The following is a 40,792-nucleotide window of genomic DNA, read 5'->3' as shown; positions in this document are numbered from 1 at the left end:
GAGGGCCTGTGCCCGGCACGCCGAGAGCACGCACCTGACGCCGCAGGGCCCGCCCTCCGGGCGGACGACGGGAATTTGACGACAGGACCTAGGCCCGCGCCAAGCCCCCACCGTCCGACAGCCGGACGACGGGGATGGGGGCGGGGGGATGAGGGGCGAAGCCCCCACCCCAGGGGTGCGGGGAACTGCGCGACCAGCCCCCGCCGGTCCGCAGCCGAACGACGGCCCCGCTTGAGGCTCCCACCGGCCGGCAGCCGTACGACTGCCGGCCGGTGGGGGGTCTCAGACGCCGGACGTGCTGGCGGTGCCCGCCCCGTCCGCGGCACCCGCCGGAGCCGGAACCACCGCGGCAGCGGCCCCGTCGTCATCCGTGTTGATCTTCTCGATGATCGCGTCCCGCTCCGGCGTGTCCTCGGGCTTCAGGAAGCCGATGAGGATGTACAGGACGAGGGAGATGACCATCGGGACGGAGACCTGGTACTCCAGCTTCACATCGGTGCGCTGGGAGAAGTCCAGGTTGTAGTTGACGAAGAAGAACGCGAGCAGACCACAGGCCCAACTGATGAGCGCCGCCGTCGGGCCGGACTTACGGAACGGTCGCAGCAGGCCCAGGATGAACGGGATCGCGATCGGCCCCATGAGCCCGGCCACCCACTTGATGACGACCGTGATGATGTCCTTGAACGTGGGGGAGTTGACCTGCGTCGCCACCGCCATCGAGAACCCGAGGAAGGCGACGGTCGTGATCCGCCCCGCGATGAGCCCGGTCCGGGTGTCCCAGGCACGCGCGGCCTTGGAGAGCACCGGGGCCACGTCCCGGGTGAAGACCGCGGCGATCGCGTTCGCGTCCGACGAGCACATGGCCATCGTGTGCGAGAAGAAGCCGACCACGACCAGGCCCAGCAACCCGTGGGGGAGGAGCTGCTCGGTCATCAGACCGTACGCGTCCGAGCCGTCGGGCTTCTTCGCCGTGACGAGGAGCGGCGACAGCCACATCGGGATGAAAAGGATCACCGGCCACACGAACCAGAGCGCGGCGGACAGGAAGGCCGACTTCGTGGCCTGCTTGGCGCTGCCCGTCGCCATGTAGCGCTGGGCCTGGTTCCACATCCCGCCGTTGTACTCGAACAGCTTGATGAACAGGTACGCGATGAAGAACACGGTGAGGTACGGGCCCGCGAATCCGTTCGCGTGACCGTGCAGCTTCGGCGAGTCGAGAGCCTTGGACAGGCCGCCCTGGTCGGAGATCTTGTTCAGCACGATGATCAGCATCGAGAGCCCCGCCAGCAGCTGGATCACGAACTGACCCAGTTCCGTCAGCGCGTCCGCCCACAGACCGCCGATCGTGCAGTACACGGCCGTGATGCCACCGGTGATGAGAATGCCCTGGGTGAGCGTGACCCCGGTGAAGACGCTCAGCAGGGTCGCGATCGCCGCCCACTTCGCACCGACGTCCACGATCTTCAGCAGGATGCCCGACCAGGCGAGCGCCTGCTGCGTCGGCACGTTGTAGCGGTCCTTGAGGTATTCGAGCGGTGAGGCCACGTGCAGCCGGGAGCGCAGCCGGTTGAGCCGGGGCGCGAACAGCTTCGCGCCGAGCAGCACGCCGATGGCGATGGGCAGCGCCCAGGTGACGTACGAGGTGATGCCGTACGTGTACGCGATACCGGCGTACCCGGTGAACATCACCGCGCTGTAGCCCGACATGTGGTGCGAGATGCCGGACAGCCACCAGGGCATCTTGCCGCCCGCGGTGAAGAAGTCGCTGACGTCGTCCACACGCTTGTGGGACCAGACACCGATCGCGGTCATGACGCCGAAGTACGCGACCAGGACGGCCCAGTCGAAGCCGTTCATGTGCCCCCTCCAGGGGTCCGCCTTGTGAACCTGCAGATACCGGACGGCACTTCGCCAGTACGCACACAGACGGCGCCCCCGTGCGGGAGCGGGGACTTTGGGGATTGAACCGCCGTTCGGAGGGGGCGGTCAAGACCTTTCCAGGTCACAGATATGAACGCAGATCAGAAAGCAGAACGATTTTGCCTCCACTTTACCTGTACGGCTGTTGTCGTGTCCGTGACGTGGACCACACCATGAGCGGGCACTTCGTCAGACCGTGCAGGGTTCACACCGAGAAGTCGACAGGCGTTCGGGATGCGGGTCCCGCACGGCTGGGAGAGGACGGCCGACTGGAATCCGCCATCGGTTCCGCTAGCGCATGAGTTCGCCGGCGTTCACGAGCAGCGACTGTCCCGTGATCGCCCGTGCCCGGTCGGACGCCAGGAACACCGCGGCGTCCGCCACATCCCCGTCCGTGGCCAGCTCGGGCAGCGCCATCCGCTCGGTGAGCCGCTTCAGGACGTCCGCCTCCGGCACGCCCTCGGTGTGTGCCGTGAACTGGACGTACGCCTCGACGGGCGGCCCCCACATCCACCCCGGCAGCACGGTGTTCACGCGGACGCGATGGGGGCCCAGCTCCCTCGCCAGCGAGTACATCGCGCTCGTCAGCGCGCCCTTGGACGCCGCGTACGCCGCCTGCCGCACCTGGCTCGGCGCGGCCACCGACGACTGCGTCCCGATGATGACGACCGAGCCGCCGCACACCTTCAGCGCGGGCAGACAGGCCCGGGTCATCCGCAGGGTGCCCAGCAGATTCACGTCGATGACCGACTGCCAGGTGGCGAAATCCGCATCCTCCAGGCCGCCGAAGTAGCTGTCCCAGGCCGCCACGTGCACCACCGCGTCGATCCGCCCGAACCGCTCCGTCGCGAGCTCCGCGAGCGCCTCGCACTGCTTCTCGTCCGTGATGTCCGTGGCCCGGTACGCCGTGTGCGCGCCGTCCGGGTCGAGCTCGGCCGCGGACGAGGCGAGATTGGTCTCCGTGCGCGCCCCCAGTACCGCGTTGCCCCCGTCCCGTACGACGGCCGCCGCGACCTGATGGCCGAGCCCGGCGCCGACCCCCGAGACGACGACCGTCTTCCCCGCAAGCAGTGACATCCGAGGCCTCCCCTTCTTTGTGGCTCGGTTCGCCCTGACGTGGCTCTGGCGCATTGTCTGACGGAGCGTCAGAGTATGGGCGTCCGGCGGAGGAAGGAAGAGCGAGGAAGGGGATCGTCATGTCGGAGGAGACCCGTAGCGAGGTGTACGCGGAACTGGCCGCCCTCGGCCCGTACGGCGTCCACCCGGGCCACGCCCTGATCACCATGGTCGAGCCGCATCCGGGCCACGAGTACGCGTACAACCGCTGGTACGAGGACGACCACTACTACGCCGGCGCGATGGCCATGCCCTGGATGTACGCGGGTCGCCGCTGGGTCGCCACCCGCGATCTCCAACTCCTGCGGTACCCCGAGAAGTCGGCGGTCGCCCAGCCGGTCACCGCCGGCTGCTACCTCTCGACGTACTGGGTCACCGAGGGCCGCTACGACGACCACATGAGGTGGACCGTCGGCATCAACAAACGGCTGAATCGCGACGGCCGTGTGTACCAGGACCGGACACATGTCTTCACGGCCTTCCAGGACCACGAGGCCACGGTGTACCGCGACGGCGCGGCCGGCCCCCGCGACTTCCACGCCCTGGACCACCCCTACGCGGGCCTCGTCCTCCAGGTCGTCGACGCCGACTCCGCCGACCGGCGCGCGGAACTGCTGGAGTGGCTGCGCGCCCGTCACCTCCCCCGGCGCCTGGCGGGCTCCCCGGCCGCGATGGTGACCCTCTTCCGCCCCACCCCACTCCCCGGCGACCGTATGACGTACGTGAAGCAGGTCGAGGGTGTCGACACCCGGCTGACCCTCCTGTGGTTCCTGGAGACGGACCCGAGGGAGTGCTGGGAGGACCACTTCGGCGGACTGGAGGAGGCGGTCGCGGAAGGGGGGTTGGGGAAGGTGGAGCTGGTGGCCCCGTTCATTCCGACGGTGCCGGGGACGGACAGGTACGTGGATCGCCTGAGGTGAACGGGGGCGCCCCGGAGGCGAACCGAGCCCAAAAAGGGGGTTAGCCCCCTCGGCCAGGACGGCGGGCCAGTCGAGAGGGCTAATTCGGTGGTGCGTATGCGGTTGGTCGGTGCAGTTGTGGTGGTGGGTGCAGATGTCGACGCATCAGGCGAGGTCGAAAGCCCCCCGGCTGACCTCGGCCACGAAGGCGTTCCACGAGTCCGCGGGGAACGCCAGCGTGGGGCCCGCGGGCACCTTGGAGTCCCGTACGGCCATCGCCGCGAGAACCGGGGACTTGACCTCGACACATGCGCCGTTGCCGGTGGAGTAGGAGGACTTGGTCCACGTGTCCGTGGCGCCTTGCTGGATTGCCATGTTCGCTCCGGATAGCCAGTTGTTGAGAGTTGCTGTCACCGCACTGCGGGTTCGCTACGGAACTCGCAGTGCGGTTCGCGCCAACGTTGTTGCTCGATGGCGTGATCGACGCTACTCGCCAACATCGGCGGGCGAAGTGACCGTTCACTCGTCCGGGTGGCATATTCCAGTGGAGTCTTCCGTCCTGGCATGGTGAGGGTGTAGTGTCCGGCACTTTCCCGCCGGGGCCCGTTCTCAGGGGTGCGCGTCAGCGCGCGTACTCCTTGGCGATGTCCGCGATGAACTGCCGTGACTGCTCCACGTTCAGGGCCTGCGCCCGCAGATGCTCGTACATCACGCTGTATTTCTGGACGTCGTTCGCCTTCTCCAGATACAGGTCGCTGGTGACGCCCTCGATGTAGACCACGCTGGAGTCGGCCGCGTCGGGGAACTCCAGGATCGCGTACTGCCCGTTGAGTCCCGGGTGAGCGCCCATGTCGAAGGGGATCACCTGCACGGTGACGTGCGGGAACTGGGACTGTTCGACGAGGTGTTCCAGCTGGTCGCGCATGAGGGAGCGGTTGCCGACGACGCGACGCAGGGCGGCCTCGTCGAGAACGGTCCACAGTCGGAGCGGGTTCTCCGGGGCGGAGATACGTTCCTGTCGACGCAGGCGCACCTGGACGCGCTTGTCGATGTCACCGGAAGCGGTCTCGGGCAGCGCGCCCGCGATCAGTGCCTCGGCGTACGGCCGGGTCTGGAGGAGACCGGGCACGACCTGGGGATCGTAGACGCGAAGTGACGCGGCGTCGGTTTCCAGCCCGATGTAGACGCTGTACGGGATGTCGCCGAAGGAGTGCCACCAGCCCTGCTGGCGTGAATCCTTGGCCATCTGCATCAGGGAGTCGACGATCCGGTGGTCCTCGACCTCGTAGACCCCGCACAGATCGCGGACGTCACGCTGGCTGATACTGCGCCGTCCGTTCTCCAGGCGGCTGATCTTCGACTGCGAGACCAGCAGACGCTCGGCGACCTCTTCGGCCGTCATGCCCTTGAGCTCGCGGAGCCGGCGCAGCTCCTGGCCCAGCCGGCGCCGCCGGACGGTGGGATTGACACTTGACGCCACGGGACGTGCACCTCCGGCTGCGGGCCTCTACTTTGCGTATCTGCTGTTGAGCAGACTGCCACCAAGGTGCGTTCTACCGCTGGAAAACACCGGATATGCGCTGGGTACACGCCCGTTCGGGGATCTGGCGTACATATCGCGCAGATCGCGTACGCGTACGTCGCCTTCACTCGTACCGCCCGCATATGCGCGACGCCCGCGAAATGCGGCCGCGCGGGGCGGTGGAGCCGTGTCGTCGTCCGGACGTACGGCCCCACCGTCCCGCGCGAGCCAGCGGCTCCCGAACCGGGTCTTGGGGACTGCGGTGCGGCGCTGGGGTCGTGCCGGCGGTGCGTGGCGGTGCTCTTTGTGGTGCGTGGCGGTGCTGTTGTGCGTAGTGGTGCGTGCGGTGCCTGGTGGCGCCGTGGGACTGCGGCTCAGTGGACCACGGCGCGCGCCATGGAACCGTGGCGCGGTTGCATCGGAACGCCGTGGGCGGGTTCCGGTGCGGACCTGACTCCGGCGGTGGCCGGGCGGCCTGCCGGTGCCGGGTTGCGGCGTGGCTGTGCACCCACTCCGTTCTGAACGTCCATGACCGCGTGGGCCACGAGGCCGCCCATGGGGTCATGCCTGATCAGGTCCCGTAGCCGGGAGCGGGACGAGCGTCCCTCGTTGCCCGGATACAGGTGCTTGCCGAGACCGACCGCATGGGCCAGCGCGGCGAGCGCCGCGGTCCGCGGGTCCGGCGGTACGCCGGTGCGGATCGCGCTGTCCAGCCGGGACTTGATCTCCCGGCTGATCTCCGTGTCCGTCGCTTGGTAGCGAGTCGTCGGAAGCACCCCGCACATCTGGCCGGCCACGGCATGGACCATGCCGCACCTCTCCAGATGCGAGAGGTAGGTCTGGCGCAGCCCCAGTCGGGGTCCGCCAATCCAGTTGACCGCGCGTACGGGTGCTCCGCGTCGGCGAAGCAGTTCCAACGCACAGTCCAGTGTTGGATCTCCAGTCGGCCGTGGCTGCACCACGGCGATACGATCCCCGTCTGGGGCTATCCGTCCGGCCAGCGCCAGCTCTACTAGCTGTGCTCCGGCCAGACCGAGGTCGAGCGACTGCGGCTGTGCGGTGGTACCCGTGGTCGGGTCCAACGCCAGCAGCAGAAGCTCTTCCGGAAGAGTTCTGCGGCTCCTGCCCATCCATGCCTCCCCGCGTGGATGAATGACAGGGTGACCCCTCTCACAATGGTCTGTCGAGAGTGCCTGACCGGTTCGTGATGGAACCAGCAGGTATGTCGTTCTCGTCTACCGCAGGGGTTAAGCCCGCACACAGGACACTGGTACATGGTTCGGACAGCGATGTCCGGGCGGCGGGTCAAGGGTTCACGGTTCGTTGGGCGCCCGGTGGGTGGCGCACGGAGGAGGCATCGGTGGCGGGCGAGTCCCCCGACAGGTCGAAGCAGCACGAGTCGTCGGCTTCGTCGGCAGAAGCGACGCCGGGGACCCCGGCCGCGGTTCCGGGCCCGAGCCGGGCCGCCGCGGCGGCGGCGTCGGCCGATCCCCGTCTGGCGGTGGCTCGTGAACGGGCCGCCACGGTACGGGTGGATCAGGCGACGGCGGTGTTCTCGACGCGGGCGTTGGCGGAAGGTTCCGCCGGGTCCGGGGGGAAGGGCCCCGTGGAGGACGCGCGACTTCGCGAGGCCGTGGCCGCCTGGGTCGCAGGGGCGGACGAGGGGGCCCCTGAGGGGGAGTCAGAGGTTCCGGAAGCCTCCACGGGCCCGGAGGACTCAGACAAGGCCTCCAAGGCCTCCAAGGGCGCGGAGAAGGCCGTTGCGGCGGCGGAGGGGGACGGCGCCGGGGCCGAGGCCGAGGCGGAGGCCGAGGTCGAGGCGGAGGCCGAGGTCGAGGTCGAGGTCGAGACCGAGGTTGAGGCTGGGGCTGGGGCTGAGGGCGAGGCTGACGGGGAGTCGGCTTCGGGGTCCTACGCCAGTGCCGACATCGATGCCGACGCTGATGCCGACTCCGACTCCGACTCCGGCTCCGACTCCGGCTCTGACGCGGACTCTGACGCCAAGTCCGAGGTCGAGGCCGATGCCGAAGCCGATGCCGAAGCCGATGCCGATGCCGAAGCCGAAGCCGAGGCCGAAGCCGAGGGCACGGCGGCGGATGACGCCGACGCCGACGCCGAACCGAAGACGGACGCGAAGTCCACGTCGGACGCCGAGTCCGAGACGGACGCCGAGTCCGAGACGGAGTCCGAGTCCGAGCCCGAGGACTCGAAGCCGGAGGCGCAGGACTCTCCGGAGGACGCGTCCGAGACGTCTGAGACCTCGAAGAAGACCTCCGAGACCTCCGAGACCTCCGAGACCTCCGAGACCTCCGAAGGTCCCGAAGATTCCGCGACCCCCGAGGCCCCCTCGGACGTCGAGGGCTCCAAGGACACGCCGTCCGCGGACGATTCGACGTCCGCCGACGACTCGTCGTCCGCGAAGGACGCCCCGGACACAGACGACGCGCCCGAGCCCCCCGTCGACCAGCCCACCGCCATCTTCAAGGCGCCGAAGCGCCCGGCGGTGGACCAGCCCACCACCATGCTCAAGCTGGGTGGCGTCAAGTCGGCCACCGACAAGCCCGCGGACGAGTCGAAGGCGGACCGGCCCAAGGCGGACCGGCCCAAGGCGGACCAGCCCAAGGCGGACCGGCCGAAGCCCGAGACCCCGTCCGAGCGCACCAGCAAATTCGTGGCCCTCAAGCCCCTCGACGAACCCGTGTCGAGGGTGAAGCCGAAGACCACCGCGACCCCGTCCGTTCCCTCCGCCTCCTCCTCGCCGACCAGGGTGGCCCCCGCCGACGCCACTGCCGCCCTCCCGCAGGTCGGCCCCGAGCGCACCACACAGCAACCGCTGCCGCCGAAGCCGCCGCTGGACCTGCTGGCCGAGCTGACGAACACGCCGCCGCCCCCGCAGACCCCCGTGCGGACGCTCGCGCGCCGGGTGAAGATCTGGACGCCGCTGGTCCTGCTGCTCGCGGTCGTCTTTGCGGTCGCACAGTCGCTCCGGCCGGTGCCGACGCCCACGCTGGACCTCACCGCCGAATCCAGCTACACCTTCGGCGGCGGCGGCGCCTCCATCCCGTGGCCGTCCTCCGGTCAGGGCGCGCTCGACGTCCAGGGCATCGGTTCGTTCGGCACGTCCGGCGAGCAGAAGGCGGCGCCCATCGCGAGCGTCGCCAAGGTGATGACGGCGTACCTGATCCTGCGCGACCACCCGATCAAGTCCGGCGACGGCGCGAAGATCAAGGTGGACCAGAAGGCCGAGGACCAGTCGGACGCCGGCGACGAGTCGACCGTCAACGTGCACGCGGGCGACACCATCACGCAGAAGGAGGCCCTGGAGGGCGTCCTGATCGCCTCGGCGAACAACGTGGCCCGGCTGCTGGCCCGCTGGGACGCCGGTTCCGAGACGGCCTTCGTCGCCAAGATGAACGCCGCCGCCAAGGAACTCGGGATGACGAACACGACGTACACCGACCCGTCCGGCCTGACGAAGACGACCGTGAGCACGGCCGCGGACCAGGTGAAGCTGGCCAAGGCCGCGATGAAGGACGCTTCCTTCCGCGAGGTCGCCCGGATGATGGAGTACACCGACTACAAGGGCACCAGGCACAGCAACTGGAACCACCTCGTCGGCTCCAACAACGTCATCGGTATCAAGACGGGCACCACCACCGCGGCCGGCGGCAACCTCGTCTTCGCGGCGACCAGGGAGATCGACGGCGAGGTGCGGACCATCGTCGGAGCGGTGATCAGCCAGGGCCCGGGCGGCAACGACAACACCATCCTCGGCGGGGCCCTGGCCGCGGGCGACAAGCTGATCCGCGCCGCGCAGGCCTCGCTGAAGTCCGCGACGATCCTGAAGAAGGGCGATGTCGTCGGTTACGTCGACGACGGGCTCGGTGGCCGTACGCCGGTCGTGATCACCAAGGACGTCACGGCGGTCGGCTGGGCGGGGCTCAAGGTCAAGCTGTCCTTCGTCTCCTCGGAGCTGCCGCACTCCGCGAAGGCCGGCACCAAGGTGGGCTCGCTCACCGTGGGCGACGGCGGCAGCAGCAGCGCCGTGCAGGTTCCCGTCGAGCTCCAGAAGGACCTCGCCGAGCCGGGCTTCGGCGCCAAGCTGACCCGCGTGAGCTGAGCGGCCGTACACAGCGAGCCCGAGCGGACGTACGCAGGAGGGTACGGGCGTACGGGTAGGGGTACGGGCGTACGAGTGGGGCGCGCTTCCGGCAGGGGGCGTATCCCCCGTACGCCGGAAGCGCCCCGAACGCCATGTGAACGCGCCGTGAGCCCGCCGTGAGCGCGGCACGAACGCACCGCACCCCGTCGGGGGCGCCCCACCCGGGAGCTCCCCGGCGGGGTGCGTGCTAGCGTCGCGAGATCGGGGCAGGTCGCGGGCCGCGGGTCCCGGGCCGAGCACGAGAAAACGGGACACGGGAGCCTTGCAGTGGCGACAGCGGAGCCGACACACGCCGACGACGCCGATCCTGGCCCTGGCCCTGGCCCTGGACCAGGTCCTGAACCGGATCGCGGACCGGGCTCGCGAATACGGCTGCCCGCACACGCCACCGGCGACCCCGCTGACGACAGTCTCACGGACGACGAGCCGCGGGAGCCCGTGACGCCGGAGTCCCCGAGGCGGGAGTCCCTGACGCGGGAGTCCGCGGTCCAGGGGCGGCGTACCCGCCTCAAGGCCTTCGTCCTGCGTCACCCCGTCGCCTTCGTCACCGTCGTGGCCGGCCTCCTGCACGTCGTCTGGTTCTTCACCTTCGCGAACAGTGGCGGAGACCTCGCGGCGCAGGACGCGTGGGCGGAGTTCGTCGGACGGCACCCGGACTCGGCGTACAACCTCGCCTGGTACGGCGGTATGCACCCGGTGTCGTACAGCGTGGTGTCGCCGTATCTGATGTCGGTCCTCGGCGTCCGTACGACGATGATGATCGCCGGGACGATCTCGGCGGGCCTGCTGACGATGATCCTCATCCGCAGCCGCGCGATACGGCAGCCGCTGGCGCCGGCCTTCGCGGGTGTCTTCGCGCTCATCTGCAACGCGATATCGGGGCGGGTGACGTACGGCCTCGGCATGGTCTTCGGGCTCGCCGCGGCCGCCGTGGTCTTCTGCTGGCCGCACCGCTGGCGCTACAAGCGCTGGGCGAAGGCCCTGTGCGCGGCGCCGCTCGCCGCGCTGGCGACCGCCGCGTCGCCGGTGGCCGGACTGTTCGTGGGCCTGGTCGCGGCGGCCCTCTTCCTCCAGAAGCGCCGCCCCGGCGCGTACGCGCTCGGCATCGCGCCGACCGTCGTCGTCGCGCTCTCGGCCTGGCTGTTCCCCTTCTCCGGCACCCAGCCGATGTCCTTCGGCTCGGCCTCGCTGCCGCTGATCTCCGCCGGGCTGGTCTTCGCGCTCGTTCCCAAGGAGTGGAAGACGGTACGGATCACGGCGGCGGTGTACGGCCTCGCCGTGCTCCTCGTGTGGCTGATCAGCTCGCAGATCGGCTCGAACATCACCCGCCTGGCGATGCTGCTCGAGGGCGTCGTGCTGCTCGCCGCGCTCCCCTTCACCGTGCCGAAGTCACGCAAGTGGTACGTCACCGTTCTCGCCTTCGCCGGATTCGTCGGGTGGATCGGCTTCAAGTCGGTCGACGACATCATCCATACGACACCGGCGGCGTCCTGGGCCCGCGAGCTCGCTCCGCTGGTGAACCAGCTCCAGGTGGTCGGTGCCGAGAAGGGCCGCGTCGAGGTGGTCCCCGCCCGTTCCCACCGCGAGGCGTCCGCGCTCGCGCCGTACGTGAACCTCGCCCGCGGCTGGAACCGCCAGGCCGACATGGAGCGCAACCCGCTCTTCTACGACGACACCCTCAACTCCGCGAACTACCACGAATGGCTTCAGCGCTGGGCCGTCCACTACGTGGTGCTGCCCAAGGGCGAACCGGACGGGGACGGCGGCGAACGCGAGCGGCAGCTGGTCCAGCGCGGCATGCCCTACCTCCGCCAGATCTGGGGCGACGCGAACTGGCAGCTCTTCTCGGTCACGGACCCCATGCCGCTGGCCGATCCGCCGGCCGTCGTCGACCGGGCGGAGCAGGGCGAGCTGACCATCGAGGTGAAGAAGGCGGGCCGCGTTCTCATTCGCATTCCGTACTCCCCGTGGCTCGGGCTCGTCGACGCCAAGGGCAAGAGCGTGAAGCCGCCGCAGGAGACGCAGAAGTCCAAGCACCGTGCGGAGGGCAAGCCGAAGACGTACGACAACCTCAACGGCTGCCTCATGGAAACCCCGGAGAACGCTTCCGGCGACAAGTGGACGGAGCTCCTGGCCCCCGCCCCCGGCACCTACCGCCTGGCGGCCCCGTACCAACTCCCCCGGGGAACGCCGTGCCCCGAGGAACTGCGCTGACCCGCCCCGCGGCTACCTTCCGCGTGGAGTGCTTCGGCCGCGGGCCGGTGGGGGCTGGTCGCGCGGTTCCCCGCGCCCCTAAGAGCTTTCAGCCCGTCCGGCGTTCGAGGACGAGGCCGTTCAGGCCGATCGGGGGTCTGGGGGGCGGAGCCCCCGAGTGGGGATGATGTGGGTCCCCCTGCTCGAGCGAAGCCGAGAGCTTGGGGGAGGGTAGGGGCGGCGGGGGCCAGACCCCCCGGTGCCCGCCCCGTCCGCGGCTCACTTCACCGGAAACGCCACGTCACACACCGCGTCCTCCGGCCCTGCCGCATCCCAGTCCGCGAAGTACACCTCCCGGCAGGGACCGTCGTACGACAGCCCCCGCTCCCCGATCCACGCCTCGACCGCCTCGAACGCGGCGATGATCTGCGGATGAGCCACCTGCGCCTTGGTGATCCGCGCGTACGCGAGCCGCCGCGCCGGCTCCACCCGCACCCCGATCCCCGACGCCCGCCCCCGCTTCTCGGCCCACGCCCGCGCAGCCTCCTCGTCGGCGACCGGCACGCACGACTCGGCGGGCCCGTCACTCTCCATGCTGACCTCGGCGTAATAGACGACGAAGGGCGAGCCGGTCGTCCCGCCGCACTCCCGCGCCCCGTCCTCCAGTCGCCCCAGCGAGGCCGGAATCCAGACCGGCAGCTCATCCGCCAGCGTGTGCCGCTTCTCCGTCAGCACCACCCGCTCCGGCACATCCACCGTCTCGACCACGAACTTCCCGTACATGTCGGTACTCCTCCCTGACAGCCGTCCACGGAGGTACTCGGCGAGCGTCCGCTGCGAAGCGAACCGGGCCTCGGCATCCGCCCAGTACGTGGCGAGGAGCACCGCGCCCTGCGCCGCCCCGACCTCCACCACCTCGGCGATCCGCGCGAGCGGCATGTCGAGCTGCCGCAGCAGCGCGACCAGGCGGGCCCGCTCGACCTGGTCGGCGCGGTAGTAGCGGTATCCGCTGACCTCGTCGACGTGGGCCGGAGCGAGCAGTCCGAGCCGGTCGTACAGCCGAAGCGCCTTCGGCGAGAGCCGCGCGCGGGCGGCGAACGCGCCGATCGTGAGCAGTTCCTGTTGCACGAGCCCATCCTCCGTCACCGGGAGCCTTCGGCCCGGTGACAAAGGACGCTGCTCCCTGCCCCAGGGGCAAGGTCAACCAACGGCTCTCAAGAGCGGACCCCGGAGTTACGCGAGCGCCTTCTCCACCGCCGCCACGACCTCCGCCGACTCCGGCTCGGTCTGCGGCGAGAACCGCGCCACGACGTCTCCACCCGGCCCGATCAGGAACTTCTCGAAGTTCCAGCGGATGTCACCGCTGTGGCCCTCGCCGTCGGCGGTGTCCACAAGACGCTGGTACAGCTCGTGCCGCGCGTCCCCGTTGACGTCGACCTTCTCCGTCATCGGGAAGGTGACGCCGTAGGTCGCGGAGCAGAACTCGGCGATCTCCTCGGAGGTGCCGGGCTCCTGCCCCATGAACTGGTTGCAGGGCACACCGAGCACGGTGAAGCCCTGCCCCGCGTACTGCTCGTGCAGCCGCTCCAGCCCCGCGTACTGCGGGGTCAGCCCGCACTTGGAGGCCACGTTCACGACGAGGACGGTCTTGCCGCGGTACTGCCCGAGGTCCGCGGAGCCGCCCTGGAGGGAATCGATCTGGACGTCGAGCACGGAACTGCTTGAACTGTCAGTAGTCATAAACGGATGCTAACTCCGCTTGATGTCGCCCCGGCCGCCGCCCGTCGTCCGCCCCGCATCCGCCCGTCGTCCGCCCCGCATCCGCTCATCGTCCGCCCGCCGGGTCCCCGTCCGCCCGGCCGGGTCCCCGTCCGCTCGGTAAGGTCGCGAACGTGACCACAGCGAACACGATCAAGGGCATCTACGAGGTACTCGACGACCGCTTCGTCACCGGCCGCTGCACGAACGGCGACGGCAGGCTGGAGCTCCTCCACGACGGCTCCCGCTGGGCCGAGGGCCCGCTGTACGTGCCCGCCTGGCGCCAGCTGATCTGGAGCGACATCCCCAACGACCGCATCCTGCGCTGGGACGAGCCCACCGGCACGGTCGGCGTCCTGCGCACCCCCGCGGGCAACAGCAACGGCAACACCCTGGACCGCGAGGGCCGCCTGATCAGCTGCGAGCAGGGCAACCGCCGGGTGACCCGGACGGAGCACGACGGATCGGTCACGGTCCTCGCCGACCGTTACGACGGCAAGCGGCTCAACAGCCCGAACGACGCGGTCGTACGGTCGGACGGTTCGGTCTGGTTCTCCGACCCGGACTTCGGGATCCTGAGCGACTACGAGGGCCACCGGGCCGAGTCGGAGATCGGCGCGTGCCACGTCTACCGCCTGGACCCGGGGACCGGCGAGGTACGGCTCGCCGCGGACGGCTTCGACGGGCCGAACGGCGTCGTCTTCTCGCCCGACGAACGGCAGCTGTACGTCTCCGACTCCCGCGCCGCCCGCATCCGTGTCTTCGACGTCCGCGACGACGGCGAACTCACGGACGGGAGAACGTTCGCGGAAGCAAAGAACGGTGTCCACTTCGACAACATCCGCTTCGACGACGAGGGCAGGCTGTGGGCGGCCGCCCTGGACGACGGGGTGCACTGCTACGACCCCGACGGCACCCTCATCGGCCGGCTCCTGGTCCCCGAGAGGGTCTCCAACATCACCTTCGGCGGCCCCAAGAACAACCGTCTCTTCATCACGGCGTCCACGTCCTTGTACTCGCTGACGATGTCGGTGACCGGCGCCCCCCGCATCCAGCGGCACCGGTAGATCGGCACACCGCCGCCCCGCGGCACCCGCTCCTTGCGTCCTCCACCCGTCCTACTCCCGCTGGGCCTTCACGAGTACCTCCCCGGCGGGCGTACGGGAGTACAGCACCGACCGCCCGGCCCGCCCCCTGCGCACCAGCCGGGCGTCCAGCAGCACCTTCAGATGGCGTCCGACCGAGCCGAGACCCTGCCCGGTCAGGGCCACCAACTGCGTCGTGCTCATGGGGGAGTCGAGGAGGACGAGGACCCCGGCGCGGGCGGGTCCGAGCAGCGCGCCCAGACTCTCCGGCACGGCCTCGGGACCGGTGTCGGCGAGAACGCCCGAGCAGGGGTAGACGACGGCGTACCGGTCCGGCTCCTCCCATGACACCCAGCCGTGCCGCTGCGGTGTGATCGGTACGAACACCAGCTCGGCGCCGGAGATCTCGCGAGGCGGGTACTCGTGGAGATTGACCTGCAGCCGGTTGTCGCCGAGCCAGCGCGTACCCGGCCGCAGCGCGTCGAGGGCCGCAGCCCAGCCGCCCTGGCTCAACTGCGCGGTCCGGGCGACGACATCGGCCTCCAGCACGCGCCGCCGCCGGTCCCAGTAGGGGCGTACGGCCTCGGTCCAGACGTGGGTGAGCAGGTCCGCGGCGCGCTCCGGGAGGTCGTCGCGGTGCAGAGCGGCGGGCAGTGGTCCGGCAAGGGAGACGCCGAGATGGGCCCGGGCGTCCGCGGCCGACGCCTCCCGCACCCGGGCGACCTCCTCCTCGAAGTCGGTCTCGCCGCGCGGCGTCGGCGTCAGGAAGTCGGCGATCCAGTCCCGCCCGAGCCCGGACCGCATGAGCAGCGCGGTGACGGGGTCACCGGCCAGCCGCCTCTTGTACGCGGGCAGATGGGCGTCGAGCCAGGCCCGCTCCCCAGGGTGCGCGGCCGTCCGCGCGTGCAGCAGCTTGACGGCGGCGAAGGTCTCGGCGAGCGGGGAGAGCACGAAGCGGGTGCGGGCGAGAGTGTCGGCGTTGATCTGCCACCAGCCCATCCGCACCTCCCGCCGCTTCCCTGTCGCGGTCCATTGCCCCGTGTGGTTTCGCTTCTCCGCGAAACAATAACGACCACGCCGGGCGCCGCCCGAGACTCCGCGCATGCGCAGCTACTCCGACCTCTTCCGCACCCGGGAGTTCACCCCTCTCTTCCTGTCCTCCGCGCTCAACTCGGCGGCCTCGACGATCGGCGGCCTGGCCGTCGGGACACTGGTGTACAAGGCGACGGACTCGCCGCTGCTGTCGGCGGTGAGCATGTTCGGGCCGCAGCTCGCCCAGGTGGCCGGCGCGACCACCCTGCTGTCGGCGGCGGACCGGCTGGCGCCGCGCGCCACGATGACGGCCATCGCCCTGTCCTTCGCCGTCGGTACGGCGGTGATGGCGACGCCGGGACTCCCGGTCCGGGGGTTGTTCCTCCTGATCTTCGTCCTGGGTCTGGTCTCGTCCCTCGGCGGAGGCGTCCGCTGGGGTCTGCTGAACGAGATCCTTCCCAAGGACGGCTATCTGCTGGGCCGTTCGGTCTTCAACATGGTCAACGGCCTCACACAGATCACGGGTTACGCGACGGGCGGCGTCCTGGTGGCGGTGCTCTCGCCGAGGATCACTCTGGCGAGCGCGGCGGCCCTGTATCTCGCGGCGGCGCTGGTCACCCGCCTCGGCTTGACCCGGCGGGCGCCGAGGGCCACCGGCCGCCCCTCGATCGCGCGGACCTGGCGCACCAACGCGCTGCTGTGGTCCTCGCCCCCGCGCCGGACGACGTATCTGCTCCTGTGGATCCCGAACGGTCTGATCGTCGGCTGCGAGTCCCTGTACGTGTCGTACGCCCCGGACCGGGCGGGTCTGCTCTTCGCCTTCGCGGCGTTCGGCATGTTCGTCGGCGATGTGACGACGGGCCGGTTCATCCCGCCCGCGGTCCGCGGCCGCCTGGGCATTCCGTTCCTGCTGCTCCTGGCGACGCCGTATCTGCCGTTCGCGCTGGGGCCGGGGGTGGCGGTGGCGGCGGGCGCGGCCGCCCTCGCCTCGGTCGGCTTCGGGGCGAGTCTGATCCAGCAGGAACGCCTGATGGCCCTGACCCCGGACGAGCTGAGCGGGCACGCCCTGGGACTGCACTCCTCGGGCATGCTCACGATGCAGGGGGTGAGCGCGGCACTGGCGGGAACGGTCGCCCAACTCACCTCGCCCGGAACGGCGATGACGGTGATGGCGATCGCATCGGTCGCGGCGACACTGCTGATTTCGGGCCTCCGCCAACGCCCGGAAGTATCCACACCACAACAGAAGCAACCAGAAGTGAACTCCCTCTGAACCCCCAAAGGTTGTGCTACGGCAGTCACAACTCCCCCTCGGAGGAAGTCGTCGAACGGGATGACCACACGCGCACAGACATACACACAGACTTACGCGCGGACCTCATCGGCCCCCAGGGCCCCGTTGGGCCCATCGGGCCCCGTGGAGGAGAACCGATCATGTTCAGTCGCCGCATCACCGCTCTGCCGAGGGCGCTGGCGCTCGCCACCGCCGCCGTGGCCGTAACCGTCGCCGCCCCCGCGGCACACGCCGCCCCCGCGGCACACGCCGCGCCCGCCAAGAGCGCGACCGCGGTCGTCGTCGGCCAGAAGCTGTACTACACGGCGGCCGCCGGCCAGACGAACCATCTGTCCATCTCCTGGGCGCTCGGCGCGACCGACCCGGATTCCCAGCTGAGCGACTTCATCTACACCTTCGACGACACCGTCAAGATCTCCCTGGGCGCGGGCTGCGTCCGCCCGGCCGGCGCCGACGACACCAAGGCCGTCTGCACGGTCGCGGAGCCCAACTTCGAGGCGTCCGACCTCGACTCCCTGATCGTCGACCTCGGAGACGGCAACGACACCGCGACGACCGGCAACACAAGCGGCGGGTACACGAGGATCTACGGCGGGCCGGGCGACGACACCCTGACCGGCCACGGCGTCGACGTCCTCTACGGCCAGGGCGGCAACGACCGTCTCTCCGGCGGCGGCGGGGTCTACGACGAGGGCGCGAACGGCGGCGCGGGCAACGACATCCTCGTCAACTGCAGCGCCGAGTGTCATGGCGGCGCGGGCAACGACAGCCTGTCGGGTACGAGCGGCGACAACTCCCTGTTCGGCGACGACGGCAACGACAAGCTGTACGGCAACGCGGGCCGCGACCTCCTCCAGGGCGGCCGCGGCAACGACACCCTGTACGGCGGCGCGGGCGACGACAAGCTGTACGGCAACAGCGGCGACGACGTCCTGCACGGAGGCGCCGGCAAGGACTTCCTGTCCGGCGGTCCCGGCCGCAACAAGACGTACCAGAACTGACCCGTTCGCGGGGTGGTCGGGCGGACGTGAGGAACGCCGGCCCGACAGGCTCTCGGTCTCTCCCGGGCCGGGAGCCGGATCGTCCCCCTGAGGTCAGGCCTTGCCCGTCCCGGACCCCTCGACGGCGCGCAGGGCCTCGATGACGCTGACCACATGGGCGCGGGCGGCCGCCTCGGCGCGCTGCGGATCACGCGCGGCGATGGCCTCGACGAGGGCGAGGTGCTCGCCCAGGGAGACCTGGGGGCGCCCGGACTGCAGGGCCAGCCGGAACTGGTGGCGGACGATCTGCGCGTTCAGGCGGGTGAGGAGTTCGGCGGCGGTGTCCTGGCCGGAGATGTCCCTGACGAAGTCGTGCAGCTGGCGGTTGAGGTCGGAGTACTTCAGGGGTTCGGCGGCCTGGACGGCGGCGCGCAACTGCTCGCCGAGCGCGAGGAGTTGCGCGCTCTGCGCATCGGTGACCCGTTCGGCGGCCTTGGCCGCGCACAGCCCTTCGAGCACCATGCGGCACTCGTAGATCTCCACCGCCTCGCTCACGGACACGGTACGGACCCGGGCACCGCGGTTGCGGATCCGCTCCACAAGACCGTCGGCGGCGAGATCGACCAGCGCGGCCCGCACACTGGCCCGCGTGACATCGAACTGCTCGGCCAACTCGGCCTCGACCAGGCGCTGTCCTGGCACCATGTCACCGGCGAGGATGGCCCTGCGCAGCGCGACGAGGGCCTGCTCCTTGGCCGCGGCGCCGCTGCCTTTGGCACTGCCGGTAGCTGGGGACACGTACGTACTCCTTCGGTCTCGAAACTCCTGGAGCGCCTCGGGCTTCCTTGAGCTCTCCGCTCTCCTTGGAGATGGTTACCGACCGTAGGATGGGTACACAAAATCGTCAACAATCTGGCCCCGACCGTTGGGATCCGGGCCCGGTGGCTGCCGGCATTCTGGGGGTGTGGTCGTGGAGCGGATGCGGATCCGCCGGGGAGGGGAGCGTGCCATGGGCGGGGCGGAACGGGATCGGCTCGGTTCGGGGCCGATGGACCCCGAGCAGATGATCGCGGAGGCGCGGAAGGCGTTCTTCGTGATGTTCGGGTTCCTCGCGCTGGTCTGGCTGGTGCAGCTCGCGAACTTCGCCGACCACTACGCACTCTCGCGGGACTACGGAGTGGTGTCCGGCGACATCGGCACGCTGCCCGACATCCTCACCGCACCTTTCCTGCACTGGAACTGGGCACACATCGAGAGCAACTCGGGACCGCTGTTCGTCTTCGGATTCCTGGCCGCCTACCGAGGGGTGGTCCGCTTCCTCGGGCTCAGCCTGCTCATCGTGGTGACCAGCGGTCTCACGGTCTGGTTCCTCGAGCAGGGCAACGTGGACACGGTCGGCGCCAGCGGCCTGATCTTCGGGTACTTCGGCTATGTCGTGGTACGCGGGCTCTTCGACCGGCACCTGATCGACACGCTGATCGGTGTCGTCATGGCGGCCTCCTTCGCCTACATGCTCACCGTGGCGGTGCCGGGAACGCCGGGGGTGAGCTGGCTGGGACACCTCGGCGGCCTGATCGGCGGCCTGGTCGGGGCCTGGCTCTTCCGGGACCGGCGCCCCCGGCCCGACAAGGACACCCACTCCGGCGGCGGCACCGGCCCGACCGTCCGCGGCGCCCTTCAGCCCCGCGCCGACAATCCGCGTGCCGACCTCCACAAGGAACTCGGCGACCTGGGCCTGCTCTAGAACCCGTCCTTCGCCCTGCTCCCGGCCCGCAGAGTCCCGCCCGCGCCTGTCTGCCCGCTGATCCGCGAGACACCGCACACCGCTGCCTCGGACCCCCGCCGTATGCGGCCTGGCTCACACGGACAGGCCCGTATCGCGCGGTGGACAGTGGGTACGCGCCATCCGTGGGCCTCGGCGGCGCCGTCATCCACCCTTGAGGGCACAAATCCGGCAACCTTGTCATTTGGCCGTCGGGCACGTGGTCGGGGGCTTCCGCGGCCTGTCCGCAAAAGAAGGACGACCCTGGAACGGGGGACGCATGACCCAGGCGGATGATCGCAGGGGGCTGGCCGGCGTGGCCACGAGACAGGGGCTCGAGGCGGCGGTCGTGGAGGAGGCGGTCGTGGAGGAGGCGCCGTTGCCGCAGGCGGCCCCCGTGCCACGGGTGATCCCGGTCAGGCCGGGCGCCCGCAAGGACCGGCTCGCCGCGTTGGACGGGCTGCGATTCCTGGCGGCGCTGTCGGTGGTCCTCTTCCACTTCGTCGGCCAGACCCCCGGGGCGATGGCGTTCGTCTGGGGCCGTCCGTACCAGAGCACCTTCCCGGAGTCGCACGCCTACTTCGCCTTCGGACGGCTCGGCGTCGACCTGTTCTTCCTGATCAGCGGCTTCGTCATCTGCATGAGCGCGTGGGGGCGCACCCCGCGTGACTTCTTCATCTCACGCGTCACCCGTCTGTACCCGATGTACTGGATCGCGATCGTGGTGTCGGCGTGCGTCATCTACTTCGCCGACACCCCGTTCGGGCACCCCAACCCGCGGGTGCTCTTCGCGAACTTCACGATGTTGCAGACTCCGCTCGGTGTCGCCAATCTGGATCCGGTCTACTGGACGCTCTGGCCGGAACTCTGCTTCTACCTCACGTTCGCGGTCGTGGTGTGGAAGGGCCTCACCCACCAGCGGGTGGTGATCTTCTGCGGGTTGTGGACGGTCGCCGCGGTGCTGGCGCCCAGTGCCGACATCCCGCTGCTCACGCTGATCGTGAACCCGACGTCCGCCCCGTACTTCATCGCGGGCATGGCCTTCTACCTCATGCACCGCTACCGGCCGACGCCGCTGCTGTGGGGGATCGTCGCCATGTCGTGGCTGCTGGCGCTGCACTTCCTGCTGGCGCCCCACGGCGGCCGCGTCAACTGGGCCACCTGGTCGCCGTGGCGCGGCTGGCTGATCCTCGTGACCACGGTGTTCTTCCTGCTGATGGGCGCCATCGCGCTCGGCGGGACCCGCTGGATCCGCTGGCGCGGGCTGACCGTCGCGGGTGCGATGACCTTCCCGCTGTACCTGTTGCACGACACGATCGGAATGACCGTCGCCCACCACTACGGCCACCGGATCGACCCCGCGGCGCTGGTCGTGGCCACGGTGACCGCTTTGATCGTCCTGTCGTACCTCGTGCACCGCTTCGTCGAGCGCCCGGTCGCGCTGGCCATGCGGCGCTCGCTGAACACCGCCGCGTTCGGCCCGCAGCCGCAGCCGCAGCCGCAGCCGCAGCCGCCGACGCCGCGCTCTTGACGGGTAGGGTTCATCTCTTCGCCGGGTCCCCCTGGTGGAGTCCCCGCGGTAGGTCCTGCCATGGCCGTTTCTCCTGACCTCGATCCGTACGCACGGTGGCGGCACGCGCTCGCCGAGGCCGACCGGGTCTTCGCGTCACCTCCCGGACTCGACAGCCCGGTGGACGGCTGCACCTACTGCACTCCGGAGTCGGAGCTGCGCACTCTCGGTGGCGATCCCGCCGACGTGTCGGACGATCTCCTCGGACGCTTCATGCGTGAGGTCGTCAGCCACTGGGACGCGGACCAGTACGTCGTCCTGTGGCGTCGGCTCATGCCGCGTGCGCTGCGCTATTGGGGGCCGGAGGGCCACGACACCGATCCGTCCGCGGAAATCGGCCATCTCGGCCGGGACGGGGCCAGGTTCGTCGACTGGCCGGCGCCCGAACGTGTCGTGGTGGAGGAGGCCTTCCGCGCGCTGTTGGCCATGGCTCTGGTCGACGGTCGCTCTCCCTCGGACATCTGCGACCTCTTGGCGGCAATCGCGCAGGCGACGGGTGAACTGGAGCCGTGGCTGGAGCACATGGCCGGGCTCTGCGGCCCCGAGGCGGACGCCGGGCTCGTCCGCCTCGGCCTCGACTGGGCGACCGAACTCCTGTGGGAGGAGTTCCGGTTCACGTGGTGGTACGACGGCGACCCCCAGGTGATCGGCGCCTGGCTGCCCACCCAGCGAGCCCGCATCGCCGCCTTCGCCACGCGGCATCCGCGCTGCAAGACCGCGGCGGACGCGTTGATCGCGTTCGACCGACTCGAAGGCGGTGACCACAGCCCGTGGTTGTACCCGTACGGCATGAAGGAGCTTCTCGGGCAGGCCCCATGAGCAGCCTGTGAGGGCCGTACGGACGTCGGTTTCGTCCGCGCGCCACGAATGTGCTGGCCAGGCAGGCCGTTCGCACCGGAGGTGCTGTTTGGGTAAAGGGTTCGGCATCGACAGTTCAATGGTCTTGTCCTGTGCATGTCTCACTCGATGAGATGCACGGAGACCACTCCGTGCAACTCAGGACCACCCAGGGGGATTCATGCACATATCCCGTACCGGGCGCGGTGTCGCGGCTTCCACGGCCGCCACCGCCGCCCTCGCCGTCGCCGCGCTGGCGACCGCTCCGCTGGCCGGCGTCACCACCGCCGCACCCGCCGCCGTACCGCACACCAAGGCCGTCCCGGCCATCGCCGGGCACACCCTGGTCCGCGACGTGGCGAGCCCGCTCTCCAGTGAGCAGTGCCAGGCCAAGTGGCACATCGCCTGTTACAACCCGCTCCAGTACCGCACCGCGTACGACCTCAACGCGCTGTACCGGAAGGGCATCACGGGCAAGGGGCGCACCATCGTCATCGTCGACTCTTTCGGCTCCCCGACGATCCAGCACGACCTCGACGTCTACAGCAAGCAGTTCGGTCTGCGCAGCACCAAGGTCAACGTGGTCAAGTGGGGCAAGGTCCCCGTGTTCGACCCCAAGAACTCGGACATGACCGGTTGGGCCGGCGAGACCACCCTCGACGTCGAGATGGCCCACGCCGTGGCGCCCGACGCCAAGATAGTCCTGGTGGAGACGGCGGTCGCCGAGACCGAGGGTGTCACCGGTCTGCCGGAGATGATGGACGCCGAGAAGTACATGATCGACCACGGCGTCGGCGACGTCATCAGCCAGAGCTTCGGCGCCACCGAGGACACCTTCCCCGGTTTCGGCAAGGGCGACTTCTCCAGCATCAAGAAGCTGCGCTACGCCTTCCAGGACGCGAACCGCAAGCACGTGACCGTCCTCGCCTCCTCCGGCGACGGCGGCGCCACCGACCTGAAGGCGGACGGCAAGACCTACTACAACAAGCGCGTCAACTCCTGGCCCTCGTCGGACCCGTTGGTCACCTCCATCGGCGGCACGCAGCTCCACCTGGACGACAAGGGCCGGCGCGTCAAGCCCGACAGTGTCTACAACGACTACGGCTCGGGCGGCGGCGGCCAGTCCCACGTCTTCTCCCGCCCGGCCTTCCAGAACGGTGTGAAGAACGTCGTCGGCGCCCGCCGCGGCACCCCGGACGTGTCGCTGGCCGCCGCGGTCAACGGCGGTGCCTGGATCTACTCCAGCTACGACCCGACCGCCATCGGCTGGGACGTCACCGGCGGGACCAGTGAGGCCAGCCCGCTCTTCTCGGGCATCATCGCCCTCGCCGACCAGGCGGCCGGCCACCGGGTGGGCAACATCAACGAGGCGCTGTACGCCCTCTCCGCCCACCACGACAAGAGCACCGGCATCGTCGACGTGAACGATGGCACGAACAACAGCTACGAAGGCGTCACGGGCTACAAGGCCGTCAACGGCTACGACATGGCCACCGGCGTCGGCACCGTGGACGCCCTCCGCTTCGTGCCCGCCCTCGCCCGGGCGAGCCACCGCGGCTGACGCCATACCGCTGCACCGGGGTCTCGTCCCCTGAGAGCTGCCCCTGAGATCCACCCCTGAGACGGCCCGGGTTCCACACCCGGGCCGTCCGTCTGTTTATCTGTAGAAATCAAGTCGGTGGATTCAGGCTGAGAGTATCGAAATACTCGAAAATTGCGGCAGGCTGATTCATGTCCGCTTGCGCCTGTCCTCCTTCGGTATGCCGCCATCTTCTTCAATTAGCGTGTCGGACAAAACGGCCACGGTCGCCCTTGTTACGGTGCGGGTCCCAAGGATTGTCCACAAGGATGTCACGCGCCGGTCGGCGGACAGTATTCGCCTTAGTCGAAATTACTGGCGCAGTCCGGTCGAGAGGATACGGACCATGCACGGTTATTCTCGTCGCGGCCTGATCAAAGCGACGGCGGCCGCCGGCGCCGGCGCGGTGGTTCTCCCGGGCATCGCGGCCGCAGAAGCCCCGGGCGCGAGCGCCGCGACCGAAGAGGCCGGAAACGCGAAATGCAAGCCGGCGAAGCTGACCGGCCGCATCGTCCGTCCCGAGAACCCCGGATACGCGAGTGCGAGCCGGGGTTGGGACGAGTACTTCGCTCACTATCCGCTGGTCATCGTCTTCGCCCAGAACACCCAGGACGTGGTCAACGCCCTGACGTGGGCGCGGCAGAATGACGTCGCGCTGCGGGTGCGCAGCGGCCGCCACAGCCTCGAGGGCTGGTCGAACGTGGACAGCGGCATCGTGATCGACGTCAGCGAGTTGAAGTCGGTCCATATCGACACCGCCTCCCGTATCGCGACAGTCGGCGCCGGGCTCAACCAGTTGGAGGCCGTGACCGCGCTCGCGAAGAAGGACCTCGCGGTGACGACCGGGACAGAGGGCAGCGTGGGCCTGTCCGGTGCGACGCTCGGCGGCGGTTTCGGCTTCCTCACCCGCTACCTCGGCATGGCCTGCGACAGCCTGGTGGGGGCCGAGGTCGTCGTCGCGTCGGGTGCCGAGTGCGCCAAGGTGGTCAAGGCGGACCTGAACAACCACTCGGACCTGCTCTGGGCGCTGCGCGGGGCGGGGAACGGCAACTTCGGGATCGTCACGTCACTCACCTATCAAGCGGCTCCGCTGAAGAGCGTCACTTATGTGCAGGCGACGTGGGAGGGAATCGGGGACCTGCACGGGGTCTTCGACGCATGGCAGCGCACGGCACCGACCGCCGACAACCGCCTCGGAACCCAGGTCGAGATCCACAGAAAGCAGATCCTGCTGTTCGCGGTCCTTGCTGAAGGATCGCCGGAAGAGGCGAACGAGTTGCTGGCCCCGATTCTGTCGGTCGGCGACCCCCAGGTCTCGGTGCAGGTGGGTAACTGGGGCGACGTGTACGCGGGATTCCAGATTCCGACCGCGGACGAGCCCGCGAACTGGAAGTTCTTCTCGCAGTTCACCAGAAAGCCGTTCCCGAAGAAAGCGATCAGCCTGATCGCCTCATTCATGCAGGACGCCCCCACGGATGACAGCAACTTCTTCACCCAGGCCTTCGGCGGGGCGGTCAGGAAGAGCCCCCGCGGCGGCACCGCGTTCCCGCATCGCGACGCGCTCTTCTACTCCGAACCCGGCGCCGGCTGGGGGACTCGTACAGGACAACCAGGCGTCTGCGACCCTCTCACCCCGCAGGCCCAGGCCTGGATCGCCGAGTTCAGCCAGGCACTGCGGCCCTACGTGAACGGCGCCTACGTCAACGTGCCGAACGTCGGAATGCAGGACTGGGAGACCGCCTACTGGGGATCCAACTTCGACCGGCTGCGCAAGACCAAGGCGAAGTACGACCCTCGCAACGTCTTCCAGTACGAGCAGAGCATCCCGCCCGCGTCCTGCTGACCGAAGCAACGGAAAGGGCCGGCCCCGGAGGAAGCAACTCCCCGACGCACTGCCCGACAAGCACCCGCATCACCCGTCCGGCCGACCCGACGTGCCGTCGCCTGCCGCGCCGGGAAGCCTAGGATCCGCCACTAGAGAAAGGGACGTCGCCCACCCCTGCCCGGCACCGGCGGGTCGATCTCATGACTGGAGGAGACGGGGATGCTGCACCGCGCCGGCAGGACCTCCTGGAAGCGCTTTGCCGGCATTCTCGTCCCGAGTGCCATGGCCGCCGCGGCCCTCGGTATCGGCATGGCGCAAGGAGCACTGGCCGCGTCGTTCCTCATCTCCGGCCAGAAGTTCCAGGTGGCCCTGGACACTCTGGACGTCCGTGGTCTGAGCATCTACGGCATGGTGGACGTGAGCAGGAAGGGCGCACTCGTGCCGGTCGTGGTCACCGGGGCCAGCCGTGCGGAGATCAGCGGGCTGTGTCAGTCCGTGGTGGTCCCGATCCCGGTCCTGGGCCCGTACACGCTGAGGGTCACCGGCGGCGAACGCAGGCGGGTCGAGGCGAAGAACTTGTTCCTCGACGCGACATCCCTGTCGAGCAGCCAGGCGAATTTCGGCGACCTCGACATCGGTGTGGCGGCGGGAGCGGTCAGCAAGGGCCCGATCAGCAGGCAGGACAGGAAGTCCCGGTTCTTCGATCCCAACGGCTTCGCTCAGCAGGCGGACACCGCCTTCCTGAGCGACGTGCACTTCACCACGGTCGCAGTCTCGGCCGCCACGTTCAACGTTCCGGACCTCGATCTGCGGCTCAGGCAAGGCCACCACGAGTGTTTCTGACCCATCGGCACGAAACACGCACCCTTCGCGCCCGCTCGTCGCACACTCCCGCCCGCTCGTCGCACACTCCCGCCCGCCGAACATCATGGAAAGCCCACGTGTTCTTCGAACGATTCGGCAGACGCCGGAACTTGCGCGTCGTCTCCACCGACGCCCGACGAGGATTCAGGACCTGGCGGGACGCACGTCCCTTCTGGGCAGGACTGTTCACCTTCGCAGCGGGCTTGCCCATCCTCTACTTTCCGTACGCGCACCTGAACTTCGGCGCCATCCCACTGGCACTGTCGACCTCGGCCGGCGCGGGGTCGCTGATCATCGGGGTTCTGCTCGTGGCCCTGGCCATCTCCCTCTGGTTCCACCAGCAGGTCCGCGTATTCGCAGGGATCACGGTCATTCTGCTTGCCCTCATCTCGTTTCCCGTCGCCAATTTCGGGGGCCTCCTCATCGGGTTGGTTTCCGGCCTGATCGGCGGATCCCTGGCCTGTGCCTGGATTCCTCCGACGGACGCCGCCGATTCGCAGCCCGCAGTGAACCGTGCGTCAGCCCCCAGCCCCGCGGGTGAGGACCACGGTGGCGAGTGACGCCCTGACCGGCTGTGCGGCAAGCGGGCCGGAGTCCGATCCCTGTCATCTGAGCAGTGCGGTGAAGGGCCACTCGGCCGGCCGACTGCTGCGGCCCCTCGCCTGCGCGCTGGCGGTGGCCGCCCTGTCCCTGGCCCTACAGCTCGCCGCGTCAGCGGCCTCGAAGGCGTTGCTCGCCCCGGGCGGCATCCGCACGTCCAAGGCACCAGCGGGTGCCGGCACGCCGGTCGCCCGACAGCCGGACCGTCCGGCGAACGTCCCCTGGGTGCTGCGTGCGGACAGGCTCGTGCTCCACGGCAGTGCCTTCCGGGGCGTGGTCACCGTCCGGACTGCGGCCGGGGCCCAGCGGGTGCTGAAGTTCACCGCACGGTCGCTGGACTTCGGCGACCTCGACCTGACGGCGGGCCGCGGCCGCGCGGCGATGCGTCTGCGGGCCAAGCCCGCGACCACGTCTACGGTCCGGGGCAAGGACGTGGTGACCCTGTACACCCAGAAACTCTCCGGCACGCTCGTCGGACTGGGCGGCGATCCGCTCCCGGCTGACCGCAGCGTCACCGTCACGCCGGACGCGCTGCCCCCGTGGCTCTCCCACCCCGCTGTTCCCACTCGCACAATCACCTTCGAGAACGTGACCGTTTCACAGGTCGCCCAGCTCAGCGGCGACATGTCCATCGCCGGGCCGACCCTCAGCGTCGCGGCCGGGTGACCCGCGGCAGGGCGGAAGGGTCCCGGAACTCGTGGTCCGCCCTCCCCACGTGGGACACGGACTCATCTCGTAGTGGCTGTGGGTGCCGTCGTGTGATGCGGTAGTGACAGGGAGATGGAGTCGCCGCAGCCGTCGATCTGGGCCGCTGCATGATGTGTGTCCATGACTGGGACGTTCGTGCGCTCACGGTCGGGGTCGTGCGGCGCCGAGACCAGTGCTTCGCCCTCCTTGACGCAATAGCCGCCGGCGCCTTTCGCACCGCGGGGGGTGTATTGGAGGTCGACCCTTACTCCTGCCCCCTTGTGCAGAGTGACTGGCTTGGGATGTCCGTGGCCGATGCCCTCAAGGCTGTTCGCCTTCCCGTTGTGGACGCTGAAACCCGGGTATCCGGCGAACACGCATGTCTTGGGCCCGTTGTTGGCAGCGGTCAATAGTGCGTCGCGCCGACTACTGCTTTTCGCGGGGAGCAGGACCAGCGTCCACGTCAAAGAACCGGTTCGGCACTCGGCCGGTTTCGGAGCCTCAGAGGAAGTGGCGGACGGAACGGACGGACTCGCCACGCCACGTGCGGGAGTGGTGGTCCTGCGCTCTCCGGCTTCGTGGCCACAGGCCGTCACAGCCAAGCCCACCATGAGCACTCCCAACCCGGCGGTGAGACGTGTGGTCGCTCGCATCGTTCCCCCCTGAATGCATGGTCTGTCCGTTTGACGAACGGTTGGGCGCCGCGGTCGCAGGCAGCGGACGGAAAATTCTGTGTATCAGTACGCGCGGGCCGCCTCGCCCGACAGTGCCTACCTGGTCGGCGCGCGCAACCGCTGCCGCGTGAGGCGGCCGTTGGGTTCTGCGGAACTGCCGTGAGTGTCAAGTGCCCGGGTAGACCAGCGTGTTCTCGGTGCCGAGGGACGTGTACGCGGTATCGGCGTACGGGGTGACCTCACCGTCGGACCAGACCACGATCATGTCGCTGCGGCGGGTCCCCGTGTGGCCGCCCGAGGCCAGCAGCTTCGCGTGCTGCCACAGCGCCGCTCCTCCAGGGAGCTTCGCCTGGATGCCCTGGTAGGGGGCAGGTTGGACGGAGGCTCCCGGTCGGTACGCGATCAGCCCTGCTGCCTCCCAATCGGTGACGGCCGTCACCACGTCCTTCGTCGAGCCTCGCGGCCGGCCTCTCCATGAAGGCCGTCCAGGCCCTCCTCGGGCACACGGTGAGGGTCGGCGGAACAGGGGCGACGAGGGCTGCTCGGGCAGTGCTCATGGTTGACATCCCCGCCACGCCTCCACCATGCTTGTATTAATTAATTAACACAAGCGTACTGAGCACACTGTGGTCATGGAAGGTGATGTGATCGAGTACCGGATCGACCGTGGCGGCGGCGTACCGGCCTACGTGCAGATCGTGGAGCAGACCGAACGGGCGCTTCGGATGGGCACGTTGAGGGTCGGGGACAAGCTGCCTACGGCCAGGGAGGTGGTGGCGGCGACCGCCATCAACCCCAACACCGTGCTGCGGGCCTACCGCGACATGGAGCAGGCCGGACTGGTCGAACTGCGCCGCGGGCTGGGGACCTTCGTGACCCGGTCGCTCGCGCGGCCCGGCGCGGAGGACGACTCGCCCCTGCGCGCGGACCTCACCGCCTGGACGGCACGTGCACGGGCGGCAGGACTCGAACGGGCCGACATCCTCGCCCTGGTCACCGCCACCCTGGACGCCTACGACAACGAGCAGGACAGACAGCAACACCCCGGGCGACCGGGAGCGGAAGAGGAGGACGCATGACCGGGCCTGACGCGCCCGCCGCGCTGCGCGCCACGGGACTCGGATTCCGGTACCGGGCGCGGGGCGGCCGGCCCCTGACTGCGAATTCACCGTGCCCGGGGGGCGTATCGCCGCCCTCGTCGGACGCAACGGCGCCGGCAAGAGCACCCTGCTGCACCTGGCCGGCGGCCTGCTGCGGCCCCGCACCGGGGAGATACAGGTACTGGACGTCGCCCCGGGGACTCCCGAGGCCCGCGCCCGGGTCGCTCTGCTCACCCAGGACAAGCCGCTCTACCCCCGCTTCACCGTGGCGGACACCCTGCGGATGGGGCGGAAGCTGAACTTCTCGTGGGACCAGGCTGCCGCCGAGCGGACCGTCCGCGAGGGCGGCATCGCACTCGCGGCCCGTGTCGGCGAGCTGTCCCCCGGGCAGCGCACCCGCGTCGCGCTCGCCCTGGCGCTCGGCAAACGGAACCTCCTGCTGTGGCTTCTGCTGGGTTTCGCCTGGTGCTACGAACTCACCGTGCTCGAATTCCGGGTGGCCGACCATGCCACCACGTCCCCCGGCGAGGGCCGGCCCTCCTGGGCCGTGTGCGCGGCCATAGTCACACTCTGTCTCGGGCTGCCGGCACTGGCCGGTGTCGGACAGTTGGCGGGACTGCAATGGCGTTGGCTGGTCACCGCCGGGGGGCTCACCTACCCCTTCTACCTCGTCCACCAAAGCATCGGAATTCCCTTGGCCAAGGGCTTGATCAAGGCAGTTCCATGGCTGGGGCCGTTGCCTTCGATGGTGGTGTCCTTCATCTGCATGCTGGGTCTGGCCGCGCTTGTCCACACGTGGGTGGAGCGTCGGCTCGGACGCCTCCTGAGGCAACGCCTGACACTTGACGTGCACCTGCGAGACTTCGCTGCGAAGCCGGGCCTCACCAGCACGCAGTAGCGGGTTCGAGTGGTCCCGCGGCCGCCGCGCCGAGAGCAACCTGAGCGCCGTGAAGATCGTCTATAACCAATTGCAGCAACAACCCGATCCAGGGAAAGGTCTTGCATGCCCTTTAACGTGCGAATACGACGGTCTCGAATACTCATCGCCGTCGCAACAGCCGTGGCCGCCGCCCTGGCCGTCGCGCTGATTCTGGCCCTGACGGTCACGACCTACGATCACACCTCGCCACGAGCCGCCCGCGGCAAGGCATCGGGATCGGTGGCCGGGAGCGTCGACTGTCGCAAGGCGAAGTGCGTGGCCCTCACCTTCGACGGCGGCCCCAGCCTGACGACCCCCAAGCTGCTGGACATCCTGAAGCAGGAGGATCTGCACGCGACGTTCTTCGTGCAGGGCAAGGGCCACATCGAGAAGTATCCCGACATCCTGCGCCGCATCTCGCATGAGGGGCACGAAATCGGCAATCACACGTGGTATCACGAGGTCTTGACGGATATCGACGTGGACGACGCCCGTCAGGAGCTGACCCGGACACAGAGCGCCATCGAGAAGATCACTGGCACCAGGCCCATCCTGATGCGTCCGCCGGAGGGCCGCACCAACCGCGATGTGGCCAAGATCTGCCGGGACTTGGGACTGGCGCAGGTGCTGTGGAGTGTCACGGCCAAGGACTACGAGACGACCGACTCGGCCCTGATCACCAAGCGGGTGCTCGACCAGACCCACCGCGACGGCATCATCCTGCTGCACGACCTGCACAAAGGGACCGTGCCCGCCGTCCCGGGAATCATCAAGGCGCTCAAGCAGCGCGGCTACACCATCGTCACGGTGTCGCAGCTGCTCGCCCCCGCCAAGCCCCAGCCGGGGATGGTCTACCGGCCTTGAACAACCGCTTCTCCGTGCTAGGTTGCGCTCCTTGATCGTGAAGGTCAGGTGGGGGCCTTTCATGAAGCCGGCGCGACTCTCACCGCCGACCGCCGCAGCGCTGCTCCTGGGACTGACGACCGTCATCGGTCCCGGCGCGCTCGACTCGTACGCGGCGTCGGACGTACCGTTGCCGATCGCGCACTTCGCGCACATCGTCGTGGACGCTCCGCACGGACACCTGTTCATCAGCGGCGGCGCGGGCACCGACGGCATTCTCGTCACCGATCTCGACGGCGGGAACCCGACGATGATCAGTGGCGAGCCGGGTGCCACCGGTTTCGCCCTCTCCGCCGACGGATCCGCGCTGTACGCGGCTCTCCCGGACCAGAACGCGATCGCGGCGATCAGCACGGAGAACCTGACCGAGTCGACTCGTTACGGCACGGGCGCGGGCACCCGTCCGGACTCGCTGGCCGTCGCCGGGGGCACTCTCTGGTTCGGGTACGGCGCGGTGGGCGCCGACGCCGGCGGCATCGGATCCGTCGACGGGTCCGGCACGGTCGCTTTGCGGCAGGATTCCGGCACTTGGGCAGCACCGCCGACGCCGGCGACGACCCCGACGTCCAATCTGAGCGAGACTTGAGATTGACGATCGGCCGGGGACTATTGCTTACGCCATGTCCACTGCAGGCAATAAGCGGAATCCCCTGCTCCTTCAGTGTGAATTGACGGCGCCGGTGTGAGGGCATTGGTTTTCCTGTGCCCTCTTTGCTCATTCAGGGAATTCCAAGGCTTGATTCTTGGTCGGTTGAGACACTGGAGAGTGGTGCCACCTGCCTGAAGCCGTGGAGCCGAGCGCCCCAGCCGCGATGCGCCCTTTCTCTGACGTCAGGCGGCTGATTGCGGCGGAGTGATGCCCTGGGCCCTCTCGGACGACCGCGATCGGGCCATCGCCGACCGTCTCGGCGCCATGATCCGCGACGGTGGGGAGACGCCTCCGGCGAGGACGGCAACCGCTCCACCCGGACGTAGTGGCACGCGAGTGGCACGGAGCCGGAAACGGCCAAGGACCGGCCCGGGAGGAAAACCCTCCCGAGCCGGCCCTTCTCGCTGTGCCCCGGCAGGATTCGAACCTGCGACACCCGCTTCAGGAGTTCGGTCGCTGTGTGGGGCGACCTCACGGAACGGGCCCTTATGGCTGTCTGCCACTGCGGGCGGAGTTGCCGTTGTCTGCCCTCGTTCAGCGCCGTTGGTGTCAACGGGTGATGTCGGCCGGACGATCTGTGCCCGCCGGGACCCGCCCGGTCCCGGCGCGGCGAGTGACCTGGTCGGCTAGCCGTTGACGCAGGCGTTTCCCGCCGCCGGGTTGAGCAGTCCGATGACGTTCACGGAGTTGCCGCAAGCGTTGACCGGGATGTCCACCGGTACCTGCACCACGTTGCCGGACAGCAGACCGCCCGAGTCCGTCGCGGTGCCCACCGCTGTTGCTCCCTTTTGCTTGACGGCCAGGGTCGCGGGGCCCGGGGGATTCAGGCCAACCGTGGTGATCGCTTCGGGGCGGTTGACGTAGGTTCCCGCCTTGTCGGCGGTGACATTCACCGTGACCGTGCAGGACTTGTCGCCGGCGGCCAGGTCGCCGCCGGTCAGAGCGACGGACGAGCCCCCCGCCGCCGCGGAGACCGTGCCGTTGCCGCAGGTCGTCGACGCGTTGGGGGACGGGGCCACGCTCACGCCCGCGGGCAGGCTGTCGGTGAAGACGAAGTCGTTCTTCGCCGCCAGTTCACTGGTGTTGGTCACCGTCATGGTGAGCGTCGAGGTGCCACCCTTGTCAATGGTGGCGGGACTGAACGACTTGTCCAGCTGCGGAGTCGCATCCAGGATCCGGATGTTGTCGAAGGCGTGGTCGTTGCCGTTCGATCCTCCTTGCCCATTGAGCATCTTGATGCCCAACTGGGTGCCGTTGAACAGTACGGCTCTGTCGCTGGCGAACGACCCGGCCTTGAGCCCTCTCATTCCTCCGGGGTAGGGCTTGGATTTGGGGTCGGTACAGGGATTGATGGGGGTGGTGAAGGTCGGGATGTCCGGACCGCTGCCGGTCAGATAGAACTTCAGCAGCGGATTCTCGAGTGCGCAATTATCCGCAGCCACGTCCACCGCGAAGGTGATGTAGCGATTCGGCTTCGCGATCGGGATCGGCTGCTCGGTCCGGAACTCCACCCGGTCGGAGCCAGGGTTCACAGTGTCGCTGTACGCCGACACCGCGTGGTTGGTCGGCGGATTCGTCCCGCCGACCTGCCCCAGCGCATTGGCCATGTCCTTCAAATACTGCACCCACCGGCAGTCAGGCTGATCAGCGCCAGTCTGGTTCAGGATGATGCCGTTGCACTGTCCGTGGTCAAGCCACGGTGGGTCGGCCGTGTACCTCTCGTTGAGCGGTGGAGCCCCAACGTAGTCCTCCAGGAAAGTCGGGGTGCCGCCCGTGTTGTTTTCGAAGTTCTCGACGAACACCGTGACCGGGGCCTGCGGGACTCCCGGGGTGCCGGATGCGCGAAGGGCGTCCACGCGCGCCGGATTTCCGAGGGCCTGGGCTTGAGCGGTCGCTGGAGCGCTCGTGATCGCAAGTGCCATCAGGGCCAATGATGCAGTGCGCGTACACCAAGAAAGCTTCACTGCGGAAATTGCCGCCACCTCTTTTCCAATTGCCGCGGCGTACAAGCAACAGTGGACATGGGCTGAAATGAGGCGGCCCGGACCATTTACTATGCACTCCGAAAGGGCATGTCGCCGACATTCCAGCACATGCCCCCAAAAGAAGACAACCAGCGAGCGTGGCGACTGCATTTTTCACCGCATTGGTCGCACTCGGAGCCAATCCTGTAGGTGCATATCAGAATTTGATCCGGTGAATCTTAGGGGTGACGGTGCCTTGGATGGCAGCGGATTCGGGTACCCGGTGTTCCCCGGTGTTCCCCGGTGTTCCCCGTTGTTCCCTGGCATGCGTCCGGCATGACCTCCTCGTCCCGAGGCAACTCGCTCGGCATCGGGCCGGTCTGCCCCTCCCCGGCTCCACGGCCATGGCCTTCGAACCGTGCCCGGGGCAGGAGACGGCCCGATGCCCGCGCCCGCCCGCTTTCTCTGAGTTCGCCATGCACGGGGAGGCCCCTCGGACAGCAAGAACAACGACGTCACTCGGACGTAGTGCATGGCACCGGAAACGGCCAAGGGCCAGCCCTGGAGGAAACCCCTCCCGAGCCGGCCCTTCTTGCTGAGCCCCTGGCAGGACTCGAACCTGCGACACCCGCTCCAGGAGTTCGATCCGGGTCCGCTCCGGCTGCTGCCGTCGACCGGTGCGGCAGCCGGACAGAGATGCTGGTGTACGCCCTCCGTCCGGCCTCGTTGATGTCGGCCGTGGATGTCAGAAGCCTTCTGACACGTAGCTCTACACGGATCGGTCGCTGACGGCCATGTCGTCGCGCTGCTTCCCTGGAAGGCCGGCCGCTGGTGGACGTCGGTGGTGCGGTACCCGGGCAACGACCGCGCGGTGCGACACGTGGCCGGAGGGCCGAAGACTGTATGGAACGGTCTTCGGCCCTCCGGCTGGGTGCAGCGGCCGTGCCGGCTATGACGACGGGTGGCAGAGGGTGTGGGCCTCCGCGTCACAGCACAGCCTCCGAGGCGGGCTAGTGGTGGCCGAGGTAGCGGTCCTGATCCCGGTGCCGGTCGCCGTACCAGCCGTGGCGCCCGCCCCGGTCCTGGTCCCGGTCGTGGCCCCGGTCCCAGCCCCAGCCCCGGTCCCGGTCCCGGTCCCGGTCGTGGCCCCGGTCCCAGCCCCGGTCGTGGCCCCGGTCCCAGCCCCAGCCCCGGTCCCGGTCGCGGTCGCCGAAGTGGCCGTCGTGGTCGTGGTCGCTCCTGTGACTGTGCGAGTAACCCCTCCCGTTGTCGCGGTCGTGGCCGGCTCCGGCGGCCAGGGCCGGCATGGCGGCCGCGCCGACGAGTGCGCCCGAAGCCACACACGTGGCGATCAGGCGGACCGTCGTACGAGAAACAGACATGAATCTGTCACCTCACGTTCGTGCACACCGACCCTGGTCGGGGCCGGGCGTGCAATCCGTAATTCCCGGCTCGGTGCCGAGGCCCACACTGTGGCCCTCCACTGCGACACCAGACCAAGGAAACGATTCGCGTTACAAAGTGCAGATATATCCGTAACTCTCCCTTGTATGGGCCATTGATGCCGGGGAGGGGCCTGGGTGTCGGCCTTGTCCTGGCTTGGAATCACGCTGGGAGCAGGAAAAAGGGCAGCTGACAGTCCGTGACACCCTTGGCTGCCTCGCTGCCTCAACTCCTTCGAACGGCCCAATGGCTTCAGTAACGACGGGGGTCCTCTGTCAGGGGGACCCGTTGCCGTCCGCGGCGATCCGGTCGATCGGTAGCAAGGTGTCGTCGTGATCCTGGGATGCCCTGGTGGAAGCAGCCTTCGCGGCCTGGAGGCCAGGGTCGGGGCGAGGGTCGCCAGTACCTCCACGGCGTTGGCGAGGCAGTCGGACCCGGGTCGACGTCCGCCGGGCCCCTGGCGCCCGTGTCGTATCCACCGGGTGAGCCGGTCGTCAGACCTCACCTGGCGGCACCACGCGGCTTCGTGCTCGATCCCGCGCATCACGCCACGTGTCGGACAGTCCGCTCACGCATCGCGCACGCGCGAAGGCCCGTTCGACCGCGCAAGGTGACCTGGGGATTCGCCACAGTGGCTCATCACGCCATGCGCGGCATGTCGGCCCGCCCGTCTGCGATTCAAGGCCCTTTGGTTGCTGAGGTACACCCGCCTTCGGGGACTCGGTCGGCTGATCGAACCCGCCCGGGGCCTGGGACGGATGGAAAGAGGGTGACGACTGCATGTGATGACGCGTCAGAAGGGGCCGTGGAGACTGCCGAGTCTGTCGGTCAGGCGCAGGTTCTCGGAGTAGTCGACAGGACACGCGATCACGGAAACCGTGTCGTCGTCGAGGGCGCGGCGCAGTACGGGCAGCAACTGGTCGGCGGCTTCGATCGCGTAGCCGCGTGCGCCGAAGCTTGCGGCGTAGGCGACCAGGTCCGGGTTGGTGAACCGGGTGTGGCTGTGGCGGCCGAGTTCGAGTTCCATCTTCCAGGTGATCAGGCCGTATTCCTGGTCCACCAGGACGAGGACGACCAGCGGGACGCGCTCGCGGACGGCGGTCTCCAGTTCCTGGGAGTTCATCAGGAACGAGCCGTCGCCCATCATCGCCAGGACTCGCCGGTCCGGCCGGGCCAGCTTGGCGGCGATGGCACCCGGCAGCGCGAAGCCCATGGTGGACAGGCCGTTGGAGACCAGGCAGGTGTCCGGCTCGTAGGTCGGGTAGAGGCGGGCCATCCACATCTTTCCGGCGCCGGTGTCGGCGAGCACGATGTCGTGGCGGTCCAGCGCGGTGCGGACATCGTGCACCACGCGCTGCGGCACCAGGGGGAAAGCGTCGTTGTCGCGTCCGTACTGGAGTTCTTCGTCGAGCAGTGTACGGATCTTCTCGCTGCTTCCCGAGTCGTAGGTGAGTCCGTCGGGCAGTGCTGCGGCAAGCGCGTCCAGGGCCTGCGAGGGGTCCCCTTTGACGCCCACTGCCACCGGATAGTGGGCGTCGACCTCAGCGGGGAAGCGGTGCACGTGAAGGATCCGCTTGTCGCCGTTCGGGTTGATCTTGGCCGGGTCGAACTCCTGGATCTCGTAGCCCACGCAGATCAGTACGTCGGCCGCGTCGAAGCCGAAGTTGCCGTAGTCGTGGCGCATGAAGCCGACCGTGCCGAGGGCGTTCGGGTGGTCGTCGGGGAAGACGCCCTTGCCGTGGAACGTGGTCGCGACCGGGACGTCCAGCCGTTCGGCGAACCGCACCAGGGCGGCCGAAGCCCCGGCTCTGGCGGCGCCGTGGCCCGCCAGCACCACGGGGTGCCGCGCGGCGGTGAGCACCTCGACCGCCCGCGCGATCTGGGAGGGGGACGGCGCGTCGGCGCGCACCGCATCGATCTGCAGGGGTGCCAGCGGCTCGGTGGGACGCTCCGCTTCGATGTCCTCCGGTACCGCCAGGAACACGGCGCCGGGACGCTCGCTCTGGGCGGTCTTGAACGCCTTGCGCGTCATCTCCGGCACCGCGTCCGGACACTCGATCTGGGCCGCCCACTGGGTGACGGGAGCGAACATGGACACCAGGTCGATGATCTGGTGCGACTCCTTGTGGATGCGCCGCAGGGACCCCTGGGCGGCCAGGGCCACCATCGGCGCGCTGTTGGTCATGGCGTCCGCGGTACCGAGGAGCAGATTGATCGCGCCGGGTCCCAGCGTGGCTGAGCACACCCCGGCGCGGCCGGTCAGCCGCCCGTAGATCTCCGCCATGAACGAGGCAGCCTGCTCGTGGCGCACCAGGACGTACCGGATCCCGGAGCCGTTCAGCGCGTCGACGAACCGGATGTTCTCCTCACCGGGGATTCCGAAGACGTACTCCACGCCTTCGGCCCGCAGACAGCGCACCAACAGGTGCGCGACGTCCTCCACCGCTGTCGTGGTCCGCGCATCGGTCGATCCTTCGGTACCCATGAGACGAACGTAGGCACGCTCTGCCGACCCCGGCCACTCATCAGCTGCCGAGCGAGGCGGACGTTCCGGGTATCTACATCCCCACCTGGCCCGGGCCGTTCGGAGGAGTTGTGGTGGCGGTTGCCAGGGGCGGCCCGCACGCTGGACAGGAATTCGCCGCGCGCCGCGTGGCGTAAGGGCTCTGGGAGGACCGTGTGACTACTTCGTCGCCCGCTACCGACGCGCCGCCGGCCCGGTACGACGACCTGCGTGCGCTGGTGATCAACTGCACCCTCAAGCGCTCGCCGGAGACGAGTAACACTCAGGGGCTGATCGACCGGTGCACCGCCATCCTGGACGGGCAGGGAGTGCACGTGGATGTCGTACGGGCGGTGGACCACGACATCGCCACCGGTGTGTGGCCCGACATGACGGAGCACGGCTGGGAGACGGACGTCTGGCCGGACCTGTACCAGCAGGTCATGGAGGCCGACATCCTCGTGCTGGCCGGTCCCATCTGGCTGGGCGACAACAGCTCGGTGATGAAGCAGGTGATCGAACGCCTCTACTCCTGCTCCAGCCTGCTCAACGACGCCGGCCAGTACTCCTATTACGGCCGTGTCGGCGGATGCCTGATCACCGGCAACGAGGACGGAGTCAAGCACTGCGCCATGAACGTGCTCTACAGCCTCCAGCACCTGGGCTACACCATCCCGCCCCAGGCCGACGCCGGATGGATCGGTGAGGCGGGTCCCGGCCCCTCGTACCTCGATCCCGGCTCGGGCGGTCCGGAGAACGACTTCACCAACCGCAACACCACCTTCATGATCTGGAACCTGCTGCATCTGGCCCGGGCGTTGAAGGATCTGGGTGGCATCCCGGTCTACGGCAACCAGCGCACCGCCTGGGACGCCGGCTGCCGCCGCGACTACGAGAACCCCGAGCACCGCTAGGGATTCACGCGTTCGGTCTCCTGGCGGTGTGCCGGGCACGTCCACGTGAGGGACTCAGCGGCGGTGGCCTCCGAAGACGACCAGACGCAGCGAGGTGAAGCGCGCCACCGTCACCAGGGCGAAGCTCGGTACCAGCACCGGGGTCTCGTGTGCGGGTGAGGCGGTGGGCCGGTAGTGGCGGAGGAGCAGGACGGCTCCGGACGTGACCAGGTACGCCAGGACGCGAACAAGACGCCGCCGCCAGGTGCGCCTGGACGGCACGGACCGGAGAACCGCGGAAGGTCAGCCGCCGGTTCGCCTCGGTGTTGAGGACGGTGACGACGCTGAGGGAGGCCAGATTGGCCACGAGAGGAGGCGACCAGTGGCGCAGCACCCAGTACAGCAGGGCCTGATCCGCCGTGGAGGCGACGCCGATCACGGCGAACCAGCCAACCTGCCTGGTCAGGGTGGCGCTGCCGGGTCGGTCGGAGGCGCTGTGCCCTGCGCTGAGGCGTCGCACCTGCCCATCATGAGCCGGGACACGGGGACCTGGGAGACCAGTTCTTCGACCGTTCGGCCGGTGACGGACACCCGCATGCACCTCAGGGCCGGACAGCCGACCTGGGCTGTGTCAGCTTGTGAGTGTCCTGTTCGCCAGGCACAGGTCGCGGCATGGGATCGCCCCGTGGTGGGGGTTGCTCGGCGACTGGAGGAGACGGCCGATGAAAAGTGGTGGGCGGCCGTCGGGGCCGGCTCCATCCGATGAGTCGCAACGCCGGGGATCGGACGCAGAACGCACACGGGCGTGGCGTGAGCGCGTGGAGGCTGCTCTGGCGGCTGTCATCACGCGTACCCGGGCGGCGGCGCGGCGCATCGGCCGGACGCCCCCGCCGCCGGGTCCGTTCCGCCCCGGGTTCTGGCGCAGTCCGATTCGCGGGCCCTGGCTGACCTCGGTGTTCGGCCTGGTGCTGCTGATCGGCATCCCGCTGCTGTTCATCACCGGACTGCTCTCCTACGCCGCCTACAACCCCGGGCTGAGCCCCCTCAACGACGAGACCCCGGACAAAGGCGTACTGGGCTTCTACCTCTTCAGTCGGCCCACGCACCCGTACTGGCTCTACCGACTGCTCCAGGGCGTGCACGTGACGCTGGGTGTGGTCCTGGTGCCGGTGCTGCTGGCCAAGTTGTGGTCGGTGATCCCGCAGCTGTTCGAGTGGCTGCCGGTGCGCTCCTTCGCCCACGGCCTGGAGCGGCTGTCCTTGCTGATGCTGGTCGGCGGGGTCATCTTCGAGTTCGTCACCGGCATCTTCAACATCCAGCTCTACTACGTCTTCCCGGGCTCGTTCTACCGCCTGCACTTCTACGGCGCCTGGGTGTTCATCGCCACCTTCGTCGTCCATGTGTGCCTCAGACTCGGCCGGATGACCCGGGGCCTGCGCTCTCGCAGCCTGGGCGCCGAACTGCGCACCGACCTCGCCCACACCGTGCCCGAACCACCCGACCCCGACGGCCTGGTGGCAACCGCCCCCGCCCCGCCCACGATGACCCGCCGCGGCGCGGTGGGCATGGTCGGAGCGGGATCGCTGCTCCTGCTCGCCGTGACCGCCGGCCAGAGCATCGGCGGCCGGCTGCGCGGTACCGCTCTCCTCGCACCGCACAACCGCGATCCGGGCAGCGGCTCCAGCAGCTTCCAGATCAACAAGACGGCGGTGGCCGTCGGCGTCACGCCCGCGCTCGTCGGACCGGATTGGCGACTGGAGATCCACGGACGCGGAGAGCCACTGATCTTCACCCGCGAGCAGCTCCTGGCGATGCCCCAGCATGCCGCCGCACTGCCGGTCGCCTGCGTGGAGGGATGGTCCACCGACGACCAGCACTGGAACGGCCTCCGGCTGGTCGACCTCGCCGCCATGGCCGGCATGTCCGCCGCCGGAAGCGTTCTGGTCGAATCCATCCAACCCCCCGGCCCCTTCACCCGGGTGGTGTTGCGGGGCAATCAGATCCGCGACCCCCGAGCGCTGCTCGCCCTCCGCGTCAACGGCGCGGACCTCTCACTCGA

At 69.0% G+C, this 40,792-nt stretch carries 33 protein-coding genes and 3 pseudogenes; 20 read left to right on the top strand and 16 right to left on the bottom strand.

Annotated elements, in window-relative coordinates:
• Positions 1-282: 282 nt before the first annotated feature.
• Positions 283-1,857 carry a sodium:solute symporter family protein gene (locus tag ABZ656_RS29035; RefSeq protein WP_360271404.1) on the bottom strand — a complete coding sequence of 525 codons (1,575 nt, stop codon included), beginning with the start codon at positions 1,855-1,857 and terminating at the stop codon, positions 283-285.
• A gap of 354 nt (positions 1,858-2,211) precedes the next feature.
• On the bottom strand, positions 2,212-2,997 hold the full coding sequence (locus tag ABZ656_RS29030; RefSeq protein WP_101404480.1) for an SDR family oxidoreductase: 786 nt from the start codon (positions 2,995-2,997) through the stop codon (positions 2,212-2,214).
• A 119-nt stretch (positions 2,998-3,116) separates the two neighbouring features.
• Between ABZ656_RS29030 and ABZ656_RS29025 the strand changes: the two genes are divergently transcribed.
• Positions 3,117-3,956, top strand: a complete 840-nt coding sequence (locus ABZ656_RS29025) for a hypothetical protein (RefSeq protein ID WP_168492703.1) — start codon at positions 3,117-3,119, stop codon at positions 3,954-3,956.
• Positions 3,957-4,100: 144 nt separating this feature from the next.
• On the opposite strand, the gene ABZ656_RS29020 is transcribed toward ABZ656_RS29025, so the two are convergent.
• The 3 genes from ABZ656_RS29020 to ABZ656_RS29010 all read right to left on the bottom strand — a co-directional run bounded on the left by ABZ656_RS29020 (position 4,101) and on the right by ABZ656_RS29010 (position 6,587).
• Complete coding sequence (locus ABZ656_RS29020; RefSeq protein ID WP_067372206.1) at positions 4,101-4,310, bottom strand: DUF397 domain-containing protein; 210 nt, start codon at positions 4,308-4,310, stop codon at positions 4,101-4,103.
• A 247-nt stretch (positions 4,311-4,557) separates the two neighbouring features.
• Positions 4,558-5,415 carry a Scr1 family TA system antitoxin-like transcriptional regulator gene (locus ABZ656_RS29015; protein WP_101404482.1) on the bottom strand — a complete coding sequence of 286 codons (858 nt, stop codon included), beginning with the start codon at positions 5,413-5,415 and terminating at the stop codon, positions 4,558-4,560.
• Positions 5,416-5,831: 416 nt separating this feature from the next.
• A complete protein-coding gene (locus ABZ656_RS29010) occupies positions 5,832-6,587 on the bottom strand; it encodes a GPP34 family phosphoprotein (protein WP_101404483.1) in 756 nt (251 codons plus the stop codon).
• Between the two features lie 230 nt (positions 6,588-6,817).
• Here ABZ656_RS29010 and ABZ656_RS29005 point away from each other — a divergent pair, with 230 nt between their 5' ends.
• Positions 6,818-9,577, top strand: a complete 2,760-nt coding sequence (locus tag ABZ656_RS29005) for a D-alanyl-D-alanine carboxypeptidase (protein WP_360271400.1) — start codon at positions 6,818-6,820, stop codon at positions 9,575-9,577.
• 309 nt (positions 9,578-9,886) lie between these two features.
• Complete coding sequence (locus ABZ656_RS29000) at positions 9,887-11,833, top strand: hypothetical protein (RefSeq protein ID WP_101404485.1); 1,947 nt, start codon at positions 9,887-9,889, stop codon at positions 11,831-11,833.
• A 258-nt stretch (positions 11,834-12,091) separates the two neighbouring features.
• Here the strand turns inward: ABZ656_RS29000 and ABZ656_RS28995 are convergent, their stop codons facing one another.
• Together ABZ656_RS28995 and ABZ656_RS28990 are read right to left on the bottom strand one after the other, a co-directional pair.
• The gene (locus ABZ656_RS28995) at positions 12,092-12,958 is read right to left on the bottom strand and encodes a MerR family transcriptional regulator (protein ID WP_360271398.1); all 867 of its coding nucleotides are present in this window, start codon (positions 12,956-12,958) and stop codon (positions 12,092-12,094) included.
• 87 nt (positions 12,959-13,045) lie between these two features.
• Positions 13,046-13,552, bottom strand: coding sequence for a glutathione peroxidase (locus ABZ656_RS28990; protein WP_101404487.1), 507 nt, complete (start codon positions 13,550-13,552; stop codon positions 13,046-13,048).
• Positions 13,553-13,704: 152 nt separating this feature from the next.
• On the opposite strand from ABZ656_RS28990, the gene ABZ656_RS28985 reads away from it, so the two are divergent.
• On the top strand, positions 13,705-14,637 hold the full coding sequence (locus ABZ656_RS28985; RefSeq protein WP_360271396.1) for an SMP-30/gluconolactonase/LRE family protein: 933 nt from the start codon (positions 13,705-13,707) through the stop codon (positions 14,635-14,637).
• 51 nt (positions 14,638-14,688) lie between these two features.
• On the opposite strand, the gene ABZ656_RS28980 is transcribed toward ABZ656_RS28985, so the two are convergent.
• Positions 14,689-15,654, bottom strand: a complete 966-nt coding sequence (locus tag ABZ656_RS28980) for a winged helix-turn-helix domain-containing protein (RefSeq protein WP_101404488.1) — start codon at positions 15,652-15,654, stop codon at positions 14,689-14,691.
• A 103-nt stretch (positions 15,655-15,757) separates the two neighbouring features.
• On the opposite strand from ABZ656_RS28980, the gene ABZ656_RS28975 reads away from it, so the two are divergent.
• The gene (locus ABZ656_RS28975; RefSeq protein WP_101404489.1) at positions 15,758-16,960 is read left to right on the top strand and encodes an MFS transporter; all 1,203 of its coding nucleotides are present in this window, start codon (positions 15,758-15,760) and stop codon (positions 16,958-16,960) included.
• A gap of 161 nt (positions 16,961-17,121) precedes the next feature.
• Complete coding sequence (locus ABZ656_RS28970; RefSeq protein ID WP_360271394.1) at positions 17,122-17,982, top strand: calcium-binding protein; 861 nt, start codon at positions 17,122-17,124, stop codon at positions 17,980-17,982.
• A 93-nt stretch (positions 17,983-18,075) separates the two neighbouring features.
• Here the strand turns inward: ABZ656_RS28970 and ABZ656_RS28965 are convergent, their stop codons facing one another.
• Positions 18,076-18,759: a GntR family transcriptional regulator gene (locus ABZ656_RS28965; RefSeq protein ID WP_360271392.1), complete on the bottom strand. Its 684-nt coding sequence runs from the start codon at positions 18,757-18,759 to the stop codon at positions 18,076-18,078.
• 211 nt (positions 18,760-18,970) lie between these two features.
• Here ABZ656_RS28965 and ABZ656_RS28960 point away from each other — a divergent pair, with 211 nt between their 5' ends.
• From ABZ656_RS28960 to ABZ656_RS28925, 8 genes are all read left to right on the top strand, one after another.
• A complete protein-coding gene (locus tag ABZ656_RS28960; RefSeq protein WP_101404491.1) occupies positions 18,971-19,705 on the top strand; it encodes a rhomboid family intramembrane serine protease in 735 nt (244 codons plus the stop codon).
• Positions 19,706-20,039: 334 nt separating this feature from the next.
• Entirely contained in the window at positions 20,040-21,254 is a 1,215-nt protein-coding gene (locus ABZ656_RS28955; protein WP_360271390.1) for an acyltransferase, read from the top strand.
• Positions 21,255-21,314: 60 nt separating this feature from the next.
• On the top strand, positions 21,315-22,112 hold the full coding sequence (locus ABZ656_RS28950; protein WP_360271388.1) for a hypothetical protein: 798 nt from the start codon (positions 21,315-21,317) through the stop codon (positions 22,110-22,112).
• A 199-nt stretch (positions 22,113-22,311) separates the two neighbouring features.
• Positions 22,312-23,691, top strand: coding sequence for a S53 family peptidase (locus tag ABZ656_RS28945; RefSeq protein ID WP_101404494.1), 1,380 nt, complete (start codon positions 22,312-22,314; stop codon positions 23,689-23,691).
• A gap of 178 nt (positions 23,692-23,869) precedes the next feature.
• Positions 23,870-25,552: an FAD-binding oxidoreductase gene (locus tag ABZ656_RS28940; RefSeq protein WP_360271386.1), complete on the top strand. Its 1,683-nt coding sequence runs from the start codon at positions 23,870-23,872 to the stop codon at positions 25,550-25,552.
• A 201-nt stretch (positions 25,553-25,753) separates the two neighbouring features.
• Positions 25,754-26,377, top strand: a complete 624-nt coding sequence (locus tag ABZ656_RS28935; protein WP_101404496.1) for a DUF6230 family protein — start codon at positions 25,754-25,756, stop codon at positions 26,375-26,377.
• Between the two features lie 131 nt (positions 26,378-26,508).
• Positions 26,509-26,958 (top strand): DUF6114 domain-containing protein, encoded by a 450-nt coding sequence (locus ABZ656_RS28930; RefSeq protein ID WP_101408027.1) that lies wholly within the window; start codon positions 26,509-26,511, stop codon positions 26,956-26,958.
• Positions 26,948-27,664, top strand: a complete 717-nt coding sequence (locus ABZ656_RS28925) for a hypothetical protein (RefSeq protein ID WP_101404497.1) — start codon at positions 26,948-26,950, stop codon at positions 27,662-27,664. The genes ABZ656_RS28930 and ABZ656_RS28925 overlap by 11 nt, the downstream gene beginning before the upstream one ends.
• A 62-nt stretch (positions 27,665-27,726) precedes the next feature.
• Here ABZ656_RS28925 and ABZ656_RS28920 read toward each other — a convergent pair whose 3' ends face one another.
• Positions 27,727-28,296, bottom strand: a complete 570-nt coding sequence (locus ABZ656_RS28920) for a DUF4232 domain-containing protein (protein WP_360271383.1) — start codon at positions 28,294-28,296, stop codon at positions 27,727-27,729.
• Positions 28,297-28,525: 229 nt separating this feature from the next.
• Positions 28,526-28,798, bottom strand: a complete 273-nt coding sequence (locus ABZ656_RS28915) for a hypothetical protein (protein WP_360271381.1) — start codon at positions 28,796-28,798, stop codon at positions 28,526-28,528.
• 193 nt (positions 28,799-28,991) lie between these two features.
• On the opposite strand from ABZ656_RS28915, the gene ABZ656_RS28910 reads away from it, so the two are divergent.
• From ABZ656_RS28910 to ABZ656_RS28895, 4 genes and pseudogenes are all read left to right on the top strand, one after another.
• Positions 28,992-29,438, top strand: a complete 447-nt coding sequence (locus ABZ656_RS28910) for a GntR family transcriptional regulator (RefSeq protein WP_360271379.1) — start codon at positions 28,992-28,994, stop codon at positions 29,436-29,438.
• Positions 29,435-29,907: pseudogene (locus ABZ656_RS28905) on the top strand (ATP-binding cassette domain-containing protein); the annotation flags it as partial. The gene ABZ656_RS28910 and the pseudogene ABZ656_RS28905, both read left to right, overlap by 4 nt.
• A gap of 555 nt (positions 29,908-30,462) precedes the next feature.
• Positions 30,463-31,242, top strand: coding sequence for a polysaccharide deacetylase family protein (locus ABZ656_RS28900; protein WP_360271377.1), 780 nt, complete (start codon positions 30,463-30,465; stop codon positions 31,240-31,242).
• A 61-nt stretch (positions 31,243-31,303) separates the two neighbouring features.
• The gene (locus ABZ656_RS28895; RefSeq protein ID WP_360271375.1) at positions 31,304-31,867 is read left to right on the top strand and encodes a hypothetical protein; all 564 of its coding nucleotides are present in this window, start codon (positions 31,304-31,306) and stop codon (positions 31,865-31,867) included.
• Between the two features lie 695 nt (positions 31,868-32,562).
• On the opposite strand, the pseudogene ABZ656_RS28890 reads toward ABZ656_RS28895, so the two are convergent.
• The 4 genes and pseudogenes from ABZ656_RS28890 to ABZ656_RS28875 all read right to left on the bottom strand — a co-directional run.
• A pseudogene (locus ABZ656_RS28890) lies at positions 32,563-32,715 on the bottom strand (chaplin); the annotation flags it as partial.
• A 78-nt stretch (positions 32,716-32,793) separates the two neighbouring features.
• A pseudogene (locus tag ABZ656_RS28885) lies at positions 32,794-33,162 on the bottom strand (hypothetical protein); the annotation flags it as partial.
• 1,742 nt (positions 33,163-34,904) lie between these two features.
• Complete coding sequence (locus ABZ656_RS28880) at positions 34,905-35,276, bottom strand: hypothetical protein (RefSeq protein ID WP_360271373.1); 372 nt, start codon at positions 35,274-35,276, stop codon at positions 34,905-34,907.
• Positions 35,277-36,130: 854 nt separating this feature from the next.
• Complete coding sequence (locus ABZ656_RS28875; RefSeq protein ID WP_101404504.1) at positions 36,131-37,822, bottom strand: acetolactate synthase large subunit; 1,692 nt, start codon at positions 37,820-37,822, stop codon at positions 36,131-36,133.
• Positions 37,823-38,016: 194 nt separating this feature from the next.
• Between ABZ656_RS28875 and ABZ656_RS28870 the strand changes: the two genes are divergently transcribed.
• The gene (locus ABZ656_RS28870) at positions 38,017-38,754 is read left to right on the top strand and encodes a flavodoxin family protein (protein ID WP_101404505.1); all 738 of its coding nucleotides are present in this window, start codon (positions 38,017-38,019) and stop codon (positions 38,752-38,754) included.
• 54 nt (positions 38,755-38,808) lie between these two features.
• On the opposite strand, the gene ABZ656_RS28865 is transcribed toward ABZ656_RS28870, so the two are convergent.
• A complete protein-coding gene (locus ABZ656_RS28865; RefSeq protein ID WP_360271370.1) occupies positions 38,809-39,015 on the bottom strand; it encodes a hypothetical protein in 207 nt (68 codons plus the stop codon).
• A 590-nt stretch (positions 39,016-39,605) separates the two neighbouring features.
• Between ABZ656_RS28865 and ABZ656_RS28860 the strand changes: the two genes are divergently transcribed.
• On the top strand, positions 39,606-40,792 hold a 1,187-nt coding region (locus ABZ656_RS28860; protein ID WP_360271406.1), incomplete at its 3' end, for a molybdopterin-dependent oxidoreductase.

This window comes from Streptomyces sp. NPDC007095, from assembly GCF_040634475.1.
GTDB lineage: Bacteria > Actinomycetota > Actinomycetes > Streptomycetales > Streptomycetaceae > Streptomyces.
Note: the sequence above shows the minus strand (reverse complement) of the source record. Positions and strands in the feature narration are given on the sequence as shown.

Coding starts and splice junctions, on each gene's coding strand:
- ABZ656_RS29035 (WP_360271404.1), bottom strand. CDS start 1,857: ATGAACGGCTTCGACTGGGCCGTCCTGGTCGCGTACTTCGGCGTCATG.
- ABZ656_RS29030 (WP_101404480.1), bottom strand. CDS start 2,997: ATGTCACTGCTTGCGGGGAAGACGGTCGTCGTCTCGGGGGTCGGCGCC.
- ABZ656_RS29025 (WP_168492703.1), top strand. CDS start 3,117: ATGTCGGAGGAGACCCGTAGCGAGGTGTACGCGGAACTGGCCGCCCTC.
- ABZ656_RS29020 (WP_067372206.1), bottom strand. CDS start 4,310: ATGGCAATCCAGCAAGGCGCCACGGACACGTGGACCAAGTCCTCCTAC.
- ABZ656_RS29010 (WP_101404483.1), bottom strand. CDS start 6,587: ATGGGCAGGAGCCGCAGAACTCTTCCGGAAGAGCTTCTGCTGCTGGCG.
- ABZ656_RS28990 (WP_101404487.1), bottom strand. CDS start 13,552: ATGACTACTGACAGTTCAAGCAGTTCCGTGCTCGACGTCCAGATCGAT.
- ABZ656_RS28980 (WP_101404488.1), bottom strand. CDS start 15,654: ATGGGCTGGTGGCAGATCAACGCCGACACTCTCGCCCGCACCCGCTTC.
- ABZ656_RS28975 (WP_101404489.1), top strand. CDS start 15,758: ATGCGCAGCTACTCCGACCTCTTCCGCACCCGGGAGTTCACCCCTCTC.
- ABZ656_RS28970 (WP_360271394.1), top strand. CDS start 17,122: ATGTTCAGTCGCCGCATCACCGCTCTGCCGAGGGCGCTGGCGCTCGCC.
- ABZ656_RS28960 (WP_101404491.1), top strand. CDS start 18,971: ATGGGCGGGGCGGAACGGGATCGGCTCGGTTCGGGGCCGATGGACCCC.
- ABZ656_RS28950 (WP_360271388.1), top strand. CDS start 21,315: ATGGCCGTTTCTCCTGACCTCGATCCGTACGCACGGTGGCGGCACGCG.
- ABZ656_RS28945 (WP_101404494.1), top strand. CDS start 22,312: ATGCACATATCCCGTACCGGGCGCGGTGTCGCGGCTTCCACGGCCGCC.
- ABZ656_RS28935 (WP_101404496.1), top strand. CDS start 25,754: ATGCTGCACCGCGCCGGCAGGACCTCCTGGAAGCGCTTTGCCGGCATT.
- ABZ656_RS28920 (WP_360271383.1), bottom strand. CDS start 28,296: ATGGTGGGCTTGGCTGTGACGGCCTGTGGCCACGAAGCCGGAGAGCGC.
- ABZ656_RS28910 (WP_360271379.1), top strand. CDS start 28,992: ATGGAAGGTGATGTGATCGAGTACCGGATCGACCGTGGCGGCGGCGTA.
- ABZ656_RS28900 (WP_360271377.1), top strand. CDS start 30,463: ATGCCCTTTAACGTGCGAATACGACGGTCTCGAATACTCATCGCCGTC.
- ABZ656_RS28895 (WP_360271375.1), top strand. CDS start 31,304: ATGAAGCCGGCGCGACTCTCACCGCCGACCGCCGCAGCGCTGCTCCTG.
- ABZ656_RS28880 (WP_360271373.1), bottom strand. CDS start 35,276: ATGTCTGTTTCTCGTACGACGGTCCGCCTGATCGCCACGTGTGTGGCT.
- ABZ656_RS28875 (WP_101404504.1), bottom strand. CDS start 37,822: ATGGGTACCGAAGGATCGACCGATGCGCGGACCACGACAGCGGTGGAG.